Below are 56,739 nucleotides of genomic sequence, written 5' to 3'. Positions count from 1 at the left end.
CGCGCCGTACCGCCGGATCGCACCGGTCCCGCCGAAATCCCCGGTGGTTCCCGATTCGGCGCCGGGCGCGCTGCGCTTGCCGATCGTGGCGGTGAACGACCCCGCCGCCGGCTGAGCCGGACGGCCTCCGCCTTCGAAACGGCCTCAGCCCTTGAAGTAGACCAGCTGGTGGCTCGTCGCGAGCAGCGTGCCGTCCCGGCCCCACAGCTGGGCGTTCTGGTCGAAATGCCCGTGGCCGAAGCGATTGGCGCGGGCCCGGCCGAGCAGATACTCGGTGCCCTGCGCCGCCAGGTCCTCGGCCGTCGCGTGGAAATACACGGTGAGCGAGATCGTGCCGGCCGGGAGGTAGCGACCACGGCGCAGGAAGACACGCGGGTAGAACGCGTCCGACATGGCGGTGAGCGAGGCGAAATCGAGCGGCCGGACCGGACTGTCGCGCAACCACAATGTGCTCACCGAATCCGGATTCTCCGGAATTTCGGCGGTGGGCTCGATATCGGGTACGGCACCGGTGACGAACCGTAGATCGTAATTGCGGCCCCATGCGATGAAGTCGGGGAAGATCTGCGGTACGGCTTCGTCGGGCCCTGGAACCGACGGCATGGTCAGTTCCAGATCCGACCAGGTGTCCCGCCGGATCCCGAAGACCGCGGTCGCCGTGGTGACGACCGCGCCGTCCTGGACGAGTTCGAGCAGCCAGTGCTGATTCGTCCGGTTGGTGCGGATCGGCCGTGCGGTGATCTCGAAGGGACCGTCGGCGATCGGTCCCGCGTAGTTCACCGTGAGCGACAGCGGGTCGCCCAGCCGTTCGGGATGCCGTTCCACCGCTCGCAACAGCGCCGCCGCGGTCACTCCCCCGAACGGGCCGACCATATTCGCGTAGTCGGCGCAGGTATGACCGGCCAACTGGTGCGCATCGGTGTATTCGACGGCGATCGCGGTATCGAAGGGATGGGCCGGCGCATCGATCCCGGTCACAGATCCTCCTGCAGATAAGGGCCGTTTCCGGCAGCGAAGTAATCGTAAGTATGACAACATACATAGTAATTACAGGCAAGAGGGAGCAGTCATGGCACGACCGAAGGATCCCGACGGCCCACGGGCGGCGATGATCGACAGCGCGATCTCGCTGATCCGGCGGCGCGGCGTCGCGGCCGTCTCGTTCACCGATGTCCTCCAGGCCAGCGGCGCGCCCCGCGGATCGCTGTACCACCACTTCCCCGGTGGCCGGGCACAGCTGATCACCGAGGCGACCGAGGTAGCGAGCCGGCGGGTCACCACCGGGGTCACCCGCGCGCTGGACGCCCCGCAGTCGGCCGCGGCGCTACGCGTGATCGCCGATATGCTGGCTCGCGGGCTGGACCAGCACGATTACGCGCTCGGATGCCCGATCGCAGCGGCCGCACTGGGTAACGAACCCGGCGCCGTCGCGGCCGCCGGAACCGCCTTCGACAGCCTGCGCGAGCTCATCGCCGCCAAACTCGTCGCGGACGGGGCACGACCGGAACGGGCCCGGTCCATCGCACTGCTGGTGATCAGCGCGCTGGAGGGCGCCCTCATCGTCGCGCGGCCCGAACGCAACCCGGCCGCACTGGATACGGTCGTCGAGGAACTGAGTGAGATCTGCCGTATCGCAGTGGCGGAAGGGGGATCCGCGGATCCGGTCACTCCACCGCCCGGGTCTTGATCGCATCCCGTGAGATCAGGACATCGTATTCTCCGGGGGTGGCGATCACCGCGTTCCCGTAGGCCGAGCGGACGAACGGCGATGTGAACCAGCGGTCCTCGCTCATATCCTCGAAGAAATCGCGATCTCCGCCGTTGAGGAAGATATGGTTCTGCGCGGTGGCCACTCCGTCGAGCCGCTGCCCGTACAGCCGCGACACCTTGTACCCGGAATGGAAGCCGAGGGCGTTCACCCACGGCTCGAGCTCCACCAATTGCGCCTGCAGCACCCACATATCACCTTCGACCCGGTGCGTACTGCGCTCGGCGGTCCCGCCGTCCTCGTCGAACAGGGTCAGCTCCACCTCGAGTTGATGTTCGGTACCGGATACCGGCGAGACCACCACATGCGCCGCCCGGACCTCTCCCGTCAGACCCAGATAGGTCTGGACGAGTGTGGCGATCCACAGCACCAGCGCCGCGGCGGCGAGGAGTAGCGCGCCTCCGGCACCGCGGGCGATCAGGGCCCGCGGTCCCCTCTTGCGAAATGCGATCAACGCCGAAACCAGCAGGGCCACACCGAGGATGATCGCGAGGATCGAACCGGCCTGCAGCACCCCGAAGTCCACCGGGTAACTCATGCGCAGGTTATACCCCGGTAGCGCGTGATGTCACTCGCGAACGAGGTTTTCGATCCCGCGAGATATCCGCCGCGCGCAGTTGTCCGCGGCGGGCCTTCACGGATGTCACGTCCGGTCGACCCCTAATTCGAGACGCCGAGGCCAAGATGCCCCACATACGCCCCGGCTCTCGTATGTTGGCGGTACACGAGATCGAAAGGTGCGAAGGTGACAGACGTCAGTGCGGACTATGTGATCGTCGGGTCGGGATCGGCGGGAGCCCTGCTCGGAAACCGGCTCAGCGCGGATCCGGGCCGCTCGGTGATCCTGCTCGAGGCCGGCCCCGCCGACAAGGACAAATTCATCCACATACCGGCCGCGTTCGCGAAACTCTTCCGCACCCCCTACGACTGGGACTATCTCACCGAACCGCAGCCCCAGCTCGACAACCGGCAGATCTACTGGCCCCGTGGCAAGACCTTCGGCGGTTCGTCCTCGCTCAACGCCCAGATGTGGGTGCGCGGTTTCCGGGCCGATTACGAGGAGTGGTCGGTCGCCGCCGGACCGGAATGGGGTTTCGACAGGGCGGTCGAGCAGTTCCGCGCGATCGAGGATGTGGAGGGCGCCACCGCAGCCGATCACGGTACCGGCGGGCCCCTGCACATCTCCCACCAGCGCAGTCCGCGCCCGTCGACGGCCGCCTACCTGCGGGCGGTGGCCGAACGCGGCTTCACCGTCGAGGAAGCGAATCTGCCGGAGCCGCAAGGGTTCAGCCAGACCATGGTGACCCAGCACCGGGGCCGCCGCTGGAGTACCGCCGACGCCTACCTGCGGCCGGCGGCGAAACGACGGAACTTCCAGGTGCTTCCCGAATCGACGGTCACCCGGGTGCTGTTCGACGGCGATCGGGCCGTAGGTGTCGAGTATTCGCGCGGTGGCCGCATCGAGAAGGTGACCGCCCGTAGGGAGGTCGTACTCTGCGGCGGCGCGATCAACAGCCCGCAACTGCTCATGCTCTCGGGAATCGGCGACCGCGCCGACCTCGAACGGCACGGGATCGAGGTCCGCCGGCACGCCCCCGCGGTCGGGGCCGACCTGCAGGATCATCTCGTCACCGGGCTCGGATACGGGGTGGGCACCGATTCGTTGTTCGACGCCGAGAAACCGGCTCAGCTGGTCAACTATCTGCTCCGGCATCGCGGGATGCTCACCTCGAATGTCGGTGAAGCGTACGGTTTCGTACGCAGCCGCCCCGAACTGGAACACCCCGACCTCGAACTGGTCTACGCCCCCGCCCCGTTCTATCACGAAGGCCTCGTCGACCCGACCGCCCACGGCGTCATCCTGGCGACCGTACTGCTGCGCCCGCACAGTCGCGGCACGATCACGCTGGCCTCGAAGGACCCGTTCGCCAAACCGCTGATCGACCCCGCGTACCTCTCCGACGAGCAGGGGATCGATCGGGCCGCGTTGATGGCCGGCCTGCGGCACTGCGCCGACATCGCCGAAACCGCGGCCATGAAGGAAGTACTCGGCCCGCTCTGCTATCCGCCGGACGCACCCGGTGACGGCGCCGCGGAAGCGACCCGGGCGCTGGCACTCAACGGTTACGCCCACACCCTCTATCATCCGGCCGGTACCTGCCGGATGGGGTCGGACGAGAACTCCGTGGTGGATCCACAACTGCGGGTGCGCGGTGTCCAGGGGCTGCGCGTCGCCGACGCGTCGATCATGCCGGTACTGATACGCGGGCACACCCACGCGCCCAGTATGTTCATCGGCGCCCAGGCGGCCGACCTGCTCACGCGCGGATGAGTCCGGCGCCACCGGCCCGGACGCGGTACGGGACCGGTGGCGACCGGATTCGGGCATATCTCCCGGATCGGCGATGGACCCACCGGGCGGTATGAGCGGTCACCGCCCGGTGGGTCCACTACGCCGGCCGCGGACGACACGGTGCGGAAAGGTGAGGCGAACGAGCCCACCCGATGCCCGCGGCGGCCGTGTGCGCGCCGAGCCGGACGGAGTCGGCCCGTGCGGCCTCGGAGCGCACCCGTCTACGGGGTGTTCACAGCTTGCCGCCACCGCCGATCAGCCACGGATTGAAAGTGCACTGCAGGGCCGGGAAGCGCCCGGGATCGAGTGCCTGCAGCGCGATGGACAGCGCCCGCGGCGAATACATGAGCGTCAGATGGTCCGACAGATCCTGTTCGCAGCCGTCCTGCAGGGTGATGTTGCGGACGGTCGCGCCGGGCCCGGGCTGCAGGAAGGTCAGATCGTAGGGTGTGGTCACCTCGTCGTAGCGGGTGCCCACGACTGTGTAATCGACCCCGGGCACGGTATCCCCGCCGGCATTGAGCTGATCGACGAAATCCGAGCCGACCGTCTGCTGGATACCGGAGTGCCCGACGAATATCTCGATGAAGCCGAGGATATCGATCCCGAAGTTGTTGATCGCCCGGCCCAGCGCGCCGATACCGTCCAGCGTGGTTCCGTGATGGGTGGCACCGAAGGTGATCAGCTTGTCCACCTTGTCCGCGCCGCCGTCGAACTTGGTGTACCAGTTCGCCATCGACCCGCCCTGGGAATGGGCGATCATATCGACCTCGGACGCACCGGTCGCCGCGAGCACCCGGTCCACGAAAGTGGCCAGCTGTTTCGACGAGTCCTGGATGTATCCGGTGCCCATGGTGCCCGGTAGCACCGAGCCCAGCCCGCCACCCTGCACGAGGTTCGAGCGACCGTAGTTGAAGGTGAACGTACAGAAGCCGGCGTCCTTCAACGGCTGACCCATGAACGCGAACCCGTTGTAGGCGTTCATCCAGGTGCCGTGGATCAGCAGCAGCGGGCGGGGGTGTTCGGGGCTGGGTTTGCAGTTCCAGTCGTTGGCGCCCGGAGGTGCCGCATCACCGTGTGCCAACCCGTACCCGAAGGCAGCCAGCCACGCGGTCTGCGCCGGACCGTAACCGACCGTATCCGAGGCATATCCACCCGACAGGCCCGAACTACTGCCCGAGCCGCCGTAGCAGTCGCCGGAACCGTTGCCCGAGCCGGCGCCGCTCCCGGAATTACAGGCCGAACCACTGGCACTCCCGGAATTCGCGACCGGCTGCCCCGTGCGGCCGGCCGCGATATAGGCGGCGAGGTCCTGTTCGGTCGGTGCCGACGCGGGGTCCGCCTGCGCGCCCGTACCGGTGAGCCCGCATACGAGCACGGTGGCTGCCAGCAGCACGGCCGACCGCAGCCGGGCCGGATTCGGTCTTGTCATCGGGGGCCTTCCTGGAGCACATCACTGTCCGAACCACCTGCCGCCGTATCGATTTCACGGCAGATGAGCTGCGCCGACAGTACGGTCGCCGAACTCTTCTACGGCCGTTCCCGAGCAGGAACTGGAGACCTCACGATTTCCCGATATCGAATTTGGACCTCCTCACAGCGGGCTTCGACCACCGATTCCCGGGAAACGCTGTGCGTACGCCCATATTCACGATATTCGACCGTATTGCGCCCCAATGGAACCATCATCCGCACGGTGAACTCTCCAATAATCCCGCCAGATCACGAATCGATCACATCGATACCCGATCATGGAAGAACCAATAACCCGTATCCCGGCTGCCCGGCCACGTCCGTTCGGAGGACCGATGTTCCGCTCATACACCGGATCCGGCCGTCACCGCCGCCCCACCCGAATCCCCACCGCGATTCGCGCCGGGCTGACCTCACTGCTGGCCACCGCGGCCCTCGGTATGACACTGTCCGGGAACGCCGGTGCCACACCGCCGCCCGGGCCGGCCGGGGACGCCGGACTGATCGACGCACTGACCGGACCACTCGCCCGCCCGCACGGCCCGGACACCGCGATCGTGATCCTCGGCTACGGACTCCGGCCCGACGGCAGCATGCGACCCGAGCTCGTCGACCGGCTGCGCGCGGGATACATCCAGGCACTGCTAGCCCCGCGGTCCCCTGTCATCGTCACCGGCGGCAACCCCCGCAACGGTGTCACCGAGGCCGCCGCGATGGCCGATTGGCTGATCGCCCGGGGCATCCCACCGCAGCGGGTGCACCAGGAGAACGCGGCCGCGACGACGGTGCAGAATGCCCGCAACAGCGCCGCGCTGGTCCACGCACTGGGCGCCCGGGACGCCGTGGTGGTGACTTCACCGGACCATATCGGCCGGGCGGCGCGAAATTTCGTGGCAGCCGGAATACCGGTGACCGCGACGCTGACCCCGCATCAGATTCCGGATTTCGTAGCAGCCCTCACTCCCGATCGGTGAGCGGCCGTCCGGACATTTCCCACCCCGTGGGAAGATCACAGATCCGTCCGGTAATTCAGGGCTTCTGCGGGATTTCCAGAGCGGCGCTCAGCGTCGGCCAGCTACGGTGCAATTGCACTTCGAAATCCGGCCACGAATGCATTCCTTCGGGCAGATAATCCACCACCGCCGGAATATTCAGTTCCGTCAGCCGGCCGGCGAATCGTTCCGTGCACAACCGGGCCCCTGATTCCAGCAGCGAGCCGCCGCCGAGCAGTACCGCGAGGATTTCGGGGCTGTCACCGACCGACATCAGCGCCGCATTGCTCGGGGCACCGTTGGCCACCGAGACATAGATCCGGGTGCCCCGCAATTTGTCCGCCCCCAGCAGACTGTCGTGGGCGAGCCACTCCGGCGACGCGGGCGGCCCGAACAGGTTCTCCGGGTTCCCGCCGCGCGAGGCGACGGTCATGGTCGTGACGGCGCGGCCGAGTTGGTCGGAGGTGGAATAACAGCCGCTCATACCTGCCACACCCTGATAGAAGCCCTGATGCCGCTGAGTAAGCATCATCGCCGCCTGGGCGCCCATGGATACCCCGGCAATGGCACGAGTTCCGTTGGAGCCCAAGTACTTCTCCACAATGGGTGGCAGTTCGTCGGTCAGGAAGGTCTCCCAGCGATTCAGTCCGAGAGCGGCATCGACCCGCATCCAATCGGCGTACATGCTCCCGGTGCCACCGGTCGTCAACACCACGTCGACCGGTTTGTCGGCGAAGAATTCGGCGGCTCCACCCCGGGTCAGCCAGCCCGAGGTCGGACCCCCGTCCACACCGTCGAGCAGGTAGAGGGTGGGGCGGGGCGCCGGACCTGTCCCGACGAGGGTGTCGATCGCGATCTCCCGGCCCATGGCGACCGAGCGGATATGCAGCCGGATCCGCCGATCGTCGAGCACCTGGACGCGCAACAACTGCGCGCCGGCCCCCGGTTCGCTCGATGCCGGGGCCCGCGGTCCCGGTGCCGCCGGTGTCACCGGGACCGCACCGACCGGAGCCGGTGTACCGGTAATCGCCCCCACCAGCGCCAGGGCGGCCAGGACCGAAACCCGTGATCTCATCTCACACCTCGTTGTAATGCTCGTGCACCGACCCGTGCCTCACGCCGCACCCGGTTTGCCCGGCCTGGACCGGCGGCTCTTTCCGGCGGGGCGCGGTAGCCGGTGCACCTGGCTCCCGGCGGCCGCCGTGCTGGCGTGCTCGGCAGTCGTATCGTCGGTTATCCGGTACAGACCCGGCGGCTGCCCACTGGACCGGAGCCGGTCCAGCACATCGTGGGTGCGGCCGGCCAGCTCGGGCACCTCCGCCGTGGTACCGGCGGCGACGGTGGCCGTGGGGCGCACCTCGGCGGCCTCGGCCACCAACTGCAGCACTTCGGCACTCATCACACCGGCGCCGCCCGGTACGCACTGTGCGGACTCCAGCGGAATCAGCACAGTGCCGCCGTCGGCACGCAGCAGCGACAGCGACCGCGATCCCAGCGGGGTGCCCAGCGCCGCTTGGACCCGGCGCAGTTTGCGGCGGGCCGCCGATACGGCCTCGAAACCGCCGGCGCGTTCTTCGGCATGCGGCGGAATCGCCAGGGCCACAACCTGGTACGCGGGCGCCACCCGGATACCGGAACGTTTGGCCAGGGTGGCCACACCGTGCCCGCTCAACAACGCGGCCACCATCGTCTGCGCGGAGGTCTGGTGCTCCCGCGCGACGACCCGGTGTTCGTCCAGATATGCCGCGGCGGCGGCAGTGGTCACGACTTCCATCACACGGACCAGCAATCGGGCACCGTCGGCCATCGCCTCGGCCCGTAACGCCGCGGCGGCGATCCGCTCGGCGAGGAACTCGAGTGCGTCCCGCGCGCATCCGTGACACGCGGTGAGCACTGTTTCCAGCGCCACCCCCTCATGTGCCCAGCGCACCGCCGCGGCGACTACCGCCGGGGGCGCGGCGGCCGGGGCCGCGGGGTCGGGTGCGAGATCTTCCGCGATATCGGCGAGGCAGTGCCGAACCGTGGTGACCACGTCTGCGGTTCCCGTGAAGCGATCGCGGCGCCGCAGATGCGCCACGAGTTCGGTTTCCAGGTCCGTTACCCCGGAATCGGCTCTACTGCCCACCATAACTACCGAACAGTAACCTCTCTCGCCGCCGATCGAGACGATCTACCGTTTGTCCGGACAGTTCATCAGCGACCGAGCCGCGGTTTGGGTTCGATCACAAGACGGTAACGAGTTTCCCTCCGGGAGCGCAACACCCGGAAAATTCGCCCATCCGGCCACCGGCCCCTCAGCCGGGACTCATGCGGAGATCAGCGCCCGGTCCGGTCCTGTTCCCGGCGCGCCGGCTGGTCCAGGATCCGCGGCTGACGCCGGCGCAGCGCGGTCAGCAGTCCCGGGGTGTACTCCGGCGGCGCGGCATGTACCGAGAGTTGATTCGCGACCGCGCGGTAGGCGTCCAGATCCGCCTGTTTGTCCAGATAGAGGGCACCGGTGAGCTGTTGGAGGTAGACGATATCGGGCAGGTCCGCCTCGGCGAACCGGAGATAGGTGAACGCTCCGTCGGCCAGAGCCGGACCGCCGACATGATCGGCCAGGAGCTGTACTGTGATGTGCGGCTGCCGAGCGGCCGACAGCAGATGATCCATCTGCGCACCCCAGATCCTCGAACCACCGATCCGGCGGGTGAGCGCGGCCTCCTCCACGATCAGCCACAGATGCGGCGGATTCGCCCGGTTCAGAATGTGCTGGCGGCGGATCCGCAGAGCCACCCGCCTTTCGATCGCGTCCTCCGGCTCACCCGGATGCGCCAGCGTCAGCAGCGCACGCGCATAATCCGGGGTCTGCAGGAGCTCCGGCACGGTACGCGGTTCGTAACAGCGGATCACCTGTGCGGCCTGTTCCAGGCCCAGGTACATATCGAACCATTTCGGCAGCCAATCGTTGTCCCGATGCCACCATCCCGAAGTGTTGGCCTGCCGGGCCAGTTCCTGAAAGGCGTCGAGTTCCTCGGAATCGGTCACGCCGTACAGCTCGAGCAGATCCACCAGATCACGCTCGCGAATACTGGTTCGCCCGAGTTCGAGCCGGCTGATCTTCGAATCCGAACCGCGGATGTGATCACCCGCCTGTTCACGTGAGAATCCACCGGCCTCGCGTAGCCGTCGCAGTCGGCCACCGAGCACCATCCGCAGCACCGTCGGACCGCCCTCCGCCGCGTTTCGCGCCGTGGACCCCGGCACCGACGAGGACTCCGCCGCCGACGCCGATCGCATCCCAGAAGCACCCATTATTCGAGTTTCGCATGAGAGCGGTACCGGAGACCAAACGAAACACCCGTGGCATGAACGACATTCAGGTAGAGACCGCATTCGCGCGCCGCTCCCCGACCGGGTTCGCCCGCAGCGGTTCATACCGAGTACGGCCCGGTACCGGCGCGCCGATCGTTGGTCTCGTCACCGTGGTGAACCGCCCCCACTGCGGTCCGCGACGTCCTGTGATTTCCCCAGATCCACTGCCGGAACATGTTCTCAGCAATGGTGCGAACCTACTGTTGGATCCGACGGCGCCGATGGAGACGCCCGGAAGGAGACGCGGATCTTGGACGCCACGACACCGGCCACGGCCGAACGCGACGACACTGCCCACGACCGCCTCACCCGCCGGGTCACCGTCTACTTCGACGGCCCCGCGCCGGACAACGCTCTCGTCCTGGAGTACGCGGCCACCAATTCCGAAGCCTGGGAATTCACCTCCGCCGCGGTACACGCGGGACTCACCGTGACCGTGGACAGCAAGATAAGACCGGACCTGCGCAGGCTACCCTGTCACAGCCTGTGGCGCTGAGTGAACGGTCCCCGGTACCGCTCGCATTCTCCGATACCCGACGAAGGCCCTGGACCGAGGTCCGGCCGCGCAGCTCTGTGAATAGACCCCTGCGCACGCCACACTCGCCGGAGGATCCGCACCGGGGCGCGCCGACCCTCTAGGCTCGGGGGCAGTCGGCGCGATGAGCGGGCCGACTCCGACCGCAGGAGCGCGTATGCCGATCGAACCCGCGGCCCGCGCGGCCGGCGTACTCGTTGCCCTCTCGATCGTCGCCACCGGATGCTCGGATTCCGGCAACAGCTCCGACGTTCCGCCCGCCACCACGATCACCGCCACCACGATCACCGCCGCGGCCACCACCCCGCATCCCATTCCCACGGTCGACCCGTACGCCGGCCAACCACTGATCGACCATGTGGAGTGGACGGAGACCACCGACGGCCCGCGCCTGCTGGTCCACCCGACCCGCGCCGGTCGCGACACCACCTTTCCCGGATCCGATCTGCGCGCATGGCAGGAGATCCGGATCGCCGACCCGGACGCGGATACGCCGGGTATGTGGGATCAGTTCCGCTGCCATTGGGAATGGGCGCGCCTCATCGCCCCGGACAAACCGAGCTGGAATCTGGAACCCTGGCGGCCGTCGGTGGGTTACGACGCGACCGTCGATGCCGCCTGCAATCCCGGCGGACCCGAACGCTGACCACGAAAGGACTCGTATGCGCATCGTCATCGCCGGTGGACACGGCAAGATCGCCCTGCTGCTCGCCGAAATACTCACCGGGCGGGGCCACAGTGTCATCGCTCTGATCCGCAATTCCTCCCACGCGCCCGAGGTGTACGCCACCGGTGCCGAATCGGTGGTCCTCGATCTCGAACGGGCCGTGGTGACCGACCTGGCCGCGACGGTACAGGGCGCCGATGCCGTGGTGTTCGCGGCCGGGGCCGGGCCGGGCAGCGGCGTCGCCCGCAAGTACACCGTGGACCGCGACGGGTCGGTGCTGCTGGCCGAGGCGGCCGAACGCGTGGGGACGCGCCGGTTCCTGCAGATTTCGGCGATGGGCGCGGGGCTTGCCCCGGCTGCCGGAACCGACGAGGTGTGGGCGGCCTATATCGATGCGAAGACCCAGGCCGAAGACGATCTCCGGGGCCGTGACCTGGACTGGACCATCCTGCGCCCCGGTCGCTTGCTCGATTCCCCCGGAACCGGCGCGGTCACCCTGGCGCCACCGCGACTCGACCGCGGCGATATCCCGCGCGCCGATGTGGCCGCGGTACTCGCCGGACTGCTGGAGGCGAGCCATACCACCGGTCTGACCTTGGATCTCGTCAGCGGCAGCACTCCGATCGAGGCCGCGATCGCCGCACTCGCACCCTGAAACGGTGGCCGAAAAGCGTTCGGACACAAAGAATCGATCGTGCAGATGTACTTGCATTTGAAAGCACCCCCGACCTAGACTCTTCCCACACCGCTATACAGGGGAAAACAAGGGGAGGCCGCGTGAGTGAGCCGACGACAACATTCGCCAGTGGTTTACTGCCGCATCTGCGGGAGAGCCCGACGGATCCGACCCGATTCGGAAATAGTTCAGCAAGAATCGATCCCGCCCCGATCGGTAAGCCTGCGAACGGTATTGATATGACTACATTCGGCATCCGCAGCGGCCGCCCGCTCGGTGATTCGACCCGTGAAACCGCGATCGAATTCGTTATCGACGCAGTCGAATCCACCGGTGCGGCCACCCGTGACGATTTCGACATCGATCAGATCGTCACGACCGCACACGCATTGGCAGACGACTGGGATTTCCGGCTGCTGCGGCCGGATACCTTCTGGCGCGTCGCGTCGACCTTCATCCGGGCCTGACGCTCACCCGCATATAGTTATCGTCTCGGCTAATCCGCCGAGACGATAACTGTCGTTGGGTAATCCGCGGCCGCTACAAGCCTTTCGTATATTCCGCGATGATCCGGCGCGACTCCTCCGGCGGCGCCGCCTGCACACTCAACCGGTCCATCACAGACAGGTACAAGGCGAGATCCTCGCGCCGATCCAGATACAGAGCGCTGGTCAACTGTTCGAGGTAGACGATATCGGGAAGATCCGTTTCGGCGAAGCGCAGAATCGTGAAAGAGCTTCCCGCAGCGGCATGTTCACCCGCGGAGAACGGAACCACCTGAATCGTCACATTCGGCAACCGGGTCAGATCCAGCAGATGTTCCATCTGCGCCCGGTGTACATCCCGGCCACCGACCGGTCGATGCAGAGCCGCTTCATCGAGCACCGCCCAGATCACCGGCGGATCGGCGCGATGCAGTATTTCCTGCCGGCGTTGCCGGAACGCCACCCGGCGATCGGTATCGGAATCCTCGTAGCCCAGCGTCACTACCGCTCGGGCGTAATCCGGTGTCTGCAGCAGGCCGGGCACCAGATGCGATTCATAGGTGCGAATCTTGCTGGCCGCCTGCTCCAGACCCAGATATTGGCCGAACCAGGGCGGCAGCAGATCGCCGTAGCGATGCCACCAGCCCGGTTCGTTCGCTTTACGCGCGAGCTCGAGAAAGCTTTCCCGCTCTTCGGGTTCGTCGACACCGTACAGTGTGAGTAGATCCCGGATATCGCGCTCTTTGAAACTCGTCCGGCCCAGCTCGAGCCTACTGATCTTCGCATGAGAGCCGCGGATGGCGTCACCCGCGGCCTCTCGGGTGATCTTCTTGCTCTCGCGTAGCTTTCGCAACTGGCCACCCAGAGCGATGCGTAGAACCGTGGGGCCACGCTCCGCCTCGGCAGACTGCGCGCCACCACGGTTCTCGGGCTCTGCGATCATGGAGTCGTCTCCGCTTTCGGGTTAACCCACGGTGCGCCACTCATCGGATCGGGCACACCACGCCGACGGCCCATGCTACCCCTCAACCCGCCAGATCGTCGAACTCTCCGGCTTTGGCGCCCTGCAGAAACGCTTCGATCTCCGGGCGCGTGTAGAAGATCACGCCCCCGTCCGGGAAACGCGAATTACGCATGGCCACCAGGTTGTTGGCCGCCTCGGCGAACTCGACACAGTTCCCGCTCGGGTTGCTGAAGGTGCTCTTCCGCCAGGCTCCGATCACCTGGTTCCCTACTTCCGACATGGGACCCACTCCTTGCTCATGGTCGCTGACGCCACTGTCGCATACCGTCGGTTCTTACAGATGCAAACGCAGGTGTTCTTGCATCTGCACCGACATCAGGACGATAGCACGAAGTTCGCCGAGCCGCGTCCACAGGCCCCGAGGGGCCCGTGACCCCGCTCCGGAGCCCTCCCACGCCGGTCCGCCGATACACGCGGACAAGGACTTACCGGACAGCGGGCTGTGTCGACCGCCCGATCGGAGACAGCGAGTCTTGTACCGTCGCAGTGGACATCGGTTTCACCAGCCGTCGGGCTCGCCGCCGGTACCCGCACGGCGCACTCCGACCATGACCGCCAGGAGTTCGCCATGTCCGAAGAACACCACCCCACGATCCGCACCGATATCCCGCACTCCGCACGCATCTGGAACTACTGGATGGGCGGCACGGACAACTACGAGGTCGATCGCATCGCCGGCGACGCGGGCATCGCGGTCGATCCGGAGATCACCACCATGGCCGTCCGATCACGGCAGTTCCTCATCCGGACAGTGCGATTCCTGGCGGCGGAGAAGGGGATCCGGCAATTCCTCGATATCGGCACCGGCCTGCCCGTCATGCAGAACACCCATGAAGTAGCCCAGGGCGTGGCACCGGAATCCAAGATCGTCTACGTCGACAACGATCCGCTCGTGCTCGCGCACGCCCGGGCGCTACTGGCCGACACCACCGACCAGGGGGTGACTGTCTACCTCGATGCCGACTACCACCGGCCCGAGCTCATCGTCGCCGATGCGCGGCATGTACTGGACTTCACGCAGCCGGTGGCGGTGATGTTCATGGGCGTACTGGGGCATACGCACTCCGCCGAGGAGATGCGGCGGATCGTCCACACCGTAATGGAGGCCACCTCGTCCGGCAGTTATCTGATCCTCTGGGACGGCACCGACGACAGCGCGGCCTACGTAACGCTGTGCCGCAACTACACCGACTCCGGAGGTGTCCCTTATATCCCGCGCCCGCATTCGGAGATCCGGGCGGCGTTCGACGGGTTGGAGCTGGTGGAACCGGGCGTGGTGCCGATAGATCAGTGGCGCCCGGACGGCACCGACGCCGTCGGCGACCGGCCGCTCTCCGCCTATGGCGGCGTGGGACGCAAACCGTGATCGCCGCCGGACGCCACGCCGATGCCGCGCGACGCGCCGCAGCGACGGTGGAAATACCGGAAGATGTAGCGCCACAGCGCCGATCACGGCGAAATCGTCCGGGGGGCCAGCAACTGCAAGTTCGTCTGTAGTTTGCAGATGTACTTGCATTTGTAAGCGACATCGGCTTAGACTCAGGCGCACAAGAGGGGCGATACGCAGCACTTTCTCCAGGCTGATTCGCCGGCCGGATGTGTCGCCCCGCAACGTCGCATGTGAGGGGCAACCGAATGATCCAACCATTCCGAAGTCCCCATCGGAGCGCGGTCGGCAGCACCGGCGGCGCTCATTCGCTCGGACATCATCCAGAACCGCTACGCCGCTACGCGGCCCCCGAAGCCGGGGCCGACTGCAGCGCCGACCCACCGGTACTCACCTATCGGCAGGCGCGCGAGATTCTGCACATCCACGACGTCCACGGCCCGCAGTGCCGCCAGTGGCTGGCCGCCGCCGCCTATCTGTCCGCGGGCCTCGACGACGAGTAGGCCGCCGGAGCGGCGTCCTACGAAAAAGGTCGGCCGATGCCGATTCGTGCTGGCTTTCCCGCATCGAGCGCGCGCTATTCTGTAATCCCGCGCTCGAGTGGATGGTGACCATGCGAATCGCCGAGATATTGCGCAACAAGGGCAGCGCCGTCACGACCGCCCGCCCGGATCTTAATATCCGGGCGCTACTGGCCCTGTTGGCCGAACACAACATCGGAGCCGTGGTCGTCTCGGCCGACGGCCGCCGGATCGCCGGCATCGTCTCCGAACGAGATATCGTCCGCGCCCTGCACCGGCACGGCGCCGCGCTACTGGACTCCCCGGTATCGCGGATCATGTCCACCGTGGTTCGTACCTGCGCGCCCGACGACCATGTCGAAGGACTGCGCCGGATCATGACCGAGCACCGGGTACGACATCTTCCGGTGGTCTCCGGTGACGAACTGGTCGGCATCGTGAGCATCGGTGATGTGGTCAAAAGTGCGATCTCCGAGCTCAAGACCGAGCGCGAACAGCTGGTCGAATACCTCCAGGGCGGATACTGACGGTCAGCCGAGGTCGGCGGACAACCAGCGCTCGGGGCGCATGAACACGACGACATGTTCCCCGAGTTCGGCCGCGGCGAAGGAGAGGTAGGCCTCCACCCGGTCGGGCGGCAGGTAGCGCGCCACCATCTCCCGGTGCTGGTCGTCGGTCATCGACTCGACCCGGGTCACCGGGCCTTCCACGCTCACATAGCGAACGGTCGGCTCGACCCGTTCGGCCATCAGGCTGAACCGCCCGGCTGCTCGAATACGGCGCATCTTCTCCGATTCCGGCCCGGTCAGCACCCAGAGTTCATCACCGGGCCGGTACTGATACCAGATGGGCACGGTGAGCGGACCCCGCTGCGGGCCCGCCGATACCGAGAGCGCACCGATATGCGGTTCGGCCAGAAACGACTGACGTTCGTCGAGGGTGAGTGGCATACCGGCACCATAACCCGGCACACCGACATCCCCGGGGACCTCGTCACACGGTCTCGAAACCGGTTGCGCACCAAGACCACTGGGCGAACTTTCCGACAATGAGTATCGTTGTTCGCAGTCCGGGCGGACCGGCGGAAGGAGCGATCACATGGGATCACCCCTGCGTCGTCCGGAGTACCCGGGGCTCGCTCCGGACGACGCGGAGAACGCACTGCCCGGCCTGCTGCCCGCGGCGATCCGTACCTCGTTTCCGGCGCTGGCCGACAGCACCGAAACCTACCTGGACAGTGCCGCCACCACCCAGAAGCCCCGCGCCGTAGTCGAGACGGTGCGGGATTATCACGCCGTCGCCACCGCGAACGCCGCGCGCGGCACCTACCCGTGGTCGACCGCACTCACGCACCGGATCGCCACCGTCCGGACCCGCGCCGCGCGGTTCATCGGCGCCGCCCACGCCGACGAGATCGTTTTCACCGGCGGTGCCACCGCGGCGCTCAATGCCGTCGCACTGGCCTGGGGCCTGGCGGCCCTGCGCGACGGCGACGAGATCATGTACAGCCCCCGCGACCACGCGGCCAATATCGCGCCCTGGCTCCTGCTCCGGGACACTCTCGCGCATTTCGGCCGGCGGATCGAACTCGTGCCCTACCGGGTCACCGCGGCCGGACGGGCCGATATCGCTGATATCGCCGAGAAACTGAGCCCACGCACCCGCCTGCTCACCGTGACGCATCTACACCATGTGTACGGCGCCCTCAGCACCTTGGCCGAACTGCGTGACCACCTCCCCGAACGGGTGCTCCTCTGTTTCGACTGCAGCCAGAGCGGCGGCCATATCCCGGTGGATGTCACCGCGCTGGGTGCCGACTTCGCGGCGTTCGCGGCGCACAAGATGTTCGCGGCGCCGGGTACCGGGCTCCTGTACTGCCGGCGCCGGATCCATGCCGAGCTGCGCCCGTTCCTTCCCGGCGGAACCACCGATGCCGTACTCACCGCCACCGGGTTCACCGGCGGTGTCATGCCGGGGCTCCTCGAGGGCGGCACACCCGATATACCGGGCATACTCTCGCTGGGCACCGCACTCGAGGAGCTCGATTCCTACGGTATGCACGCCGTCGCGGCGCATAACCGCGCGCTGACCGGGCGATTGATCCGGGGACTGCGGGCGGTGCCCGGGGTCGGCTTCCTACCGGGACCCGCCCACGAGGCGCCCGACGACGGATACGGCATCGTCTCGTTCACTCTGGCCGGGATCTCCGCGGCGGATCTGGGTTTCGTCCTCGCGGAATACGGCTTCCTCGTCCGGACCGGCGCACACTGCGTGCCCACCGCCGGGGGTGACCCCGAATCGGTCCGGGTCAGCACTCATGTCTACACCTGCCTCGACGATATCGATCGTTTCGTCGACTGTGTCCGGACCCTCGCCGAGGAGCTGCCATGAGTATCGAGATCAGCGCATCCACCGAAGCCGCCACTCACTACGACAGGCGGGCCGCCGCGCGGATCCTGGCCGAGCTCGCGCGGCCCGGCCTGTTCGCCGCCCATCGCGCCGTGGACGTGACCCGGATCGAATACACCGCGACCGAGTTGCGGGCCGAACCGGGCAGCCACCTCACCTTCTCCCAGCGGCTGTATCTGGAGCGGTTCATGCGTCCCTGCCGCGCCGCCGAAGTCACCTCCGCGACCCACCGGATGACCTGGGTCGACAGCGCCGGTATTCCCAATACGGGTTTCTATCGAGCGGACGCGCTGGGGCCACTGGTACCGATAGCCACCCGGGAAGCGCTGCTCGCGCTGTGGCGGGCCATCGACGACAACCGCGCGCTGGCCGAACGGATCTCCCGCCTCGCCCCCGCGGCGCGCGCGGTGCTGGCCGGAACCACCACCGATCACGAGCCCATCGATATCTTCCGGGTCGGGGTAGAATCCGCGGCCCGGGCCCTGGCCCAGCACGCGTTGATCGCACCGCAGACCCCCTACCGGACGGCCGGTGCGTTCGCCCGCGGATTGCGCGATTCCGGAATCTTCACCGCCGTCGCGACCCGGTGGTTCTGGGAACTGCAGGCCTCGACATATCGGCGGGGAATGATCCCGGTGACCCTGCGCACCGAACCGGACGGCTCGGTGCGGTATTCCGCACAGTCGGTCGCGACTCTGCGCGCGATGAAGGACGCGACCATCGCCGACGCGCACCGCGTGATGGATCGGGCAACCACCGAAGAAGGGCTGAGCGTATCCGCGGCGATCGCCCGATACCACGACGATCTGGATCTCATCTCCCGCCAGTACGCACTACTACCCGACGACGAGCACCCGATCTGCCCGGCCGCGGTCACGCACCGCGACGATGCCGGGAGTTCGGCTCTGCTGCCCGCGGTGGTGGACCGCTTGATCGAGGTCTTCACCGAGGTCGCCGCGCAGTGCGAACCAGTCGCCGTCCCGGCGCGGGACGAGCCGGGCACGGGCCCGGCCGCAAGGGAGGACAGGGTTTTCTACGTCCCCGATATGACCTGCAAACACTGTGTACGCACAATCGGCGGAGTGCTGGAATCGATGGATATCAGGGTCGTGGATATCGACCTCGACAGGAAGCGCGTAGTGGCCGAGTTCCGCAGCCCGCGTAACCGGGCCCGCGCCTTCGAGGCGCTGCGCGACGGCGGATACAACCCGGTGGGCGAGCGACCGGAACCGATGCTCCAGGGGAACGGGGAATGACGATACGGCCGCCGCTACGCGCCGAGCGGCCCATACCGGCAAACCGGACCGGACCGCCGGCGCTACCGGCGCATTGGGACCCGCTCGCCCGGGCCTTCCTTTCCGACCGGGCGGAACTCGACGCGATACTCGACCGCTTCGGGACACCGGTGCATCTGTTGTTTCCACAGGTTTTCGCGAGCAACATCGATCGGCTGACCGCGGTGCTCGACGCGGCGCGAATCGGATACCGCATCTGTTACGCACACAAGGTGAACCGATCGCGGGCTTTCGTACGCACGGCCGCGGCGCACGGGATCGGTATCGATGTGGCCTCGGCCGGTGAGCTGGACTCGGCGGTGGCCGCCGGGTTAGAGCCCGGCCGGATCGAGGCCACCGGGCCGAAAGGTGCTGCTTTCCTGCGAGTTCTGGTCGATTCCGGGGTGACGGTCAATGTCGACAACGAATGGGAATTGCAGACACTCGCCGAACTCGCCGACCCGGCGCGGCCGGTCCCGGTATTGCTCCGGATCAGTGGGTTCGCCGATTCGCAGGTGAGCCGTTTCGGTATTCCGGTGCAGCACGCCGATCGCGCGCTGACCATCCTTTCCCGGTATCGGGATCGGCTCGTATTCCACGGCACGGCCTTTCATCTCGATACCGGCGATACCGGCGAACGGGTTCGTGCCACCGATACCTGCTTCGCACTCCTCGAACAGGCCTATGCCGCCGGCCTCGCACCGTCGGTACTGAATATCGGTGGTGGGCTGCGCCAGGTGTTCACCGCCGACGGCGATCGGTTCGACGAGTACGTGAGCCGGCTGCGGGCGGCGCTCGCCGGTGACGGCGCGCCGATGAGCTGGGGTAACAATACTTTCGGCTATCACGTCGACGGCGGGGCGGTCCGCGGGACACCGGTCTTCCACAAATACGCCAATACCGTCCCCGGCGACGAGATGCTGGCCGGCTTCCTGGACGCCCCGCTTGAACGCCACGGCGGCCGCAGTATCGCCCGGGTTGCGGCCGACAACCTCCTCGATATCTGGCTGGAGCCGGGTAAGGCGCTCGCCGATCACACCGGAATCACGGTGGCCCGGGTCGAGTTCGTGAAGGAAGCCTCCGACGGCAGTGTGCTCGTCCATGTGGATATCAGCCGCGACGCGGTGACCCCGGCCGATCAGGAGGTGATGGTCGATCCGCTGCTGCTGCCCGGCGAGGGGCCGGTGCCGCCGGACGAGCCGGTCGGTGTATTCCTGGCCGGTCGGCTCTGTCTCGAAAGGGATCTCGTCACCACGCATATGATCTGGCTGCCGTGGTTGCCCCGGCCGGGCGACCTGGTCGTTTTCCCGAATACGGCCGCATACCACATGGATCTGTCGGCGGCCGCGGCCGCCATGCATCCGCTTCCTCCGAAGGTCGCGGTGATCCACCACGACGGACGTTTCCGCGCAGTACCCGACACGGACTACGAGCCGTCCTCCCCCATCGCAGATCCAGCACATTCCGAGGTTTCGTGACGATCCATCAGCACATCACTGATCTGATCGGTGATACACCCCTGCTCCGCCTGGACCCGGCCGTCCACGGGCTCGAGGGCGTCGACCTGTACGCGAAACTGGAGACGCACAATCCGTTCGGTTCGGTCAAGGACCGGGTCGCGTGGGCGATGCTGCGCGATGAACTCGATACGCTGCGGGCGCAGCGGCGGACGTTGATCGAAGCGTCCAGCGGCAATACCGCCAAAGCATTGCGCATCCTGGGCGCGATCCACGGTATCGGCCTACAGGCGATGACCAACCGGATCAAGGTCGGCGAGGTGCGTGACCTGCTCCGGCTGATCGGCACCGAGATCGTAGAACTCCCCGGGCTTTCCGAATGCCCGGACCCCACCACCCCGAACGATGTGTACTCCGCGATCGACGCGGCCATGGCGGCCGAACCCGCCCGATTCCGGCATCTGTCCCAGTACACCAGTGAGAAGAACATCGCCGCCCATCACGACGGCACCGGCCGCGAGATCCACGAGGATCTCGCCGCCGCCGGAATCGAGCGGATCGACTATCTGTTCGGCGGGCTGGGCACCACCGGATCGAGCCGCGGGTCAGGCAGTTATCTGCGTAAGTTCCACCCGGAGCTGCGCACGGTGGCCGTGGTCTCCGAACGCGAGGACTTCATCCCGGGTATCCGGTCGGAACGGGAGATGTGGGAAGTGGGCCTGTTCCAGCCCGATTTCTACGACGAGATCATGACCGTGGAATCCGGTCCGGCGATCGAGGCCACACTCGAACTCGCCACCGGTTACGGTGTCCTGGCCGGGCCCACCAGTGGCGCCGCCTATGCCGCCGCGCGCGAAGTGCTCACGCGCCCCGGCCGCACCGGATCACTCACGGTCGGTGTGATCATCGTCTGCGACCGCCTCGAACCGTATCTGTCCTATATCAAGCAGCGCCGGCCCGATCTGTTCGGCCGCGAGAGCGGACCACGCCCGCCGGATCCCACCGAGACCGCCGCCGCTCCGGCGCTGATGCCGACCGAGCTGGCGGATCTGCTCCGGACCGCGCACCCGGTGATCGTCGATACCCGCGGCGCCATGGCATACCGGGTCGCGCATATTCCGGGCGCGATCAATATCCCCGACGATCGGCTCACCGACCTCTTCGCCCACGGCACCCCGTTCTCCCGGGCCCAGCCGGTGATATTCACCTGTCCCACCGGGGATATCTCGCGGCGGTTCGCCGCGGCCGCGCGGCGGACCGGGCATACGGCCTACAGCCTGGACGGCGGTATCGCGGGCTGGCGCGCCGCCGGTCTGGGGCTGGAACGCGATAGCTGACGGGCAGCCGGTACCCGCGGCGAAAGGAGGCCGGGGTGTGTCCGGGATCGGCGCGAGGTGCGCGAAATCAGGGTTCGGTCAGCGCCTTGTGTGCCATTCGGCATCCGCATCTCTCCCGGGTCCGGCCGTGGGGCCGGGCCGGACCGGGGGTCGATCCGGCTGTTCCGCCCGGGTCCGGATCACCACCCCGACCGCGACCAGGAAGCTGCCGAGCATCCAGCCCGCGAGTACATCCGTCGGCCAATGCACCCCGAGGTAGATCCGGGAAAGTCCCACCAGCACGACGAAGGTGGCGGCGAGGACGGCGACGATCGCGCCCGCGATCCGGTGCGCGGTGCGCATACAGAACAGGGTCGCCAGCACCCCGACCACCGCGGCCGACCCGGCACTGTGGCCCGAGGGGAACGACGGATCACTCACCGCCACCAGTTGGTCCGCCACCGGCGGACGGGGCCGGCCCACCAGTTGCTTCGAGACGGGCACCAGCACCGCGGACGCCGCGCCCACTCCGGCCACGAGCAGCAGATCCGCCTGCGCACCACGTTTCAGCAGAACCGCGCAGGCCAGGAGTGCCAGTGTCCACATGGCCACCGAACCGCCGAGATGGGTGACCACCGTGGCGGCCGTGGTGAACGGTTCGGCGCGCAGGCTCAGCATCCAGTCGTGGATCGGCCGGTCGATCCGGGTAGTGGCATCACCGGCGACGACGTATCCGGTCGTCGCGGCGAACACCGCGCACAGCACCACAGCGAGCCCCAGCACGCTTTCACCCTAGTCGTACCCGGTCCTCCGGCGCGGGCGGCCGGAAACGGACAGGGACCACCGGACGGCCGCTACGCTGGGGCTCATGGAGGTGCTCTTTCTCGGCGCGCCCGTCGCGATGTTCCTGCTGGGTGCGGCCGCCGCGGTGCGCTGGGTCTACACCCGCTTCCCGAAGACCGGCGGCGGGAACCGGCACGACACATCGGTCCGGCTGGCCGCCGCGGGTGTCGAGGAGATCACTGCCTTCTGGTACGGCAGCAAACGAGACCAGCTCGATCACCGCGCCGCGCAGACCATGTTGCGCGACGAGGAAGCCGACGGCGCACCACCGCGCGATCGGATCGACCCGGCCGCCGGCCGAGCGGTACTCCTCGCCCGCCCGGTGGATCCCGGCCCCCGCTCCTGACCTGCCGGACGGGTATCCGGTGCCGTCACCACCCGGAACGGCGGGCGACCGGCGCCCACTACTGTGGACGGGTGCATTCAGATCAACGATCGGACGACAGCGGACCCCGGATCTGGGGTGGCACCACGCTTTCCGAACGAAAGCAGGCACGGCGCACCGCGCTGCTCGAGGCCGCGCTGGATCTGATCGGTGAATCCGGCGCCGCCGGGGTCACCATGCGGGCGGTATGCCGCCGGGCCAATCTCACCGATCGGTACTTCTACGAAAGTTTCGCCAGCCGGGACGAACTGCTCGATGTGCTCTACCGGCAGATCGCCGACGATTTCCTCGATCCGATGACCGCGTTCGCCGTCGCCGACGACGCCTCGCGCGACCGGGCGCTCTCGGAAGCACTGGTGGACAAGGTTCTCGAGGACCCCCGGAAATCGCGCCTGTTCCTGGTCGAACCGTATTCCAGTACCGGCCTCGGCCAGACCACCATCGCCGTCATGCCCGCCTTCACCCGGCTCATCCAGGACCACCTCTTCGCACAGATCGAGGATCCGGTCCGGCGGCGCCTCGCGGCGGTCACCATGGCGAGTGGCAACGCGGGAATGTTCTCCGCCTGGCTCAACGGATCTCTGCGCGCCACCCGCGCCGAGATCATCGAACATCTCGTCGCCATGCTGGGCGCGTACCGGAGTCTCTATCGCTAGTCACGGGCCCGGCCGGGGACCGTATCCGGAAACGAAGCCGGGCAAGGAGATCGGGGAGAACAATGCACGACGAAGTTGTCGGGTCGACCGGTAAGCTGATCTCGCCGATCCGAGGCCCCGGGACGCTGGGTGAGGTCCTGGTGGCCGTCCGTGGGGGAACCGAAGGGTACATCGCGCGAGCCGCCGAAGCGATCACGGCCGGGAGCACCGTGCTGGTCGTCGCTGTCGATTCCGGTCGTATCGCCGACGTGGTGCCCTGGCTGCCCCTCACGCCGGACCCGGCACCGTAACGACACGACGCGAGGAGTTCTACGTGCTGGGTTATCACGTGCCCGATCCCGATGAGGCGATGCTGGTCAGCGGCGCCAAGAGTCGCGACGCCTCACCGTTCCGGGTGATCATCGGACGCGGCGCGTGGGTGATGCCGTTCTTCCGCAAGGTCCGCTATCTCTCGCTGGCGATGTTCGAGGCCGAGATCACCGAACGCTGCGTGACCAAACAGGCCATCGTCCTGCAGGTGCGGGCGGTCATCGCCTTCAAGGTCGCCAACGACACCCCTTCCATCGTGAACGCGGCCCAGCGCTTCCTCTCCGAACAGGAGCAGGAGATGTCGGTGCTCACCGGGCGGATCTTCTCCGGTCATCTGCGCTCCATCGTCGGCTCGATGACCGTGGAGGAGATAATCCGGGAACGTCAGCGGCTCGCCGACGAAGTCCTGGTCGCGTCCAAGGTGGAGATGAGCAATATCGGCCTGTGGGTCGATTCGTTCCAGATCCAGTCCATCGACGACGGCAATCTCGGCTACATCTCCGCGCTCGCTGCCCCGCACAACGCGGCCGTGCACCGGGACGCGCAGATCGCGGAATCACGGGCCGCCCAGCTTTCGGCCGAGGCCGAACAGGAATCGTTGCGGAAACAGGCCGAGTACGCGCGGGAGACCTCGATTCTCAAAGCCGGCTATCAACGCGATATCGACAAGGCCCAGGCCGAGGCGGCCGCCGCCGGGCCGCTGGCGGCCGCCCTCGCTCAGCAGGAAGTGCTCGGAGCACAGGCCGCTCAGGCCCGGAAAGAAGCCGAACTGCGCGAACAGCAGCTGCAGGCCGAGGTCGTGAAACCGGCGCAGGCCGAGGCCGAGCGGGTGCAGATCCTCGCCGAGGCCGAGGCCAACCGCACCAGGATCCAGGCCGAGGCGGCGGCCTCCAACAACCGCATCGCGCTCGACCAGATGCTCATCGAGCAGTTGCCGCTCATCGTGGAGCAGGCCGCGCGCGGACTCTCCAATGCCAACCTGACGGTCCTCAACGGCCCGGACGGGGTGGGTGAACTGCTCAACGGCATGGTCGGGCAGGGACTCACCGTGTTCAACTCGCTGCAAAAGGCGCTTTCGGCCACCGACGAGGAAAAACCGGATATAGAGTGACCAGCAGAACTGCGGCGAGGAGCGGTGTGGTGGCCAGCGGGAAATTGGTGTCGTTCGACGGATCGCGGGGTTTCGGTTTCATCCGCCCCGAGGACGGTGGGCCGGACGTGTTCGTGCACGTCAACGATATCGGCCTGGGTGAGGACGAACTCCGGCAGGGCCGGGTCTTCGAATTCGATATCACCGAGGGTGATCGCGGTCCGAAGGCGATCAACCTGCGGTCTCCGCGCGGCCAGCACATCCGGCCCAAACCGGTGGCCGAGGGCGCGCGGTTGTCGGCAGACGAACACACCCGGCTGATCACCGAACTGTTGCTGGACGCCTCCCCGGCGCTGACCGCCGGGGAGATCGTCGCCATCCGGGAGCGGTTGACCGATTTCGCGGCCGAACAGGGCTGGATCGACGACTGACGGCCGGATCCGGCGATCTGTCGGTTCCAACTCCTATCATCGGGTGCGATGATTCGGCGCCGGCCACGGCGTCGATACGGGTGAGTCGACCCGAGGAGGATCGTGTGGATCTACCGGTGCTACCGCCCGTCCGGCCCATGCTGGCCAAATCCGCGCCCGATATCCCCCCGGGGCCGGGTCTCAGTTACGAACCCAAATGGGACGGGTTCCGCTGCGTGGTGTTCCGCGACGGCGACGAGGTGGAACTGGGGTCGCGTAACGACCGGCCCCTCACCCGGTATTTTCCCGAGGTCGCCGAACTGTTGCGGACCGCGCTGCCGGATCGGTGCGTCGTGGACGGGGAGATCGTCCTGGTCACCGAGAACGGGCTGGATTTCGATGTACTGCAGCAGCGTCTGCATCCGGCGGCGTCCCGGGTGGCCAAGCTCGCCGCCGAGACTCCGGCGAGTTTCGTGGCGTTCGATCTGCTCGCGCTCGACGATCGGGATCTGACCGGGGCACCGTTCACCGAACGTCGGCGGCTGCTCGAAACCATCCTGGACACCGAGCCCGGACGAGTGCATCTGACCCCGCTCACCGGGGACCCGGCTGTCGCCCGGGACTGGTTCACCAGATTCGAGGGCGCCGGTTTCGATGGTGTGATGGTCAAGGCCGACGATCAGCCGTACCAGCAGAACAAGCGGGTGATGCTCAAGGTCAAACACGTTCGCACCGCCGACTGTGTGGTGGCGGGTTTCCGCTGGCACAAGGACGGACAGGGCGTGGGCTCCCTGCTGCTGGGCCTGTACGACGACGCGGGCAAGCTGCATCATGTGGGAGTCGCGAGCAGCTTCACCGCGGCACGCCGCACCGAATTGGTCGGCGAACTCGCCCCCTATCGGGAGAACGCGCTGGTGGACCACCCGTGGCGGGAATGGGCCGATGCCGCGGCCCAGGCCGATTCCGGTGGGTCCATGCCCGGTGGGGTGAGCCGCTGGAGCGGTGGGAAGGACCTCTCCTGGGAGGCGCTGCGCGCGGAGCTGGTGGCCGAGGTGCGGTACGAACATGTCCAATCCGGTCGCTTCCGGCACGGCGGGCGGCTGGTTCGCTTCCGGCCCGACCGCACGCCCGAATCGTGCACCTACGCCCAATTGGACGAGGCCCCGCCGGCCGAACTGCACGAGATCTTCGGGACCCCGGTGGCGAAATGAGCGAATCCGTGGAAATCGAGGCCGCCGGCCGGGTGCTCACCATCAGCAATCCGTCGAAGGTGTACTTCTCCCGCCGCGGCGAAACCAAACTCGACCTGGTGCGTTACTACGAGCGCATCGCCGAACCGTTCTTCCGGGTCAACGGCGGGCGCCCGCTGTTGCTGGAACGCTATCCCGACGGCGCGTCGGGTAAATCCTGGTTCCAGAAGCGGGTGCCGAAATCCGCCCCGGACTGGTTGCACACCGTCGAGGTGTCCACCCCCAACGGCACGACCAGTGACGCGCTGGTCGCGCACGATCTGGCCCATGTGCTGTGGGCGGTGAACCAGGGTTGCCTCGGCTTCCACGTCTGGCCCAATACCGTGCCGGACCTGCGGATCGCCGATCAGCTCCGGATCGATCTCGATCCCTCACCGGGTATCGGTTTCGACGAACTGCGCACGGCCGCCGTCCGGACCCGGGAACTGTGCGCCGAACTCGGTATCGAGACCTGGGTGAAAACCTCCGGGTCGCGCGGGCTGCACCTCTACATCGCGCTCGAGCCGCGCTGGGACGGCTACGATGTCCGTGCCGCCGCGGTGGCACTGGCCCGTGAGCTGGAACGCCGGTACCCCGACGACATCACCGCACACTGGTGGAAAGAGGAACGCGGCCGCCGGGTCTTCGTCGACTACAACCAGAACGCTCCGCACAAGACCGTATTCGGCGCGTGGTGTGTACGCCCCAAGGTCGGCGCCCAGGTCTCCACCCCGCTGAACTGGGACGAACTGGACTCGGTGGTTCCCGAAGAGCTGACGATCGCCACGGTTCCGGCCCGGCTCGCCGAATACGGCGATCCCTGGGAGAACCGCGCCCAGCAGAGCATCGAACCGCTGCTGCGGATGTCCGAACGGGATCTCGCCTCGGGTCTCATGGACGCGCCGTGGCCGCCGCAGTACCCGAAAATGCCCAACGAACCACCCCGGGTGCAGCCCAGCCGCGCTCGTAAACCCGCGACGGACGGGTGAGCCCGCGGCCGATCGCCACACTGATCAGGCCGTGCCGCGGCCGGGCTCATGATGCCCAGAGGGTCCAGGTACCGCCTTCACAGACCAGGGCGTATCCCGCCGCGGTGCGCGCGGTGGCCGCACCGGTACAGCTCACCCCTACCTCGCGCACGGTCTCGGCCACCCGGAAGGGGCCCGACCACTGATATCCGGTGACCGACGCGGCGTCGGTCAAGCACAGCAGCGTGCCACCGTCGGACCCGACACCGAGTAGTCCCGGTTCGGGGCACGGAGTGTCTGCTTCGGCCACCGGAGGTGCCGCACCGGCCCCGCTCCGGGGTACCGAGGATTCGGTCACGGCCGGACTCTCGGTGGGGACCGCGGTCCGGGTGGTCGCGGAGATCTCCGGCGTCGCCGAACCCGTGGATTCGGTCGCCCGCTGTCCGCCGGTCGCCTCTCCGACCACGTCCCCCACCCGTGCGAGCACTCCGCCGGAGCTGTCCCGGGGCAGCAGGACAAAGGCCGCCAGCACGGCCACCTCGAGAATGCCGAGCAGCAGTGCGGTGAAGGCCATGAACCGGCCGCGCGGATGCCCGAACGCGATCAAGCCGAAGACGATCGCCACGGGGAAGATCAGGATCAGTGCCGCCACCAACGCCACGATCGCGTAGGGATTGACGACCGGGCGGTCCTCGTAGCGGTACGGCTCGTCGGGGCGATCGTCGAAATCGTCGGGTGCACGACCGGATCGTGGCGGCTCGTCCCAGTCCGCCGGAACTTCCGGCCAGCGCTCACCCGCCCAGCGCGTATCTGCCATGACCGATCCCTTCGAGCCCCGCGGGCGCATCTTCGAACAATTGCGCCCGGCAACCGAAAGAATAGGCCGGGACCGGCCGGGAGTTCCGGTAAATCCCCCTGACCGCGGATAGCGCTGGTCACCGTCCGAAGCCCCCGGCCCACCGCTTGTGCTGCCGCACAGTAGGAACCGGCACCCCGCCGCTCAGCTCGGGCGGCGGACCCGCGGCAGGGATTCGGTGACCAGGGTGTTCAGCATGTCGACCAGCAGCGCGTGGACCTGCTCGCGGGTCATGGTGCCCCGGGTCAGCCATTCCCGGCCGGCGACCTTGACCAGGCCACCATAGGCACGGACCATCGCCCGGCGGGGCTCGTCCGATGGGGCATCGTCGGCCAGGCCGATCATGACCAGGAGCCGCTGCGCGGCCGCATCGTCGGCCGCGTCCAGGATCTGCTGCACTTCGGGATCGTCGCCGACGCCTTCGTGGCTGGTCACCTTCACCCAGGTGCTGCCGTGTTCGGAGATCGTATCGAGCAGCCAGCGAACACTGGCCTCGACGCGTTCCCGGGTGCTGCCGGTGGGCACGGCGAGCTCATCGGCACGCGGCAGCGTCACCATCCGGTGGACCACTGCGAGATAGAGGTCGCGCTTATTGCCGAAGTAATGGTTGATCAGACCGCGAGCCACCCCGGCCCGCTGCGCCAGTTCGGCGGTGGACACGGCCGCGTACGGGCGTTCGCCGAACATTTCGATGGCCTGGGCCAGGATCTGTGCCCGGCGCTCGTCGGGTTCGAGCCGACGCCGCCGGGGCTGCTCGTCCGCGCCGCTGCCCCCGTCCCCGGCAGATCCGGGGACGGTAGGGGCCTCGGTCGCGGCGGCAGGCGAAGGTTCGAGGTCAGAGCCCACGCGCGATGAGATCCTTCATCACCTCGTTGCTGCCGGCGAGGATGCGCAGCACCCGGGCACCCGTGTACAGCTGGGAGATCGGGTACTCGGTCATATAGCCGTAGCCGCCGAAGAGCTGCAGACAGCGGTCCACGACGATGCCGAGCTGATCGGTGGACCAGTACTTGGACATGGCGGCGGACTGGATATCGAGCTCTCCGCGCAGATGACGGGTGATGCAATCGTCGAGGAATACGCGGTTGGTCCGGGCGATTGTCGCGCATTCGGCCAGTTCGAACTTGGTGTTCTGCATGGCGAAGAGCGGTTTCCCGAACGCTTCGCGGCCCTTGGTGTACTCGACGGTCAACTCGACAGCGCGTTCCATCATCGCCACGGCCATGATGGCGGTGACCAACCGCTCCTGGGCCAGCAGCTGCATCATCTGATAGAAGCCCTGGCCCTCGGTGCCGCCCAGCAGGTTCGTGGCGGGCACCCGCAGTCCGTCGAAGAACAGTTCGGCGGTGTCCTGGCCCTTACCGCCGATCTTGGACAGGATCCGGCCGCGGGTGAAACCGGGGGTGTCGTCGCCGACCTCGGCGAAGATCAGCGAAACACCGGCAGCACCCTTCTCCGGATCGGTCTTCGCGGCGACGATGATGCCGTCGCAGAGCCAGCCGTTGGAGATGAAGATCTTCGAGCCGGTGAGCACGTATTCGTCGCCCTCGCGGACCGCACGCGTTGTGATCGCCTGCAGATCCGACCCGGTGCCGGGTTCGGTCATCCCGATGGACAGCACCATCTCACCGCTGCACGCCCTGGGCAGGATCCGCTTCTTCAGCTCCTCGGAACCGAATTCGGCCAGATACGGCGCGATGATCGAGCTGTGTACCGGAATGCCCAGGGCACCGTCACCCGCGCGGACCTGCTCTTCGATGATCGCCGCTTCGTGGGCGAAGGTCCCGCCGCCGCCGCCGAATTCCTCGGCGACCGCAGGGCAGAGCAGGCCGAGTTCACCGGCCCGCCGGTAGAGCGCCTTGTCCGGATGGCCCTGCTCGATGAACTTCTCCTCGTGCGGCACCACTTCCTTCTCGAAGTAGTTGCGCGCGAGTTCCCGTACCGCCTCGACCTCGTCGTCGCTCCATGCGGGGCGTGCCATATCCGCGTCCTCTGCTCGTGATCACCCAGCCCGGCACCGACGCACCGGATCGTCCGGCAACGACCTTCTCGCACTATTGGCGCCATGTCAACGAAGCGAGTTCCCACGACAGCGAAGACTCGGAACCGGGTGTGCGACCGTCCGGGCGGCCCACTACCGGCGCTCCCCGGCGGTTTTGCCACAATGGTGGCCACGCTTTCCCAGCTCACGAAGGAAATCCCCCGAACCGATGGCCGAGCCCAGTATCGACCCGACCGATCTAGCCACCTGTCTGCGTGTTCTCGACCAGGCAGGTCAGCTGGACCCCGGTCATCCGGAATCGATCACCGTGCAACGCGCGGTCGGCCGGATGTTCAAGGAGCTCAAACGACAGCGCCGGATCGCCGCCCGGCAGGTGAAAACCACCGCGGACCGCGCGGTCGTGGCCGCCACGGCCACCGGTTCACCGAACCGGATCGACGACGAGACCGCGGGGATCCCGATCAGTTCGACCACCACCGGCGGCTCCGCCGGGACACTGCTCCGGCCGCGCGGCTGCTATATCTGTAAAGAGAAATACACCCGCGTCGACGCCTTCTATCACCAGCTGTGCCCGGACTGCGCAGCCATGAGTCACGAGCGGCGCGACGCGCGCACCGATCTGACCGGCCGGCGCGCGCTGCTCACCGGTGGACGCGCCAAGATCGGGATGTACATCGCGCTGCGGCTGCTGCGCGACGGCGCGCACACCACCATCACCACCCGGTTCCCCAATGACGCCATCCGCCGGTTCGCCGCCCAGCCCGACAGCGCCGACTGGCTGCACCGGCTCCGTATCGTCGGGATCGACCTGCGCGACCCCGCCCAGGTGGTGGCGCTGGCCGACGATGTGGCAGCCCAGGGACCGCTCGATATCCTCATCAACAACGCCGCCCAGACCGTCCGGCGCTCCCCCGGCGCCTACAGCGCCCTGGCCGCCGCCGAGGACGGCCCGCTCCCGGCGGGGCAGCTGCCGGAGAAAGTGACCTTCGGCCAGACCACACGCGCACACCCCACCGCCCTCACCGCCTCGCTCACGCCGAGCCTCTCCGGCGCCGATGTCGCCGAGCTGGCGCTCGTCGCGGGGTCGGCCACCCCCGAACGCATAGCCCGCGGCGTGGCGATCGATGCCGGAGGGCTGGTTCCCGATCTCGCGCACACCAACAGCTGGGTGCACACCGTGGGCGAGGTCGACCCGACCGAACTGCTGGAAGTCCAGTTGTGCAACTCGGTGGCACCGTTCATTCTCGTCTCGCGGTTGCGTCCGGCCCTGGCCGCGGCCGCCGCGCGCCGGAAATACGTAGTGAACGTATCGGCGATGGAGGGACAGTTCTCCCGCGGTTACAAGGGCCCGGGACATCCGCACACCAATATGGCCAAAGCGGCGCTGAACATGCTCACCCGTACCAGCGCGAACGAGATGTACGGCAGCGACAACATCCTGATGACAGCCGTGGACACCGGCTGGATCACCGACGAGCGCCCGCACTACACGAAGATCCGGCTGGCCGACGAGGGCTTCCACGCACCACTGGACCTGGTCGACGGCGCGGCCCGGGTCTACGACCCGATCGTGCGCGGCGAAGCGGGCGAAGACCTCTACGGCTGCTTCCTGAAGGACTACCGGCCGTCCCCGTGGTGAATTCGGTGCCGTAATCCCGCCGAGCGCATACCCTGGAAGGGTGTGGTACCGGCTGATCGCGGATCTGATCGCCACCCTGCATCTGCTGTTCATCGGCTACGTGGTGGCGGGTGGTTTCCTGGCCTGGCGTTTCCCGCGCACCGTCTGGGCGCACGGGGCTGCCGTGGCCTGGGGGTTCGGCACGGTCCTGATCGGCTACGACTGCCCGCTCACCTACGCGGAGAACTGGGCGAGGCTGCGCGCCGGGGTCGCCGGGCTACCGCCGGAGGGCTTCATCGACCACTACCTCACCGGCGTGATCTATCCCGCGAACATGCTCACCGAAGTACAGCTCCTGGTGGCCGCCTGCGTGCTGGTCTCGTGGGTGGGACTGTGGTGGCGGGCCCGCCGTCCACACGGTCCGACCGCCCGAATCGCCGGTTGACCCGGTGTCGGTGTGATGAAAATCGCTGTGCCATCGGGTGACCGGGCGTTACCGGGGCACACGGACCAGTACGCTCGGTGCCGTGGACGTGGGCGCACGGCTGGTCCGTGATTACGAAGACGGAGCCGGCGTCGACGCGTCGGCACCGATGGGCCGGCCCGACCCCGGGCACTACCTGGCCGCCACCCTGCCGGTGTGGGGGCTGGCCGCCGGATCCGTCCAGGCGTTCGTCGCGGCGGCGGACCGGTATCGGGCGGCCGGCGCGATCAGGCCCATCCGGCACCGGCTGGACCCGGCACGGATCGCGGCGTCGTTCTCCAGCGACCGGCTGTTGCGTATAGGTGGCGAGCCCGTCGCGGGTTTCGCCGAGCTGTCCGGTTTCTTCCCCACATTCGACGGGTGGGTGCGGACGCACGCCAACTACCCGCACCACCGGGCCGGGCTACTGGCCGCGCTCGAGCTGCCCGCCGACGCTCCGCGTGAACTCGTCGAAGCCCAGATCGCCGTGATCCGCGCCGCCGACCTGGAAGAGCTGGCGGCCGCGCGCGGCGCGATCGCCGTGCAGGTCCGGGACGAGACGCAGTGGCGGGCGGCCGCGCAGGCGGCAGCGGCCGGGGCGGGACCGCTGGTGGCGGTGCAGCCACGCGACGACCGCCGCCGCTACACCCTGCCGGTATCGGGGACCCCGTATCAGCCGTTGCAGGGGGTACGGGTGCTGGATCTGACCCGGGTCATCGCCGGTCCGGTGGCCACCCGTGCACTCGCGCTGCTCGGCGCCGAGGTGCTGCGGGTGGATCCGCCCGGACTGCCGGAGATTCCATGGCAGTACATCGATACCTGCCAGGGCAAATCTTCGACCCTGCTGGATCTGCGAACGACGAGCTCCGCGTGGGAGAGGTTGCTGGATACCGCCGATGTGCTGGTCACCGGATACCGGCCGGGCGCGCTGGAACGGCTCGGCCTCACCGGGCGGCCCGGACTCGTCCACGCGCGCGTGAGCGCCTGGGGATTCACCGGCCCATGGGCGGGCCGGCGCGGATTCGACAGTATCGTCCAGGCCGCGACCGGGATCGCCGTGATCGAGGGAGCGTCCTCGATGCCCGGCGCGCTCCCCGCGCAGGCACTCGATCACGCCTCCGGATACCTCCTCGCGGCCGGGATCGTGGACGCGCTCGCCGCCCGTTCCGCCGACGGCCGCGGCCGCGACGTGCGCGTATCACTGGCCCGCACCGCGACCTGGTTGCTCAGCGAACGCGGCCGCACACCCGACCACCCGGTTCCGGCGGTCCCCGGCGCGAAGACCACGGTGACCCACGGGCGAGTGGTGAGCGCGGCACCGGCCCTGGCCGAGTTCCCCGACTACCCCTTCCCGGCGCCCGGCTACGGTCGCGCCGAGCCCCGGTGGGCGGAGAACCCGGTACCCGAACGCCACTGAGAACGGCCGGGCCGGGGTCGCTCAGAGACCGGTCGCGAGCCGTACCACGACCTTGTCCTGGGTGATCTCCTGCACCGTCAGGTTCATGCCCTGGACCGATCCGGTTTCGCCGACCGGTACCGTGACCGGCTGACCGGCCACGGACACGGTGACGACATTGCCCTCTACGGCGGTGAGTTCGGTATCCACACCCAGGACGCTGATCTTCGCCGCCACACCGCGATCGAAGGTCACTGTGCAGCCGCTGACCTCGCATTCGCTGCGCGCGCCCGGGCCCGTTGCCGTGCACGCCGATACTCCGAACGATGCGGCGGAAACGAGCAGGAGGGCGGCGATCAGCCGTCGAACAGACATGCGGACAGTGTAGGTAGTCCGCCGCCGCGCGCCAGTGGAAGCGGACGAATCACCCTCACCAGGGCAGTCGATGGGCGCGGATCTCGGCCAGAGACAGGCCGCGGCGCCGCCGGGCGAGTGCGCGTAGTGCGCTGGCGTTGACGTAGCCGACCTCGCGGGCGACCGCGCCCACCGTGAGGTTGCCGGACTGCAGCAACTGAACGGCGCGATCGAGCCGGATATCGTCGGCGAAATCCTTCGGCGACATACCGAGTGCGGCGCGGGTGGCCCGCTGCAGACTGCGTTCGGTCAGACCGAGTTCCCGGGCCGCGGTGGCGATCAGGAACTGTTCGGAGAGGTGATCGCGGACCCAGCGTTCGTACCGCACGATCAGCGTATTACCGCGGGCCACCACCTCGGGAATAGCGTACGGCGCCTGACTCGCCCGCGATCCGACGGCCAGATAGCGCATGGCCCGTTCGGCCAGTTCGGGGCTGGTCCGGTAGATCAGCGAAAGAGCCATATCCATATGGGACAGTGAGGCTCCGGCGGTCGTGATGCCGTCGCCGTGGCAGACGATACAACTCTCGTCCAGCTGAACCCGTGGATAGCGGCCGCGGAAGCACGCGCCCAGCCACCAGCTGGTCGTCGCCGGGGAACCGTCGAGCACACCGGATTCCGCCAGGAAGAACGTCGCGGTACAGGCCGCGGCCAGGTGCACTCCCTGCGTGCGAGCAACCCGGATGTGTTCGAGCACCCGCGAATGAACCGGATCGGTGACCAGCTCCACCAGCGGCTGGGGTTCCAGGATGTCGACCGCGGCGACCGCCAGAGCGTCGAGCGGAACGGGGATCTCCCCGAGCGGGGTGGTCGGCACCAGGTTCCCGCTGCCCGACCGGACCGAGGTTCCCAGCGATACCGTGTGGATGTTCCAGGGCGCGGGCGGATTCTCCAGCTCCTTGCGCAGCGCATTGGCCGTACCGAACGCACCGAGCAGTGCGCCCAGCCCGAAATCGGCTACTCCGTCCACTACGAGAATCCCGACATCCACGCCGGGGAGGATACGGTCCGCGGCCTTCGATCGGAAACCGGACGGTCCCTATGATCGAGAAAACCCGGTCAGCGCATCCTTCGGCCTCCGCCCGCGTGTCGCAAACAGAGCGTTTCCTGTCGCATCCGCCCCTCTCGCACCTCTGCCCGAACCCGTAGGGTCGATTGAACAGAATGGTGCCGGTCGCCTTCGCGCGCCCGGCACCGTTCGCGTGCTACCACCGAACACACCGGTGACAGCCGACGGCGACCTCACCGTCGCGAATTCGTCCAAGGACGAAGAATTCCGGCTTCGACACCGACCGCCCGGGAAGTACGCGTTCGCGCCGGTGGGGCCGGCAGGGGGCCGGTCCGGCATCCGGCCGGGAATCCGCAGTATCCGCGGCCGGCCGTCGGGGACCGCCCCAGTGTGTGGGAATGCATGGCTGCGGCGCTGCGGGGTGCGCCGCAGCCTTTCATTCGCATACGCAGTGTTCGTGCGCCGTTCGGGCCCGGCACGAACGAACTCGACGGCGGGACCGGGTCGCGCCGCCGAGTTCGGATACGTTGTCCGGCCGGGGTCTATCTAGCGACCGCCCAGCCCGAAACCCGAATCGTCCATTTCGATATCCGGATCGAGGATGCCGCAGACCTTCCAGCCGCCGTCCTCCTCGACAAGGTCGTAGGTCATGCTGGTGGTACTCGACGTACCCATGACCTCCATGGACATCTCCATGGTGAAGGTGCCCTTATCGCTACCGGCCGGGACGTCGACACTCTTCAGTGTGGTCGTCGATTCGGGCAGGTCGACATCGGGCATATCGGTGGGCTTGGTCGGGTTCTGCTGCTCGTACTGCGAGATCTCGTCCAGGTCCGCGGAGCAGACCAGATCCTGTGGGTCGCCGTCCTGATCCACCCAGGCCTGCGCGACATCACGCGGATCGTCGTAGCCACCGCCCACGATCGAGCCGCTGCCACTACTGAACAGGAAGAACGCTCCCACGCCGACGGCGATCAGCACCACCGCGACACCACCGACAACGAGCGCGATCTTGCCACCGTTACCACCGGAGCGCGGCGGTGGAGCACCGTAACCGCCGGGCGCACCGTACTGCGGTTGGCCGGGCGGGTAGGGCTGGCCGTATTGCCCCGGATACGGCTGCTGCCCCGGGTACGGCTGACCCGGCTGCTGCTGGTACGGATTGGGCTGTTGCGGGTGACCCATACGGAAGTCCTGTAATCCTTGCTCTCCTGCGCGTCACCGGGGTGGCGCCGCGTCCGAACTCTAATTCCCCCACGAAGACGTGGCGTTAACAACGGCTCCGGATACGTCACGCACCCGGAACTCCGTCGGCCCCCGGACGATTACGGTCAGTACCCGACGTAACCGACTCCCTGGGACATGTTGACGATACCGGGTACGGCACTGAGCGAACCGTATCGGTCGATGGCGTAGGCGGCGCCCGCGCAGATATTGTCGACCGGATTCCAGATATCGGTGTGACCGGGCAGGGCGTGCGCGTTGAAGGTCGGATCGATGGTTTGCATGAGGCCCTTCGACGGGGTTCCCGCCTCCGCGTTGCTATCCCACAGATTGATCGCGTTCGGATTGCCGCTGGATTCCTTCTCGATCATCGTCGCGATAATGGCCGCGTCGGAATCCTTGATGTCGTAACCGTTCTCGCGCAGCACCTCGATCGCCTGATCGATCCACTGCGCAACGTCACCGGTCGGCATCTTGGTCGGGGTTCCGGAGGTACCGGTGATCGCCCCGCCGGAATCGGAGTCGTCTCCGGAATCGGAGTCGCCACCGCTGCCGCTGCTGCCACTCGGCGACTGCCCGCCCATGAGTGGGCTGGTCGGAGCGCCTGCACCGGCACCGGCATTGGTGGCCTCCGAGCGTTCCTGGGGCACCTGCAGGGATTTGTTCGACAGTTCGTTGTGCGTGGACTGCACTTTACGGACGGTCGCGCCGATGGTGTCGTCGATCGCGACGACCGCGTCGAACTGCTGACGCGTGGTGGGACTGTCGGGCACGCCTTCGGTGATCTCGATGACCGCGCCGAGAAGATCGTCGAAGGACCCGCTCACTCCGTTGGCGTCGTCGGCGGCCAAGGCGGCGAGATCGGCGATCTGGTCGTCGAGAGTGCTCCAGTCGTTCTTGTAGTCCGCGACCTGTTGATCCCTGAGCTGGTATTTCTCCGCGAGTTCACCGTCGCCGGGACGTTCACCGGCCAGGCGCGCGAGCTGCTGGGCAGTGAGGGTTGTCGCGGTGCGGTCACCCAGACCGTTCTGCAGTGCTTTGAGGACCTTCTCGGCATAGTCGATATAGGGGTTCAGGAGCGGAGCATTCCGCGGACGCCGGAGTGTCCAGTCCTTTGCGACGACCATCGCCCTCCGTCCCGCGCCCAGTACACCACCACTTCCTTAACAGAGTTCCATCCGCCGGTATATCGAGTGCTCCCGCTGGTGAGAAGCATTCCCGGCGCGCTCCTCGCCGGCACCGATGAGAAACCTCTCCGGCCCCCGTCTACCTGTGCAGAACCGGCAAACCGCCCGACAGTACGGCGGACCGGCCGCCACACCGGAATCGGCAGCCACGCGCCGCCGACCAGGAAGGAAAATCATGGGAACCATCGCCGTCCACGAATTCATCTCCCTCGACGGGGTATACGAGGATCCCTCGTGGACCTTCGAATTCGGATTCGACCCGCAGATGGGCGAAACCCTTGCCGCCGTCACCGGTGCGGCGAGGGCGATCCTGCTGGGCCGCAGGACTTTCGAGATGTTCGCTCCGGCATGGTCCACCCGCACCGTCGAGGACGATCCGGGCGCACCGTTCTTCAACGACACCGTCAAGTACGTGGTGGGTGCGCACGAACCACAGGCCGAATGGTCCAACAGCACCTCGCTCGGCGCCTACGACGCCGAGGTCCTGCGTGACCTCAAGAACGATATCGACGGCACGATCTACATCAGCGGCAGCGGCACCCTGGTCCGGGCGCTGCTCGCCGACGGTCTCGTCGACGATCTGCATCTGTTCGTGTACCCGGTCGCCCTGGGCAAGGGGGAGAAACTGTTCGCCGAAGGGTCCGGCACCACCACGCTCACGCTGAAGGCCCACGACGTCTACGCCAACGGCGTGGTGCATCTGGACTACGGTCCGGCCGGAGCCTGACGCGATCACCGCTCCGAGGCCGCGCCCGTACCGGCCGCGGTTTCCCACGCGGCGCCGGTCGTATCCCGCGCCGCCCCGCTCCCACCGACTAGGTTCGACACGGTAACCGACGTCAGGAGGAGCTTCGTATGCCGGACCCGATCGCGACCAGCCCGGAAGACCTGATCGGCCCGCTCTCCACCGAACAGCGCGCCGGGCTCGGCAGTGGACGTGGTTTCTGGTCGACGAAGCCGATCGGCGATATTCCGTCGATCGCGCTCTCCGACGGCCCGCACGGTCTCCGATACCAGGACCCGCAGAAGAGTGGGGACGCACTGGGTATCGGCCCGAGTATCCCTGCCACCTGCTTCCCGCCCGCGGTCGGCCTGGGGCAGAGCTGGGATCCCGAACTCACCTTCCGAGTGGGGGCGGCGATCGGGCGGGAAGCGCGGGCGGCGGGGGTGCAGATCGTGCTCGGCCCGGGAATCAATATCAAGCGGGATCCGCGCTGCGGGCGGAATTTCGAGTACTACTCCGAGGACCCCCGGCTCACCGCCGCACTGGCGACCGGCTGGGTGCGCGGGCTCCAGCAGCAGGGTGTCGGGGCCTCGGTGAAACATTTCGCGGCGAACAACACCGAACACGAACGGATGACCTCCAGTTCCGATATCGATCCGCGACCGCTGCGCGAGATCTATCTGCACGCGTTCGGGCAGGTGGTCCGGGAGGCCGCGCCCTGGACGGTCATGTGCTCGTACAACAAGATCAACGGCGTGTACGCGGCCCAGAACCATTGGTTGCTCACCGAGGTCCTGCGTACGGAATGGGGTTTCGACGGGGTGGTGGTGAGCGATTGGGGCGCGGTCGACGACCGGGTCGCCGCGGTCGCCGCAGGCCTGGATCTCACGATGCCGGGCGCCGACGAGGCCGGGGACCGCGGGGTCGTGGCCGCTGTCGCCGACGGCTCGCTCGACCCGCGAGTTCTCGAATCCTCGGCGCGACGGATCGCCGCGCTCGCCGTACGCGCCACCGGCAGTGCCGATCCGGAGACCACCTGGGATGCCGACGAGCATCATGCGCTGGCTCGCGCCGCGGCGGCCCGCTGCGCGGTACTGCTGAAGAACGACAGCGCGACACTGCCGCTGACACCCGGCGGGAATATCGCGGTGATCGGGGAGTTCGCGACCGAACCGCGCTATCAGGGCGGCGGTTCCTCCCATGTCGCCGCGACCCGGGTCGATATCGCACTCGACGAGATCCGGGCCCACGCCGGATCGGCGGAAGTCACATATGCCCGCGGTTTCGATACGGGATCCGGTTCTGCTGCCGGGCAATTGCGGACGGACGCCGTCGAGGCGGCCGCCCGGGCCGATATCGCCGTCCTGTTCCTGGGGCTGGCGGCCGCGCAGGAATCGGAGGGCTTCGATCGCGAAGATATCGAGCTACCCGCCGATCAGATCGAACTAGTGCATGCAGTCCGCGCCGTACAGCCCCGGGTGGTCGTCGTATTGGCACACGGTGGAGTACTGCGGCTGGCACCGATCGTCGACGCCGCGGCCGCGATCCTGGACGCCGCGCTACTGGGCCAGGCGGCCGGCGGTGCGATCGCCGATCTGCTGTTCGGGATCACCGCACCGTCCGGCAAATCGACCGAGACGGTGCCGATCCGCCTCACCGATGTCCCCGCCTACGACAACTTTCCCGGTGAGCACGGACACGTCCGGTACGGGGAAGGCATCTTCGTCGGATATCGCTGGTACGACCGGCGGGAACTCGAGGTGAGCTTCCCGTTCGGGCACGGACTCACCTACACGACTTTCGAATACGCCGACGCGCGCGCGGTCGCCGATACCGAGGGTATCTCGGTCACCGTGCGGGTGACCAACACCGGCCCGCGGGCCGGCCGCGAGATCGTTCAGGTTTATACGGGCCTGAAGTCGTCGTCCGTAGTGCGCCCGCCCCGGGAACTGGCCGGGTTCGCCACCGTGGAGCTGGAACCCGGCGTGGCGCGGGAGGTCACTGTCCGGATACCCCGGCACGAATTCGCTCGGTGGAACGAACCGGCCGCCCGCTGGGTGGTCGAAGGCGGTGAGTACACGGCGTATATCGGCGGTTCCAGCCGTGATCTACCGGTACACACGACCGTGCGGATCGACGGCGACGCGGTGCAGGTGCCACTCACTCGGGAATCACCGTTCTCCGAGGTCATGGCGAATCCGGTGGCCGGCGCGGTACTCGGCGCGCTGCTGCAGCCGCTGCTCGGTGAGCAGGGCAGTTCCGCCGGTGCCGGGCTGGGAATCGATATGGCGCGGATGATCGGCTCCATTCCGATCGGCCGGATCGCACTCCAGCTGGGCGGCCTGATGACCGCCGGGGAACTCGACGATCTACTGCGCCGCGCGAACGACTGACGGGAGAACCAGGGCCGGACGCCCGGCAGATCGGCCCTGTTCGGATTTCCGATTCCGATAAGCAAATTGCCTCGATTTGTCATCATCGTATTCGTGAACAGAAATCCCGTTTCCCTGGTGCGCCGGTGGTCTCGAAGGTCCGCCGGCGCCCACCCGGGCCCTCGTTCGGTGCTGACCGTTATCGCGATCGCCGTCGTTTCCACCAGCGTCGCCACCGGCCCCGCGTCCGCCGCGCCCACCGAACCGGCGCCACTCCCCTCGGCCGGATGCTCGCTCCCACAGCCGCGGCCCGGAACCGAACCGGTCCTGTTCAGTTCCCGGGGCGTCTCGGGAGTTTACGGGCGCGATATCCCCGACCGCGTCGACGGACCGACGCCGGTTGTCCTGGACCTGCACGGGTATCTCGAACCCGCGTTCATCCAGTACACGAGCACCGAATTCGGCGCCTATGGACGTACCCACGGTTTCGTCACCGTTACGCCACAGCTACTGCGAGCGGGACTGCCCCGCTGGGATTTCGGCCACGGATCCGCCGATATCGGGTACCTCGCGGATCTACTCACGGAGGTCGAATCCACACTGTGCGTGGACACTCGGCGTATCTACGCCACCGGGCTGTCCATGGGCGGTTTCACCACCTCGTCCTTGGGGTGCCAACTGGCCGACCGCATCGCCGCGATCGCGCCGGTCGCGGGCCTGTCCGATTTCGCCTGGTGTGATCCGGTCCGCCCGGTACCGGTGATCGCCCTGCACGGCACCGCGGATCCGATCGTCGCCTATACCGGCGGTACCGGACCGAATGCCCGGCTGCTTCCGTCGCCGGACGGTACCGGTTCGGCCGACCCCGGACATCCGGGTCCCGCTGTGGAAGGACCCGGCCCGCAGTCGATTCCGGACAATGCCGCCGCGTGGGCCGCGCGCAACGGATGCGGGACCGAACCCGCCGAACAACCGGTCACCGGGGATGTGACGCTGGCGGCGTACCCGTGCCCGGCGGGCGCCGAAGTCCAGCTGTGGTCGGTTCTCGGTGGCGGCCACACCTGGTTCGGCACTCGCTCGGAGATCTTTCCGGCGGCGCTGGTCGGCGACAACACCGACTCCATCAGCGCCACCGCGCTCATCTGGGATTTCTTCCGGGCACATCCGATGCCGAGCTGACCGCACTGCTCAGCGCAGGGCGGTGAGCCGCTGCCGGGCCCGCTGGTACTCCGCGACCAGGCGGTCGACGACCGCGGCGGTGGAGCCCACCTCGGTCACCGCGCCGATACCGTGACCCGCACCCCAGATATCACGCCAGGCCTTGGTCTCTCCGGAGCTCAGGAACTCCAGCGAGCCGGATCCGGCGCCCGGGTCACCCAGTGCGTCCGGATCCATACCGGCGGCGACGATGCTGGGGCGCAGATAGTTGCCCTTCACGCCGGTGAAGAAGTCCGTGTAGACGATATCGCCGGCCGATCCGGCGACGATCATCTCCTTGTACTCGGGAACCGCGGTGGCCTCGTCGGTCGCGATGAATATCGAACCGGCATAGGCGAAATCGGCGCCCGCGGCCAGCGCCGCGAGCACGCTGTCGCCGTGCGCGATAGCGCCCGACAGTGCCAGCGGCCCGTCGAACCATTCGCGGATCTCCCGGATCAACGCGAACGGTGAGACGGTGCCGCCGTGTCCGCCCGCGCCGGCCGCCACCGCGACCAGTCCGTCGGCGCCCTTGGCGACCGCCTTACGGGCGAAAGTATCGCTGATCACGTCGTGCAGCACCACGCCGCCGTAGGCATGGATCCGCTCGTTGACATCAGCGCGGGCGCCGAGCGAGGTGATCACGATCGGAACCCGGAACTCCTCCAGGATCGCCAGATCCTCCAGCAGCCGCGCGTTGGTCTTGTGCACGATCAGGTTCACCGCGTACGGGGCCGCGCCGGGGGTGGCGGCGAGTTCGTCGGTGATCCGGGTGAGCCACTCCCGCAACGTGGCCGTTGTGCGGGCATTCAGCGCCGGAAAGGAGCCGATGATCCCCGCCTTGGACTGGGCGAGCACCAACTCGGGCCCGGAGACGATGAACATGGGGGCGGCGATCACGGGTAGGCGCAGTTCGGCGCGGAGGATCTCGGGTAGGCGCTCGGTCACAGTGCCGACCGTAACAGGGCGCGCGCCCCTTGATCCGGGCCGAACTCCGGTACCCGGCACGCCGTCCGCGGCCGGCAGCACTATTTCCGGGGCAACCCGAGCACGAGGGTGGCAATGGTGTTGAGCTGGATTTCCAGCGTTCCGCCGCCGATGATCCAGGTCGGGATATCGAGTTCGTGGTGCACCGGCTCGCAGACCGCTTCGCCCAGCGCACCGGCCGGGCCGATGAGATTCAGGGCCGCGGCCGCCGCGTCGGTGTGCAGCATGGACGCCGCCGCCTTCGCGATACTGGTGGCCGGGCCCACCGGCTGACCGTCCAGCCGCCGGATCGTCTCGCGCAGGTTCAGCGCCGAGATGGCCGCGCCGCGGGCGCTGATCCGGCCGAGCGCACGGACCGCGTCGTCCCGGCTACCCGCGTACTCCGCGCGCTCGATGATCTCCCTGATCCGCTTGTTGTGTCCGGGATCCCGGACACCACCGATGAACAGCCGTTCCTGCGCCAGGGTTTCCAGGGTCAGTGTCCAGCCCTGTCCCGGTTCGCCCAGGACCATCGAATCCGGTACGAAGGCATTGTCGAAGAAGACCTCGTTGAACTCGGCGTCGCCACTGGCCTGGGTGATCGGGCGAACCGTGACACCCGTGCCGTGCATATCGACCAGGAACATGGTGAGCCCCTGATGCCGTCCGGCCTCCGGATCGGTACGGCCCAGCAGGAGCCCCCAGTCGGAACGATGTGCCAGCGTGGTCCAGATCTTCTGCCCGTTCAACTCCCAGCCACCGGCCACCCGGGTGGCCCGCAGGCTCAGCGAGGCGACATCGGATCCGGCCTCCGGTTCACTGAACAGCTGACACCAGATCTCCTCGCCCCGCAGTGCGGGTGCCGCCAGCCGGTCCAGTTGTTCGGGCGTGCCGCGGTGCAGCACGATCGGCACCACCCACTGCCCGATCCCCATGGAGGGCTGGGCGATACCGTGGCGGTCGTATTCGTCCTGCAGGATCAATTGTTCGAGTGGTCCGGCCTCGATTCCGTAGGGCACGGCCATCGGCGGCGACACCAGACCGTTGTCGGCCAGCAGAGTCCGGCGCGGACCGGGATTCACCGAATCGGTGTCGCCGATCTTGGAAGGCCCCGGGTTGTCCAGTTCGGCGGCGCGGTCGAGGATTTCCGAAACCCTCTTCCGGAAGGACGAATCCTCCTCCGGTAGCGGTACGGCGAAGTCCCGCGGGCCGTCCAGGGCGGCCGTACCCAGCCGCTGTTCCCACGACTCCAGCGGACCGGCCAGCGCGGCCAGCGAGATGGCCCGGCGCCAGTAGAGATGCAGATCGTGTTCCCAGGTGAACCCGATGGCTCCGTGCAGGCCGAGGCATTCCACGGCGGCGTGCACCGCGTTACCGAGCGAGGTCAGGGCGGCGGCCGCGACCGCATGGGTGCGCTGCCGGGCATCGTCGTCCAGGCCGCGGACCGCGTCCCAGGCCGCCGCCGCGGCGAGTTCGGCAGTGATCAGCAATTGCGCCGTACGGTGCTGTACCGCTTGGAAAGCGCCGATGGGCCGACCGAACTGGGTGCGCGTTTTGACGTAATCGGTAGCGGTATCGGAGCACCAGCGGATCACCCCGGCCGCCTCGACCGCGGACAGCGCCACGGCCACCGCGGCGGACCGTTCGGTGTCGAGGGCCACCGGCATCCCGCCGGATACCGACGCGAACCGGACCACTCCGATATCGCGTCCGAGATCGGCCCCGTCCTTCGCCTCGACCTCGATACCGGCGGTGGTGCGGTCGACGACGAACCATCGGATATCCGCACCCGCTGCCGCGGCCACCACGAACAGTTCGGCCGAGGCGGCCCCGAGCAGCGGACCGGTCTCGCCGGTGAGGCGCTGACCATCTCCGGATACCCCGTCCAGCACGATCGCGTGCTCGGGCGAGATCACCGCGCCGGTCGCTCCGCCGGCGAACTTGCGCAGCAGGTCGTCGACGAACTCGGTCCCGGCCGCGGCCGCCAGGACCGTACTGGCCACCACGGTGGGCAGGAGCGGGCCGGGTAGCAGTGCGCGGCCGGATTCGGCGACCACCACCGCCAGGTCGTCGAGTGTCCCGCCCTGTCCCCCGACGTCTTCCGGCAGGTGGACGCTCGCGAGACCGAGGGCGACCAGTTCGGCCCAGAACTCCGGCCGCACACCCGTTTCGAGCGATTCGGTGTTCGAACGGGTGTATTCCCGGCCGACCCGGCGACCGGCGAATCCGGTCACGGTTTCGGCCAGCGCGGACTGGTCGGCGGTCAGCGCAACAGGCACGGTTCTCATTCCGGTCGGCGGGCTCTGTCGTGGTCCCGATGCGGTACCGGAACCATAGATTAGAACACGTTACACCCCCCGCGGGACGGTTCGACGGAGCCCGCCGATACTCGGAGCGCATCCCCCGGCTCGCCCGCGGCGGCATCCGTCAGATCGCCGTCCCCACATCGTGCGCGACCAGGTTGTCCAGGGCGCGCTCGGCCACTGCCGCGATGGTCATCGAGGGATTGCAGGCGGCGGCGTTGCCCGGGAGCAGCGCACCGTCGAGCACGTACAGGCCGGGCTGGTCGTATACGCGGCCGTCCAGATCGCAGACCGTGCCCATACAGGCACCACCCAGCGGATGCCAGGTCGACGGGAACGCGCGGTTGGTATCGCCGATGACCGATGCCGGGCCGGCCACCTTGTGCACGGTCTTCTCGATCCGGCCGTACTGGATCGCGGCATCTCCGTCGGCGGGCCAGGACAGCCGGGCGCGGTCGGCGGCCGAATCGTAGACGAACCGGCCGCGCGCCTCGCTGACCCCGTAACCCACCAGCATGGTGGTGTGGGCGTCCATCCCGAGTGGCGGAATCGAAGCCTGGATCACGGTATGCGCGGTGGCCGGGTCGTCCCAGTTCAGGCTGCCGTAGACCACGGGGCCGCCCTGTTCGGCACCGAAATCCTCGGCCAGGCTGGTCCAGGTGTAGATCCGGTCGGCGTTGGTCCCCCACCCCGCACCCAGCCCGTCGGGCATATCGGGAACTAGCCCCTTACCGGAAGCACGCATGAGCAATTCGGTGGTGTTGAGGCTGCCGGCCGCCATGACGAGCGCCTTGGTGGTGAGGATCTTCTGCTCCAGCACCTGCGCGGATTCGTCGGTCCGGTCGACGTGGACGAGCCAGCGCCCGTCCGGGCCACGTTCCACGTCGGTCACGTTGTGCATGACCTGAACATCGACCAGCCCGGTGGCCTCGGCCGCGGCGACATAGGTGACATCCACCGAATGTTTACCGCCGTTGTTCACCCCGAAAGCGCCGGCACCGTTGGAATACGAGGCCTTCATCTCGCCTCGGGTCTCGGCGAGGGCGTAGTTCCAGTCGATGGGCATCGGAATCTTGGATACCGGCAACCCGGCCGCCGCGGCGTTGCGCGCGAAGATCCGCGCGGCCTTGTAGTGCGGATGCGCGATCAGTTCGTCCGGCGCCACCGCCAGGCGCAGCATCGAGGCGACCCGTGGATAGTGCACGCGGTCCATCAGCTGCCAGTCGAGTTCCTGCGGGAAGTGGGTGTTGAACACCGCCTCGGCCGGCTGTAGCGACATCCCTTGATAGAGCAGGGATCCACCGCCCAGGCCCGCGGCGCAGAGCGCGGTCATGTTCTCGCCGACGACCGCGTCGAGCAGCCCGGTGTAGGGCTCCAGCGTGACCGGTTTGCCGAAGAGCTGCGGGTCCGAGCCGTGCCACAGTAGTCGTTTGTCCGGGTTCATGGGATTGCCGAAGGTATCCGCGTTCGGGCCGGTGGCCCACCGCTTCCCCCGTTCGAGCAGCAGTACGGGCACCCCCGCCCGAGCCAGACGCAGCGCGGCGATTCCGCCGCCGAATCCGGAGCCGACCACGATCACCCGGTGTTCTTCGCGCACCACGGGTGTGCGCCGCCGCGGCGCCGCACTCCCGGGCGCCGCGGCGGCGACGGCCGTGCCCGCGAAGGTGATACCGGCCGCAGTGGCGGCGGTACCGCTCAGGAATGTGCGCCGTGAAATTGCGGACAAGGACGACCTCCGAACAGCTGTGCACACGACTCCGCGCAGCAGCCGCCCCCGCCGCGCACCGTCCCGGAACGCAGCGGCCGGGACAGCCGACAAGCGGAGTGCCCGTGGAGCTTTCCCCGGGCGGGGTCAAAGTTAGATACATGTCCGGTCAGGTGTCAAGAACCTATCGGACGCTCGCCCAATTTCGCCGCCACTGCCCCGAATAGCCTTATCGCACCAGTTCAGCGACCTTTTCCTGAGCCCGGAGATCGCGACATGGACACCTGTCCAGCGCAGGTCGGAGCCGAATTCAAGCCCCCTGGCCCGTCTCGAGTTCGGCTTTCATCCGCTCCAGCGTCCGCCGGATATTGCCCTTCTGGAATTCGGCGAAGCCGCGCTTACCGGTGGCGATCCGGTCGAACCACAGCGCGGGCGTATCCGGCCAGCCGGCGCGATCGTCGAACCAGGTCTCGGTGATCCGGGTCCCGCCGGGCACCTCCTCGAAGCGGTACTCCCAGGTGGCGACGGCCACCGGCAGCAACGGCTTCCACACGCCCCAGCGGCGGACTTCGAAAACGAATCGATTCGGCCGCTCGGCCACCACCACCGTGCATCCGGTGTGCCAACGCATGGCGCCGCGCCGATTGGCACCCACGAATTCCATACCGGCGTAGGCGGGGCGGCCCGGTTCCGGCACCACGGCCCCGGTGTTCTCCGGGCTCCACCGGCCCATCTGTGTCAGGTCGGTGACCGCGTCGTAGGCGGTCTCCGGATCGATATCCACCACGACACTGTCGGACACCTCGGTGGTCCGGGATATTCTCACCACGGTTGTTGCTCCTTGTCGGCCCAATTCGTCGTCGATCCTAGGCGTGGCCGCACCCACCGGGTCCGGCACGGACCATGCCGGAATCCGGGCCTGATCGTCAGGACTCGGTCAAGGTACGACCGTTACCGATACCCGCTCCATGGCCCGGGCCTGCCGGGCCGGGCCCGAATCCGTACTTCATCAGTGGCACTATCGCCGTCCGGATGAACGCGCGCGCCGCGTCCTCGTCACCGAAATCCACCCCCGCGGCCGGGGTGAGCAGCAGTGAATGCGCCATCCGGGCAATCATCTCCGCCACCGGCCGCGCCTCGTAGCGGTCCAGAACACCCTGCTCCTGACCGGTTTCCAACACCGCCGCGATGTAGTCGATGCCCTGCGAGACCATCTCCTCACCGCGCACGGTGTAGAAGCCGAGAGCCTCTTCGGGCGCCACCGCGAGCAACTGGGTGACCAGCGGATGTGTCCGGGTCAGCCGCAGGATGTAGAGCACGGTTTCCTCGATCTGCGCGTCGATACCCGAGGTGGTGGTGGCGATCGCGGTCGCCGCACCGAGTACCCGCCCGATCTCGCGCGACAGTGCCGCGTCGATCAGATCGTCCTTGGCGGCGAAGCGCCGGTAGATCGTCACCCGGGTCACCCCGGCCCGGCGGGCGATATCGTCGAGGCTGCTGCGCCGGATACCGACCTGCAGGATCCGTCCCAGTGTGGCGTCGAGGATCCGTTCGTCGACTTCGTCGTAGCTGCGGACCATATGGCGAAATTATAGGGTGCGTTTCGCCGGGTCAGCGGTGGCATCGGTAGCGGTGGCATCGTTCAGCAGCAGCGCCACCGCGCGTTCGGCGCTCTGCGCGGCGCTCTCCATCGTGGCCGACCAGTCGGTCCGGGTCCAATCGCCGGCGAGAACCAGATTCGGCACCGAGGTCCGCTGGTCCGGGCGCAGGCCGTCGGTACCCAGCGACTGCGAGAACGTGGCGTTCGGCATCTTCACCACCTGCGCGTGCACCAGTTGCGCCGCCGCGGCTTCCGGATAGTAGCGACGGATCAGCGCCAGCTGGTCGGTGATGATCTCGTCGTTGCTCTTGTGGATCTGCTCGTAGGCACCACTGGTGGTGAGGCAGTAGAGCCACGCCCCGTCCGGAGTACGGCCGTGCATCCGCTGCCGGTCGAATACCTCGTCGATCACTCCGGTACCGCCGATCAGCGCCTCCATGGCGGATTTCGTACGCAAGGGCCGGTCCAGATACAGGTTGGTACTGACGATCGGCGTGACACCCAGTTTGTCGGCCGCCGCGTAGATCTCGGCGTGTTCGGGCAGATCGTCGAGCAGGCCGTGGATTCGTGAGTTGGGCACCGCGCACACCACCGCGTCGGCCGGGATCTCGGTACCGTCGGCCAGTTGCACACCGGTCACCAGGCCGTCGGTGATCACGATCCGGCGGGCCACCGTCCGGAAACGCACCTCGACGCCGTACTTCTCGAATACCCGCTCGGCGCCGGTGATGTAGAGGGTGTCGAGATCCACGGTCGGATACCCGATGGTGACGCCCACCCGGTCCTGTACGCCGATCCGGATCCCGGTCGCCAGCACATCGGCGAAAACCTTGGCCGACTCACGCTGCACCGGTTCGGCGGCGATACCGAGCGCCAGCCAGTCCCACAGTGCCTCACGCGCTTTCGCCGGCATACCCACCCGCTCGAACCACTGCTCGGTGGTGATATCGGCCAGATCCGCGGGCTGGAACAGCGCTTGGCGGCCGAGTCGTAGCGTCGCGCGCAGGGCCCGCAGCCGGTCGAGGGCGCCGGCGTCGGGGTGTGCCCCCAGCAACGTCTTCGCCGCACGGAAACCCTTGGTGTACAGCATGACCGCACGTCCGCCGGGCCAGCGCAGGGTACCGCCGCCGGGGAATTCGACATGCTCGCGGGTACCCACGCTCTCGAGGTAGCGGAAGAGGCTGCGGTAACCGCTGGCCACCACATGCTGGCCGTTGTCCGGGAGGTCATCCACCTCGGGCACCGCCATGGCCTGGGTACGACCGCCCAGCCGGGCGCGCCGCTCCAGCAGCGTCACCTGCTTGCCCTCCTCGGCCAGCCAGACCGCGGCGGCCAGACCGGCGAGACCGCCGCCGATCACGACATAACGACGGGCATCGTTCATCTGCTTCTCCCAGATCTCGTGAACCCCATGATTGACACAATGTAACGCAGTCAATACATTTGTTTCATGGGTTCCGAGAACACGGGTGCCACTATTCCCACCCGTCATCCCGCCGCTCCGGTCAGAGTTCCCGGGTTGCGGCCTTTCGCCCTGCTGATGGGCATCGGCGCACCCGATGCCGACCAGTGGGACGCCATGGGCGCATCCCTGCTCACCGGGGACGAACCGATGGATTCGCTGGTCGACTGGATGATCACGACCGGGATGAGCACGACCCGGCCGCTGTTCGAACAGGCCCTGCACTCCGGGATCCACTCCGTACCCGATGCCCCCGCACCCTTGCGCGAATTCTTCGAAGCCGTGGAGGCGCCACCGGCCTGGCTGGACGAGGCGGTCCTGCGCCGCGGCGAACAGGTACTGCGCCGGGGCGGATTCGATGGGCTGTACCTGGCCCGTGATGTCTCCTTCCTGGGTGGCTATCTCGCCTCCGGATTCAACAAGACACTGCTGCGCACCGGAGCCCTCGAGAAAGGCCCCGCCCAGCGGTTCGCCGAAACCATGCAGTGGGCGCTCGACGTCCAGAACGGGATGGAGAAATTCGGCCCCGGCTATCGCTCCACCCTGCATGTGCGATTCGTCCACTCGCTGGTGCGCCGCCATGTGGGTGCCATGCCGGACTGGGACGGCGACGCCTGGGGGCTGCCGATCAACCAGACGGATATGGCGGCGACACTCGTCGGCGCGCTCATCGCCCCGTTCATCGGCGGTATGGCGATGGGTATCCTCCCCTCCGGCGGGGACCGGGAAGCAGCCGCCCATCTCGCCCGCTACGTGGGCTGGCTCATGGGCGTCGCCGACGAATGGCTGCCCACCGGATTCCGGGACAGTGTGCGAATCCTCTACCACTGCATGTCCGCCATCACCAACCCGGACGAGACCACCCGCCAACTCGCGGTGCCGATGGCGAACGACCCGCTCACCTGGAACTATCCCAACCTGCCGTGGCTGCGCGGCAGAATTGCCCGCGCGCAGCATCTTTCGATCGCGACCATGTATCTGGGACCGAGTGCCATGCGCAAGCTCGGCCTCTGGCCGTATATGCCGCCGTGGTATCCCGTCTTGCGGATGCCGGTCAATCTGGTGCGCAGTGTGACCACCCGGGTCAGCCCGGCCGCCCGGGTTCGGGCCGAAGAGCGCGGTATTCGGGAGCAGGAAGTGTTCAAACGGATGCTGGTCGGCTCCGGACCCGCGACGGTCGGACTGTCCGCTCGGAATCTGCAGGCCACGGCCTGACCACCGGGAGGGCCGGAGACACCGCGCGCGAACCACATCCGCAGGCAGAGATCCGCGGGTAGGTTCGTACTCGTGCGAAAAGGTGGTGCCCGTGTCCGATTCCGCTGATCCCGGCTCGCCCCGGCAATACGCGCCGGGGCGATTGCACCGGCTCGAGAACACGGTCATGACCGCGCTCACCCGGGCCGGTCTGATACCGCATTCGTATGTGCTCACCACCTACGGCCGCCGTACCGGGCGGCCGCGGCGCAACCCGGTACTGATCGTGGAGCACGAGGGCCGCCGCTGGCTGGTAGCCCCGTACGGAGCGGTCGGCTGGGTCCACAACGCCCGGGCCGCCGGCTCGGTGCGGCTCACCCGCCGCCGCACCGATCGCGACCACCAGGTCCGCGAAGTGTCCGCCGCCGAGGCCGGGCCGGTGCTCCGGCGCTATATCGAGATCGCCTCCGCGACCCGCGACTACTTCCTGGCCGGTCGCGGCGATCCCGTCGAGCGATTCGTCGCCGAGGCCGAGCGGCACCCGGTCTTCGAACTCCTCGGCCCCGGGCGATAGCGGCACCTCGATCCGACTGCATACGCCTCACACGGCAGACTCGTGGACGCACGAGTACGCATGGCCGAACAGTGGCCGGTACGCACGGTGCCGGTGCCGCGTGGGTCCGGCCGGCCCGAATGGTAGTCCGGGTGACGCGGAAGCCGTTGTACCCGAACCGATGATGGTGCGAGGATCGCTGACCGTGCGCGATTACGAGATACTCGTCGACAGGGTCCGCGGAACGCTGGTGGGTGGAGCGATCGGCGATGCCCTGGGCTGGCCGATCGAATTCCTCTCCCTGCACAATATCTACGGCCGGTACGGTGCGACCGGGGTCACCGGTTTCCTCGCCGGTCCGCAACCCGATGCGCCGCAGGCGATCACCGACGACACCCAGATGACACTGTTCACCGCCGAGGGGTTGCTGCGCTGCCCGCCGGACGCGGATCCGGTACCGGTGCTGCGCCGGGCCTACCTCCGCTGGCTGCGGACCCAGCAGGAACCGCGCCCGGACCCACGCCCGGACGGCTGGCTGGCCGGGCTCCCGTTCCTCTATGCGGTCCGCGCGCCCGGGAACGCCTGTATGAGCGGCCTGCGGCGCCAGAGCGCGGGCCTGCTGCCACCGCGACCGTTCGGCGAACACGGGCCGGTGAATCCGGATTCGAAAGGCTGCGGGACGGTGATGCGGTCCGCGCCCTTCGGGCTGACCGGCGCCGGCGCGGAGAACGCCTTCACCACCGCCGCACGGTGTGCCCAGCTCACCCACGGCCATCCGACCGGATACATCGCCGCGGGGGCCTTCGCCACCCTGATCGACCGTCTCGTCACCGGAACAGCCCTGCCCGCCGCGCTGGACGAGACCCTCGGATACCTCCGTACCGTTCCCGGCGCCGAGGAGACGATCGAAGCGCTGTCCAGGGCTGTCGCGCTCGCCGCTGAACCGGCGACCCCCGAGGGTGTCGAGCGGGTGGGACAGGGGTGGGTCGCCGAGGAGTGCCTCGCGATCGCGGTGTACTGCGCACTGCACGCCGAACAGACCGGTGATCTGCGCACCGCGCTGCTCCTCTCGGTGAACCACTCCGGCGATTCCGATTCCACCGGTGCCGTGGCCGGTAATCTGCTCGGCGCCCGGCACGGCCTGGCCGCACTCCCCGCGGATTGGGTGGGGCCGGTGGAGGGCCGGGATGTGTCGATCCAGGTGGCCGACGATCTGGTCGTGACCTTCCATTACGGCAACCGCGCCCGCACCGCGGACCGGTACCCGCTCGACGCACCCGAACCTCTCTGAGCGATTGACCAGCACTATCACCGAGACTTCTACGAAAACTGTGGTCCGGCCGCCCTCGGCCGCTATAACGTAGGCCGGTATACGTTCGGCGTGCGACGACCGGGCACCACACCGAGAAAGACAGGGACAATGGAGATTCAGGGAACACGGGTAGTCGTCGTCGGCGGGGCCTCCGGGATGGGGCGGGCCAGCGCCGAACTCCTGGCCGCGCGCGGTGCGAAGGTTGCGATCGTCGACCGGACGGCCAGTGAGGGTAACAAGGTCGCGGCCGATCTCGGCGGTTCCTTCTTCGAGGCCGATGTCACCGACCACGCGGGCGTCGAAACCGTCCTCGCCGACGCGGTGGCCGAACTGGGCGGCCTCGATATCGCCGTCAACACGGCCGGTGGCGGAATCGCCAAACGCACCCTGACCAAGACCGGCCCGCACGATCTGGAATCGTTCACCCAGATCATCAACCTCAACCTGATCGCCACGTTCAACCTCAACCGATTGCAGGCGTGGCATATGAGCCAGGGCGAACCGAACGCCGACGGCGAGCGCGGCGTCATCGTCAACACCGCCTCCATCGCGGCCTTCGAGGGGCAGATCGGGCAGGTCGCCTATACCGCCGCGAAGGCCGGAATCGCCGGTATGGCACTGACCATGGCGCGTGATCTCGGGTCCGTCGGCGTCCGGGTGCTGGCGATCGCCCCGTCGCTGTTCGATACCGGCATCCTGGCCGGGGTACCCGAGGAAATGGTCACACCGCTGGTCGCGGGCAATGCGTTCCCCAAGCGGATGGGCCGGCCGGAGGAATACGCGAAACTGGCCGCCGCCATCGTCGAGAACGGCATGCTCAACGGCCAGTGCCTGCGATTGGACGCGGGAATGCGGTTCGCGCCCAAATGAGGCCGGGAAGACCCCGGTGTGCGCGGTCCGGCCCCGGCCGCCCGCACCCCGGGGCCGGCCGGGGAGCCGACGCGGAGCCGCTCCGAGGGCGCGCATCACAATGAGATCCGACGTCCCACGATGCCGCGGCAACGGGCCGCATCGCGCCCCACGGAGGTATCCATGACCTTGGAAAGCGTTCGCCACGCGGAGTCGGTTGCCGACCGGCTCACCCTCGAACGCGTCGGGGAGTACCGCTTCCGCGGGCGGGCCCACGACGGGCCCCCGCGCCGCAGTTACGGCGGCGAGGTCGCCGGTCAGGCGGTGCTGGCGGCCGGACGCACCGCACCGGCGGACCGGCCCATCCATTCCGCCCAAACCTATTTCCTGCTGCCGGGCGATACCACCGTCCCCACCGAATTCACGGTGGAACCGGTCCGCGACGGCGGTTCGTTCTCGACCCGGCGGGTCGAGGCGATCCAGGACGGCCGGGTGATCTTCACGATGCTCGCCTCGTTCCACCGCCCCGAGGACGGTCTGGCCCATCAGGTCGCCGAACTCGATACCCCGGGCCCCGACGAGGTACCCGATCTCACGGAGGTTTTCGCGGAGCATCCGGAAGCGTTGCGCTGGACCAGCACGTTCCTGGACGCGCTCGGTGTCGACGCCCGATTCCCCGATCCGCCCGCTCGCGCACACGCGATGCGCGGTGCCGCGGCCACACCGCGGCAGCGGGTCTGGTTGCGGACCCGGCAGCCGGTGCCCGACGCGAGCCTCGAGCAGGCCGCCTGCCTGATGTATCTCAGCGATCTGCTGTTGCTCTCCGCCACCACCGGCCCGCACGGGGAAGCCCTGCGGGACCGGGAACTACAGGTCGTGACCGTCAACCATTCGATCTGGTTCCATGCCCCGATCCGGGTCGACGAATGGTTCCTGCACGACCAGCACGGTCGCTGGGCGGGCGGTGCCCGCGGGCTCGCGCACGGCGAGATATTGGACCGTTCGGGCCGGCTGTGCGCTACCACGATGCAGGAGGGTTTGATCCGGTCCCGGGCGCCGCGCTGAACCCGGACCGCCGATATCTGTTCGTCAGGCGGTACCGCCGCCCGCTTCCGCCGCGGGCGTCACCCCGGCGGCCGGTGCCTCCGGCGAGTGCTGCGGGCGGAGTGCGAACTCCACTCCGGTCAGTTCCTCGGCGGCGGCCCACAATCGCCGTCCGGACTCGGGGTCCCCGGCGCCACCGGGTACGGCCAGGGGCTCCGGCGGGCCCACCAGCCCCCAGCGGCCGACCGGACCGTAGAACCCGGCGCCGGCAACCTCGGGATCGACGGCGGCTCGCAGAATGGATCGGGCGCCCGCTTCGGGCGTCTGGGTGACCAGCCGGGCCAGCGTCATCACCACATCGCTGTAGGCGATCCGGACCAGCAGACTCCTGTCACGCAGAATGGTCGATCGCACCCCACCGGGATGGGCCCCCACCGACAGCGCTCGCGCGCCGGCGGCTGTCAGCCTGCGCTGCAATTCGACCATGAACGTCATCGAGGCGGTCTTCGAGCGCGAATAGGTGACCAGCCGGCCGAAGCTGCGCTCGGATTGCAGATCCTCGAAATCCAGCGCTGCGCTGCGGCGTCCGTGGCTCATACTGCCCACACCGACGATCCGGCCGGCCGGGGCGGCGGTGATCATATCGGCCAGCTGCGCCGTCAACGCGAAATGTCCGAGGAAGTTGATCCCGAAATCACTTTCGAAACCGTCGACGGTCGGCGTCCAGCTACCCGCCACGACACCCGCGTTGTTGACCAGTAGATCGATTCCGGGCAGTTCGTCGTGTAACCGTCGCGCGCAGGCCGCGATGGAACTCAGATCGCCGATATCGACATGCGTCGTCCGGATATCGGCTCCCGGCACCGAGGCCTCGATATCGGCCTTTGCCGCCGCGGCGGCCACATCGTTACGGCAGGCGAGCACGACGGTCGCGCCCCGGCCGGCCAGGCCACGGGCGACTTCCAGCCCGATTCCGGTATTCGATCCGGTCACCACAGCGGTCCGGCCCGATTGGTCGGGCGCCTCCGCCACTGTCCACGGTTCGTTCGAAGAGCTCACGGCATCTATCCAGTTCCAGCACGGTTCACGCCGCCCCCGCGACCTGGTTCGTCACCTACCGGAGGCAGCCGGTCCAGCAGAAGTATAATGCAATTCTCTCTCAAGGAGAATGTTATTATCGCACCGGCGCCCCGCAACCGGCCGCCGCGTCCGGGTTTCCGTCACCTGCCTCTGAGCAGTGGCACGACCGAAGCCACGCTCCGCTTACACCCGACACCACCGAGAATCAGCCGTTCTTCCGGCGTATGCGGCGAACGCGCCGGCCCGGACGGCCACCACTCGTCGACCGGCACCACACCCGGCTCCACCAATTCGAGTTCACCGAAGTAGGAGACGATCTCGGCCCGGCTCCGGAACCAGCCCGTCCCCAGCCCGTTCTCCACGAAACGCCGCTCCACCGCCCGGGCGAGCTCGTGCTCGGCCGAACCGTCGGCGGGGTCCCAGTAGTGCGTGATCGCCACGAACGAGCCCGGGCTCAGCGCCTGTACACAGCGCGCCACGATCGCCGCCGGATCCGCGGCGCTCTCTATGTGATGGAGCACCGAACCCAGGAGAACGGCCACCGGCCGGCTCCGGTCCAGATAACGCCACACCGCCGAATCCGGCGCCAGCACTCCGGGATCGGTCAGATCGCCCTGGAGATAGACGG

58 protein-coding genes (2 of these 58 only partly in view) are annotated in these 56,739 nt (G+C 67.7%); 33 read left to right on the top strand and 25 right to left on the bottom strand.

Annotated elements, in window-relative coordinates; genetic code table 11:
• Positions 1–115: the end of a GMC family oxidoreductase N-terminal domain-containing protein gene (locus ACWEWT_RS04820; protein WP_452556206.1), read on the top strand. 1,604 nt of this gene lie to the left of the window's left edge; the window shows 115 of its 1,719 coding nt (coding positions 1,605–1,719); the start codon falls outside the window, past its left edge; its stop codon occupies positions 113–115.
• Positions 116–144: 29 nt separating this feature from the next.
• On the opposite strand, the gene ACWEWT_RS04815 is transcribed toward ACWEWT_RS04820, so the two are convergent.
• Positions 145–978, bottom strand: a complete 834-nt coding sequence (locus ACWEWT_RS04815) for an acyl-CoA thioesterase (RefSeq protein ID WP_452556204.1) — start codon at positions 976–978, stop codon at positions 145–147.
• A 91-nt stretch (positions 979–1,069) separates the two neighbouring features.
• Here ACWEWT_RS04815 and ACWEWT_RS04810 point away from each other — a divergent pair, with 91 nt between their 5' ends.
• Positions 1,070–1,687, top strand: coding sequence for a TetR/AcrR family transcriptional regulator (locus ACWEWT_RS04810; RefSeq protein WP_452556202.1), 618 nt, complete (start codon positions 1,070–1,072; stop codon positions 1,685–1,687).
• On the opposite strand, the gene ACWEWT_RS04805 is transcribed toward ACWEWT_RS04810, so the two are convergent.
• On the bottom strand, positions 1,665–2,306 hold the full coding sequence (locus ACWEWT_RS04805) for a hypothetical protein (protein WP_452556200.1): 642 nt from the start codon (positions 2,304–2,306) through the stop codon (positions 1,665–1,667). The genes ACWEWT_RS04810 and ACWEWT_RS04805 overlap by 23 nt on opposite strands.
• A gap of 207 nt (positions 2,307–2,513) precedes the next feature.
• On the opposite strand from ACWEWT_RS04805, the gene ACWEWT_RS04800 reads away from it, so the two are divergent.
• Positions 2,514–4,100: a GMC family oxidoreductase gene (locus ACWEWT_RS04800; protein WP_452556198.1), complete on the top strand. Its 1,587-nt coding sequence runs from the start codon at positions 2,514–2,516 to the stop codon at positions 4,098–4,100.
• Positions 4,101–4,353: 253 nt separating this feature from the next.
• Here the strand turns inward: ACWEWT_RS04800 and ACWEWT_RS04795 are convergent, their stop codons facing one another.
• Positions 4,354–5,553 (bottom strand): esterase/lipase family protein, encoded by a 1,200-nt coding sequence (locus ACWEWT_RS04795; RefSeq protein ID WP_452556196.1) that lies wholly within the window; start codon positions 5,551–5,553, stop codon positions 4,354–4,356.
• A gap of 376 nt (positions 5,554–5,929) precedes the next feature.
• On the opposite strand from ACWEWT_RS04795, the gene ACWEWT_RS04790 reads away from it, so the two are divergent.
• Positions 5,930–6,568: a YdcF family protein gene (locus ACWEWT_RS04790; RefSeq protein ID WP_452556194.1), complete on the top strand. Its 639-nt coding sequence runs from the start codon at positions 5,930–5,932 to the stop codon at positions 6,566–6,568.
• A gap of 55 nt (positions 6,569–6,623) precedes the next feature.
• Here the strand turns inward: ACWEWT_RS04790 and ACWEWT_RS04785 are convergent, their stop codons facing one another.
• From ACWEWT_RS04785 to ACWEWT_RS04775, 3 genes are all read right to left on the bottom strand, one after another.
• On the bottom strand, positions 6,624–7,661 hold the full coding sequence (locus tag ACWEWT_RS04785; protein WP_452556192.1) for an alpha/beta hydrolase: 1,038 nt from the start codon (positions 7,659–7,661) through the stop codon (positions 6,624–6,626).
• A gap of 39 nt (positions 7,662–7,700) precedes the next feature.
• Positions 7,701–8,714 (bottom strand): transcriptional regulator, encoded by a 1,014-nt coding sequence (locus ACWEWT_RS04780; RefSeq protein ID WP_452556190.1) that lies wholly within the window; start codon positions 8,712–8,714, stop codon positions 7,701–7,703.
• 188 nt (positions 8,715–8,902) lie between these two features.
• The gene (locus ACWEWT_RS04775) at positions 8,903–9,778 is read right to left on the bottom strand and encodes a helix-turn-helix domain-containing protein (RefSeq protein WP_452557670.1); all 876 of its coding nucleotides are present in this window, start codon (positions 9,776–9,778) and stop codon (positions 8,903–8,905) included.
• Between the two features lie 412 nt (positions 9,779–10,190).
• On the opposite strand from ACWEWT_RS04775, the gene ACWEWT_RS04770 reads away from it, so the two are divergent.
• The 4 genes from ACWEWT_RS04770 (at position 10,191) to ACWEWT_RS04755 (ending at position 12,285) form a co-directional block, all read left to right on the top strand.
• The gene (locus ACWEWT_RS04770) at positions 10,191–10,436 is read left to right on the top strand and encodes a hypothetical protein (RefSeq protein WP_452556188.1); all 246 of its coding nucleotides are present in this window, start codon (positions 10,191–10,193) and stop codon (positions 10,434–10,436) included.
• A gap of 196 nt (positions 10,437–10,632) precedes the next feature.
• Positions 10,633–11,121: a DUF2599 domain-containing protein gene (locus ACWEWT_RS04765; RefSeq protein ID WP_452556186.1), complete on the top strand. Its 489-nt coding sequence runs from the start codon at positions 10,633–10,635 to the stop codon at positions 11,119–11,121.
• 16 nt (positions 11,122–11,137) lie between these two features.
• Complete coding sequence (locus ACWEWT_RS04760) at positions 11,138–11,797, top strand: SDR family oxidoreductase (protein ID WP_452556184.1); 660 nt, start codon at positions 11,138–11,140, stop codon at positions 11,795–11,797.
• A gap of 122 nt (positions 11,798–11,919) precedes the next feature.
• The gene (locus ACWEWT_RS04755; protein WP_452556182.1) at positions 11,920–12,285 is read left to right on the top strand and encodes a hypothetical protein; all 366 of its coding nucleotides are present in this window, start codon (positions 11,920–11,922) and stop codon (positions 12,283–12,285) included.
• Between the two features lie 73 nt (positions 12,286–12,358).
• On the opposite strand, the gene ACWEWT_RS04750 is transcribed toward ACWEWT_RS04755, so the two are convergent.
• Both ACWEWT_RS04750 and ACWEWT_RS04745 read right to left on the bottom strand, forming a co-directional pair.
• Positions 12,359–13,246, bottom strand: a complete 888-nt coding sequence (locus tag ACWEWT_RS04750; RefSeq protein ID WP_452556180.1) for a helix-turn-helix domain-containing protein — start codon at positions 13,244–13,246, stop codon at positions 12,359–12,361.
• An 82-nt stretch (positions 13,247–13,328) separates the two neighbouring features.
• Complete coding sequence (locus ACWEWT_RS04745; protein WP_452556178.1) at positions 13,329–13,547, bottom strand: DUF397 domain-containing protein; 219 nt, start codon at positions 13,545–13,547, stop codon at positions 13,329–13,331.
• A gap of 348 nt (positions 13,548–13,895) precedes the next feature.
• Between ACWEWT_RS04745 and ACWEWT_RS04740 the strand changes: the two genes are divergently transcribed.
• The 3 genes from ACWEWT_RS04740 (at position 13,896) to ACWEWT_RS04730 (ending at position 15,762) form a co-directional block, all read left to right on the top strand.
• A complete protein-coding gene (locus tag ACWEWT_RS04740) occupies positions 13,896–14,693 on the top strand; it encodes an SAM-dependent methyltransferase (protein ID WP_452556176.1) in 798 nt (265 codons plus the stop codon).
• A gap of 269 nt (positions 14,694–14,962) precedes the next feature.
• A complete protein-coding gene (locus ACWEWT_RS04735) occupies positions 14,963–15,217 on the top strand; it encodes a hypothetical protein (protein ID WP_452556174.1) in 255 nt (84 codons plus the stop codon).
• A 110-nt stretch (positions 15,218–15,327) separates the two neighbouring features.
• Positions 15,328–15,762 carry a CBS domain-containing protein gene (locus ACWEWT_RS04730; RefSeq protein WP_452557669.1) on the top strand — a complete coding sequence of 145 codons (435 nt, stop codon included), beginning with the start codon at positions 15,328–15,330 and terminating at the stop codon, positions 15,760–15,762.
• Positions 15,763–15,765: 3 nt separating this feature from the next.
• Here the strand turns inward: ACWEWT_RS04730 and ACWEWT_RS04725 are convergent, their stop codons facing one another.
• Positions 15,766–16,185, bottom strand: a complete 420-nt coding sequence (locus ACWEWT_RS04725; RefSeq protein WP_452556172.1) for a pyridoxamine 5'-phosphate oxidase family protein — start codon at positions 16,183–16,185, stop codon at positions 15,766–15,768.
• Between the two features lie 148 nt (positions 16,186–16,333).
• Between ACWEWT_RS04725 and ACWEWT_RS04720 the strand changes: the two genes are divergently transcribed.
• Genes ACWEWT_RS04720 through ACWEWT_RS04705 form a run of 4 tightly spaced genes read left to right on the top strand, consistent with a single transcriptional unit; the run spans position 16,334 to position 21,712 of the window.
• A complete protein-coding gene (locus ACWEWT_RS04720; RefSeq protein WP_452556170.1) occupies positions 16,334–17,626 on the top strand; it encodes an aminotransferase class V-fold PLP-dependent enzyme in 1,293 nt (430 codons plus the stop codon).
• The gene (locus ACWEWT_RS04715; RefSeq protein WP_452556168.1) at positions 17,623–18,900 is read left to right on the top strand and encodes a heavy-metal-associated domain-containing protein; all 1,278 of its coding nucleotides are present in this window, start codon (positions 17,623–17,625) and stop codon (positions 18,898–18,900) included. The genes ACWEWT_RS04720 and ACWEWT_RS04715 overlap by 4 nt, the downstream gene beginning before the upstream one ends.
• The gene (locus ACWEWT_RS04710) at positions 18,897–20,396 is read left to right on the top strand and encodes a decarboxylase (protein WP_452556166.1); all 1,500 of its coding nucleotides are present in this window, start codon (positions 18,897–18,899) and stop codon (positions 20,394–20,396) included. The genes ACWEWT_RS04715 and ACWEWT_RS04710 overlap by 4 nt, the downstream gene beginning before the upstream one ends.
• Positions 20,393–21,712, top strand: a complete 1,320-nt coding sequence (locus tag ACWEWT_RS04705) for a pyridoxal-phosphate dependent enzyme (protein ID WP_452556164.1) — start codon at positions 20,393–20,395, stop codon at positions 21,710–21,712. The genes ACWEWT_RS04710 and ACWEWT_RS04705 overlap by 4 nt, the downstream gene beginning before the upstream one ends.
• Positions 21,713–21,790: 78 nt before the next feature.
• On the opposite strand, the gene ACWEWT_RS04700 is transcribed toward ACWEWT_RS04705, so the two are convergent.
• Positions 21,791–22,474: a phosphatase PAP2 family protein gene (locus ACWEWT_RS04700; RefSeq protein WP_452556162.1), complete on the bottom strand. Its 684-nt coding sequence runs from the start codon at positions 22,472–22,474 to the stop codon at positions 21,791–21,793.
• Between the two features lie 85 nt (positions 22,475–22,559).
• Between ACWEWT_RS04700 and ACWEWT_RS04695 the strand changes: the two genes are divergently transcribed.
• The 7 genes from ACWEWT_RS04695 (at position 22,560) to ligD (ending at position 27,602) form a co-directional block, all read left to right on the top strand.
• Complete coding sequence (locus ACWEWT_RS04695) at positions 22,560–22,880, top strand: DUF6191 domain-containing protein (protein ID WP_452556160.1); 321 nt, start codon at positions 22,560–22,562, stop codon at positions 22,878–22,880.
• Positions 22,881–22,951: 71 nt separating this feature from the next.
• Complete coding sequence (locus ACWEWT_RS04690) at positions 22,952–23,575, top strand: TetR/AcrR family transcriptional regulator (protein WP_452556158.1); 624 nt, start codon at positions 22,952–22,954, stop codon at positions 23,573–23,575.
• A gap of 62 nt (positions 23,576–23,637) precedes the next feature.
• Positions 23,638–23,865, top strand: coding sequence for a hypothetical protein (locus ACWEWT_RS04685; RefSeq protein WP_452556156.1), 228 nt, complete (start codon positions 23,638–23,640; stop codon positions 23,863–23,865).
• Positions 23,866–23,888: 23 nt separating this feature from the next.
• Positions 23,889–24,995, top strand: coding sequence for an SPFH domain-containing protein (locus ACWEWT_RS04680; protein WP_452556154.1), 1,107 nt, complete (start codon positions 23,889–23,891; stop codon positions 24,993–24,995).
• Positions 24,992–25,405: a cold shock domain-containing protein gene (locus ACWEWT_RS04675; RefSeq protein ID WP_452556152.1), complete on the top strand. Its 414-nt coding sequence runs from the start codon at positions 24,992–24,994 to the stop codon at positions 25,403–25,405. The genes ACWEWT_RS04680 and ACWEWT_RS04675 overlap by 4 nt, the downstream gene beginning before the upstream one ends.
• 104 nt (positions 25,406–25,509) lie before the next feature.
• Entirely contained in the window at positions 25,510–26,595 is a 1,086-nt protein-coding gene (locus ACWEWT_RS04670) for an ATP-dependent DNA ligase (RefSeq protein WP_452556151.1), read from the top strand.
• A complete protein-coding gene (ligD, locus tag ACWEWT_RS04665) occupies positions 26,592–27,602 on the top strand; it encodes a non-homologous end-joining DNA ligase (RefSeq protein ID WP_452556149.1) in 1,011 nt (336 codons plus the stop codon). The genes ACWEWT_RS04670 and ligD overlap by 4 nt, the downstream gene beginning before the upstream one ends.
• A gap of 46 nt (positions 27,603–27,648) precedes the next feature.
• Here the strand turns inward: ligD and ACWEWT_RS04660 are convergent, their stop codons facing one another.
• The 3 genes from ACWEWT_RS04660 to ACWEWT_RS04650 all read right to left on the bottom strand — a co-directional run bounded on the left by ACWEWT_RS04660 (position 27,649) and on the right by ACWEWT_RS04650 (position 30,418).
• Complete coding sequence (locus ACWEWT_RS04660) at positions 27,649–28,398, bottom strand: hypothetical protein (RefSeq protein ID WP_452556145.1); 750 nt, start codon at positions 28,396–28,398, stop codon at positions 27,649–27,651.
• 183 nt (positions 28,399–28,581) lie between these two features.
• Entirely contained in the window at positions 28,582–29,145 is a 564-nt protein-coding gene (locus tag ACWEWT_RS04655; RefSeq protein WP_452557668.1) for a TetR/AcrR family transcriptional regulator, read from the bottom strand.
• Positions 29,146–29,272: 127 nt separating this feature from the next.
• Positions 29,273–30,418: an acyl-CoA dehydrogenase family protein gene (locus tag ACWEWT_RS04650; RefSeq protein WP_452556143.1), complete on the bottom strand. Its 1,146-nt coding sequence runs from the start codon at positions 30,416–30,418 to the stop codon at positions 29,273–29,275.
• A gap of 229 nt (positions 30,419–30,647) precedes the next feature.
• Between ACWEWT_RS04650 and ACWEWT_RS04645 the strand changes: the two genes are divergently transcribed.
• From ACWEWT_RS04645 to ACWEWT_RS04635, 3 genes are all read left to right on the top strand, one after another.
• On the top strand, positions 30,648–32,078 hold the full coding sequence (locus tag ACWEWT_RS04645; RefSeq protein WP_452556141.1) for an SDR family NAD(P)-dependent oxidoreductase: 1,431 nt from the start codon (positions 30,648–30,650) through the stop codon (positions 32,076–32,078).
• A gap of 40 nt (positions 32,079–32,118) precedes the next feature.
• Complete coding sequence (locus tag ACWEWT_RS04640; protein WP_452556139.1) at positions 32,119–32,502, top strand: DUF2784 domain-containing protein; 384 nt, start codon at positions 32,119–32,121, stop codon at positions 32,500–32,502.
• A gap of 82 nt (positions 32,503–32,584) precedes the next feature.
• Positions 32,585–33,937 carry a CoA transferase gene (locus ACWEWT_RS04635; RefSeq protein WP_452556137.1) on the top strand — a complete coding sequence of 451 codons (1,353 nt, stop codon included), beginning with the start codon at positions 32,585–32,587 and terminating at the stop codon, positions 33,935–33,937.
• A gap of 21 nt (positions 33,938–33,958) precedes the next feature.
• On the opposite strand, the gene ACWEWT_RS04630 is transcribed toward ACWEWT_RS04635, so the two are convergent.
• The 4 genes from ACWEWT_RS04630 to ACWEWT_RS04615 form a co-directional block, all read right to left on the bottom strand.
• Positions 33,959–34,291 (bottom strand): hypothetical protein, encoded by a 333-nt coding sequence (locus ACWEWT_RS04630; protein ID WP_452556135.1) that lies wholly within the window; start codon positions 34,289–34,291, stop codon positions 33,959–33,961.
• Between the two features lie 55 nt (positions 34,292–34,346).
• Entirely contained in the window at positions 34,347–35,321 is a 975-nt protein-coding gene (locus ACWEWT_RS04625) for a GlxA family transcriptional regulator (protein WP_452556133.1), read from the bottom strand.
• Positions 35,322–35,885: 564 nt separating this feature from the next.
• Entirely contained in the window at positions 35,886–36,524 is a 639-nt protein-coding gene (locus ACWEWT_RS04620; RefSeq protein ID WP_452556131.1) for an Rv0361 family membrane protein, read from the bottom strand.
• 146 nt (positions 36,525–36,670) lie between these two features.
• Positions 36,671–37,690: a transglycosylase SLT domain-containing protein gene (locus tag ACWEWT_RS04615; RefSeq protein ID WP_452556129.1), complete on the bottom strand. Its 1,020-nt coding sequence runs from the start codon at positions 37,688–37,690 to the stop codon at positions 36,671–36,673.
• Positions 37,691–37,925: 235 nt separating this feature from the next.
• Here ACWEWT_RS04615 and ACWEWT_RS04610 point away from each other — a divergent pair, with 235 nt between their 5' ends.
• The 3 genes from ACWEWT_RS04610 to ACWEWT_RS04600 all read left to right on the top strand — a co-directional run bounded on the left by ACWEWT_RS04610 (position 37,926) and on the right by ACWEWT_RS04600 (position 42,025).
• On the top strand, positions 37,926–38,477 hold the full coding sequence (locus ACWEWT_RS04610; RefSeq protein WP_452556127.1) for a dihydrofolate reductase family protein: 552 nt from the start codon (positions 37,926–37,928) through the stop codon (positions 38,475–38,477).
• Between the two features lie 128 nt (positions 38,478–38,605).
• Complete coding sequence (locus ACWEWT_RS04605; RefSeq protein ID WP_452556125.1) at positions 38,606–40,867, top strand: glycoside hydrolase family 3 C-terminal domain-containing protein; 2,262 nt, start codon at positions 38,606–38,608, stop codon at positions 40,865–40,867.
• Between the two features lie 93 nt (positions 40,868–40,960).
• A complete protein-coding gene (locus ACWEWT_RS04600; RefSeq protein WP_452556123.1) occupies positions 40,961–42,025 on the top strand; it encodes an alpha/beta hydrolase family esterase in 1,065 nt (354 codons plus the stop codon).
• Between the two features lie 9 nt (positions 42,026–42,034).
• Here the strand turns inward: ACWEWT_RS04600 and ACWEWT_RS04595 are convergent, their stop codons facing one another.
• From ACWEWT_RS04595 to hpnE, 6 genes are all read right to left on the bottom strand, one after another.
• Complete coding sequence (locus ACWEWT_RS04595; protein WP_452556121.1) at positions 42,035–42,991, bottom strand: NAD(P)H-dependent flavin oxidoreductase; 957 nt, start codon at positions 42,989–42,991, stop codon at positions 42,035–42,037.
• An 80-nt stretch (positions 42,992–43,071) separates the two neighbouring features.
• Entirely contained in the window at positions 43,072–45,297 is a 2,226-nt protein-coding gene (locus ACWEWT_RS04590) for an acyl-CoA dehydrogenase (protein WP_452556120.1), read from the bottom strand.
• A gap of 139 nt (positions 45,298–45,436) precedes the next feature.
• Entirely contained in the window at positions 45,437–47,038 is a 1,602-nt protein-coding gene (locus tag ACWEWT_RS04585; protein WP_452556118.1) for a GMC oxidoreductase, read from the bottom strand.
• Positions 47,039–47,327: 289 nt separating this feature from the next.
• Positions 47,328–47,846 carry an SRPBCC family protein gene (locus tag ACWEWT_RS04580; protein WP_452556116.1) on the bottom strand — a complete coding sequence of 173 codons (519 nt, stop codon included), beginning with the start codon at positions 47,844–47,846 and terminating at the stop codon, positions 47,328–47,330.
• Positions 47,847–47,943: 97 nt separating this feature from the next.
• Positions 47,944–48,597, bottom strand: coding sequence for a TetR/AcrR family transcriptional regulator (locus ACWEWT_RS04575; RefSeq protein WP_452556114.1), 654 nt, complete (start codon positions 48,595–48,597; stop codon positions 47,944–47,946).
• Between the two features lie 9 nt (positions 48,598–48,606).
• On the bottom strand, positions 48,607–50,001 hold the full coding sequence (gene hpnE, locus ACWEWT_RS04570) for a hydroxysqualene dehydroxylase HpnE (RefSeq protein WP_452556112.1): 1,395 nt from the start codon (positions 49,999–50,001) through the stop codon (positions 48,607–48,609).
• Positions 50,002–50,067: 66 nt separating this feature from the next.
• Between hpnE and ACWEWT_RS04565 the strand changes: the two genes are divergently transcribed.
• The 5 genes from ACWEWT_RS04565 to ACWEWT_RS04545 all read left to right on the top strand — a co-directional run bounded on the left by ACWEWT_RS04565 (position 50,068) and on the right by ACWEWT_RS04545 (position 55,052).
• Positions 50,068–51,294, top strand: a complete 1,227-nt coding sequence (locus ACWEWT_RS04565; protein ID WP_452556110.1) for an oxygenase MpaB family protein — start codon at positions 50,068–50,070, stop codon at positions 51,292–51,294.
• Positions 51,295–51,385: 91 nt separating this feature from the next.
• On the top strand, positions 51,386–51,847 hold the full coding sequence (locus ACWEWT_RS04560; protein ID WP_452556108.1) for a nitroreductase family deazaflavin-dependent oxidoreductase: 462 nt from the start codon (positions 51,386–51,388) through the stop codon (positions 51,845–51,847).
• A gap of 184 nt (positions 51,848–52,031) precedes the next feature.
• Positions 52,032–53,117, top strand: coding sequence for an ADP-ribosylglycohydrolase family protein (locus ACWEWT_RS04555; RefSeq protein WP_452556105.1), 1,086 nt, complete (start codon positions 52,032–52,034; stop codon positions 53,115–53,117).
• Between the two features lie 129 nt (positions 53,118–53,246).
• Positions 53,247–54,008, top strand: coding sequence for an SDR family NAD(P)-dependent oxidoreductase (locus tag ACWEWT_RS04550; protein WP_452556103.1), 762 nt, complete (start codon positions 53,247–53,249; stop codon positions 54,006–54,008).
• Between the two features lie 162 nt (positions 54,009–54,170).
• Positions 54,171–55,052: an acyl-CoA thioesterase gene (locus tag ACWEWT_RS04545; RefSeq protein ID WP_452556101.1), complete on the top strand. Its 882-nt coding sequence runs from the start codon at positions 54,171–54,173 to the stop codon at positions 55,050–55,052.
• A 24-nt stretch (positions 55,053–55,076) separates the two neighbouring features.
• On the opposite strand, the gene ACWEWT_RS04540 is transcribed toward ACWEWT_RS04545, so the two are convergent.
• Complete coding sequence (locus ACWEWT_RS04540) at positions 55,077–56,090, bottom strand: oxidoreductase (protein WP_452556099.1); 1,014 nt, start codon at positions 56,088–56,090, stop codon at positions 55,077–55,079.
• Between the two features lie 161 nt (positions 56,091–56,251).
• A protein-coding gene (locus ACWEWT_RS04535) for an SAM-dependent methyltransferase (protein ID WP_452556097.1) crosses the window boundary here: on the bottom strand, positions 56,252–56,739 show its 3' portion. The gene runs 394 nt beyond the window's last position; 488 of the gene's 882 nt are visible here — the last part of the coding sequence; its start codon lies beyond the right edge, outside the window; the stop codon is at positions 56,252–56,254.

Source organism: Nocardia sp. NPDC003963 (assembly GCF_053605105.1).
Note: the sequence above shows the minus strand (reverse complement) of the source record. Positions and strands in the feature narration are given on the sequence as shown.

What these genes read in the sequence shown, in the direction of transcription:
- ACWEWT_RS04710 (WP_452556166.1), top strand. Translation starts at nt 18,897, where the DNA reads ATGACGATACGGCCGCCGCTACGCGCCGAGCGGCCCATACCGGCAAAC.
- ACWEWT_RS04730 (WP_452557669.1), top strand. Translation starts at nt 15,328, where the DNA reads ATGCGAATCGCCGAGATATTGCGCAACAAGGGCAGCGCCGTCACGACC.
- ACWEWT_RS04630 (WP_452556135.1), bottom strand. Translation starts at nt 34,291, where the DNA reads ATGTCTGTTCGACGGCTGATCGCCGCCCTCCTGCTCGTTTCCGCCGCA.
- ACWEWT_RS04750 (WP_452556180.1), bottom strand. Translation starts at nt 13,246, where the DNA reads ATGATCGCAGAGCCCGAGAACCGTGGTGGCGCGCAGTCTGCCGAGGCG.
- hpnE (WP_452556112.1), bottom strand. Translation starts at nt 50,001, where the DNA reads ATGAACGATGCCCGTCGTTATGTCGTGATCGGCGGCGGTCTCGCCGGT.
- ACWEWT_RS04745 (WP_452556178.1), bottom strand. Translation starts at nt 13,547, where the DNA reads ATGTCGGAAGTAGGGAACCAGGTGATCGGAGCCTGGCGGAAGAGCACC.
- ACWEWT_RS04760 (WP_452556184.1), top strand. Translation starts at nt 11,138, where the DNA reads ATGCGCATCGTCATCGCCGGTGGACACGGCAAGATCGCCCTGCTGCTC.
- ACWEWT_RS04775 (WP_452557670.1), bottom strand. Translation starts at nt 9,778, where the DNA reads ATGGTGCTCGGTGGCCGACTGCGACGGCTACGCGAGGCCGGTGGATTC.
- ACWEWT_RS04740 (WP_452556176.1), top strand. Translation starts at nt 13,896, where the DNA reads ATGTCCGAAGAACACCACCCCACGATCCGCACCGATATCCCGCACTCC.
- ACWEWT_RS04810 (WP_452556202.1), top strand. Translation starts at nt 1,070, where the DNA reads ATGGCACGACCGAAGGATCCCGACGGCCCACGGGCGGCGATGATCGAC.
- ACWEWT_RS04615 (WP_452556129.1), bottom strand. Translation starts at nt 37,690, where the DNA reads ATGGTCGTCGCAAAGGACTGGACACTCCGGCGTCCGCGGAATGCTCCG.
- ACWEWT_RS04695 (WP_452556160.1), top strand. Translation starts at nt 22,560, where the DNA reads ATGGAGGTGCTCTTTCTCGGCGCGCCCGTCGCGATGTTCCTGCTGGGT.
- ACWEWT_RS04660 (WP_452556145.1), bottom strand. Translation starts at nt 28,398, where the DNA reads ATGGCAGATACGCGCTGGGCGGGTGAGCGCTGGCCGGAAGTTCCGGCG.
- ACWEWT_RS04565 (WP_452556110.1), top strand. Translation starts at nt 50,068, where the DNA reads ATGGGTTCCGAGAACACGGGTGCCACTATTCCCACCCGTCATCCCGCC.
- ACWEWT_RS04610 (WP_452556127.1), top strand. Translation starts at nt 37,926, where the DNA reads ATGGGAACCATCGCCGTCCACGAATTCATCTCCCTCGACGGGGTATAC.
- ligD (WP_452556149.1), top strand. Translation starts at nt 26,592, where the DNA reads ATGAGCGAATCCGTGGAAATCGAGGCCGCCGGCCGGGTGCTCACCATC.
- ACWEWT_RS04805 (WP_452556200.1), bottom strand. Translation starts at nt 2,306, where the DNA reads ATGAGTTACCCGGTGGACTTCGGGGTGCTGCAGGCCGGTTCGATCCTC.
- ACWEWT_RS04735 (WP_452556174.1), top strand. Translation starts at nt 14,963, where the DNA reads ATGATCCAACCATTCCGAAGTCCCCATCGGAGCGCGGTCGGCAGCACC.
- ACWEWT_RS04590 (WP_452556120.1), bottom strand. Translation starts at nt 45,297, where the DNA reads ATGAGAACCGTGCCTGTTGCGCTGACCGCCGACCAGTCCGCGCTGGCC.
- ACWEWT_RS04605 (WP_452556125.1), top strand. Translation starts at nt 38,606, where the DNA reads ATGCCGGACCCGATCGCGACCAGCCCGGAAGACCTGATCGGCCCGCTC.
- ACWEWT_RS04785 (WP_452556192.1), bottom strand. Translation starts at nt 7,661, where the DNA reads ATGAGATCACGGGTTTCGGTCCTGGCCGCCCTGGCGCTGGTGGGGGCG.
- ACWEWT_RS04550 (WP_452556103.1), top strand. Translation starts at nt 53,247, where the DNA reads ATGGAGATTCAGGGAACACGGGTAGTCGTCGTCGGCGGGGCCTCCGGG.
- ACWEWT_RS04795 (WP_452556196.1), bottom strand. Translation starts at nt 5,553, where the DNA reads ATGACAAGACCGAATCCGGCCCGGCTGCGGTCGGCCGTGCTGCTGGCA.
- ACWEWT_RS04685 (WP_452556156.1), top strand. Translation starts at nt 23,638, where the DNA reads ATGCACGACGAAGTTGTCGGGTCGACCGGTAAGCTGATCTCGCCGATC.
- ACWEWT_RS04790 (WP_452556194.1), top strand. Translation starts at nt 5,930, where the DNA reads ATGTTCCGCTCATACACCGGATCCGGCCGTCACCGCCGCCCCACCCGA.
- ACWEWT_RS04765 (WP_452556186.1), top strand. Translation starts at nt 10,633, where the DNA reads ATGCCGATCGAACCCGCGGCCCGCGCGGCCGGCGTACTCGTTGCCCTC.
- ACWEWT_RS04620 (WP_452556131.1), bottom strand. Translation starts at nt 36,524, where the DNA reads ATGGGTCACCCGCAACAGCCCAATCCGTACCAGCAGCAGCCGGGTCAG.
- ACWEWT_RS04575 (WP_452556114.1), bottom strand. Translation starts at nt 48,597, where the DNA reads ATGGTCCGCAGCTACGACGAAGTCGACGAACGGATCCTCGACGCCACA.
- ACWEWT_RS04715 (WP_452556168.1), top strand. Translation starts at nt 17,623, where the DNA reads ATGAGTATCGAGATCAGCGCATCCACCGAAGCCGCCACTCACTACGAC.
- ACWEWT_RS04720 (WP_452556170.1), top strand. Translation starts at nt 16,334, where the DNA reads ATGGGATCACCCCTGCGTCGTCCGGAGTACCCGGGGCTCGCTCCGGAC.
- ACWEWT_RS04725 (WP_452556172.1), bottom strand. Translation starts at nt 16,185, where the DNA reads ATGCCACTCACCCTCGACGAACGTCAGTCGTTTCTGGCCGAACCGCAT.
- ACWEWT_RS04780 (WP_452556190.1), bottom strand. Translation starts at nt 8,714, where the DNA reads ATGGTGGGCAGTAGAGCCGATTCCGGGGTAACGGACCTGGAAACCGAA.
- ACWEWT_RS04645 (WP_452556141.1), top strand. Translation starts at nt 30,648, where the DNA reads ATGGCCGAGCCCAGTATCGACCCGACCGATCTAGCCACCTGTCTGCGT.
- ACWEWT_RS04545 (WP_452556101.1), top strand. Translation starts at nt 54,171, where the DNA reads ATGACCTTGGAAAGCGTTCGCCACGCGGAGTCGGTTGCCGACCGGCTC.
- ACWEWT_RS04650 (WP_452556143.1), bottom strand. Translation starts at nt 30,418, where the DNA reads ATGGCACGCCCCGCATGGAGCGACGACGAGGTCGAGGCGGTACGGGAA.